The sequence below is a fragment of the Nocardia bovistercoris genome (genome assembly GCF_015674855.1).
GTDB classification, from domain to species: domain Bacteria; phylum Actinomycetota; class Actinomycetes; order Mycobacteriales; family Mycobacteriaceae; genus Nocardia; species Nocardia bovistercoris.
Map to the genome: position 1 here is coordinate 55,769 of NZ_JADMLG010000018.1, position 55,930 is coordinate 111,698.

General features: G+C 67.2%; 59 protein-coding genes and 1 pseudogene (1 of these 60 only partly in view). 39 read left to right on the top strand and 21 right to left on the bottom strand.

The window, feature by feature from the left end; translation table 11 throughout:
• Window positions 1-126: 126 nt before the first annotated feature.
• Window positions 127-543 carry an Hsp20/alpha crystallin family protein gene (locus IT779_RS31655; protein ID WP_196153223.1) on the bottom strand — a complete coding sequence of 139 codons (417 nt, stop codon included), beginning with the start codon at window positions 541-543 and terminating at the stop codon, window positions 127-129.
• 143 nt (window positions 544-686) lie between these two features.
• Here IT779_RS31655 and IT779_RS31660 point away from each other — a divergent pair, with 143 nt between their 5' ends.
• The 3 genes from IT779_RS31660 to IT779_RS31670 all read left to right on the top strand — a co-directional run bounded on the left by IT779_RS31660 (window position 687) and on the right by IT779_RS31670 (window position 2,926).
• Window positions 687-998, top strand: a complete 312-nt coding sequence (locus tag IT779_RS31660) for a MerR family transcriptional regulator (protein ID WP_196153149.1) — start codon at window positions 687-689, stop codon at window positions 996-998.
• 62 nt (window positions 999-1,060) lie between these two features.
• Window positions 1,061-1,693 (top strand): VOC family protein, encoded by a 633-nt coding sequence (locus tag IT779_RS31665; RefSeq protein ID WP_196153150.1) that lies wholly within the window; start codon window positions 1,061-1,063, stop codon window positions 1,691-1,693.
• A gap of 138 nt (window positions 1,694-1,831) precedes the next feature.
• Entirely contained in the window at window positions 1,832-2,926 is a 1,095-nt protein-coding gene (locus tag IT779_RS31670) for an NAD(P)H-dependent amine dehydrogenase family protein (RefSeq protein ID WP_196153151.1), read from the top strand.
• 9 nt (window positions 2,927-2,935) lie between these two features.
• On the opposite strand, the gene IT779_RS31675 is transcribed toward IT779_RS31670, so the two are convergent.
• From IT779_RS31675 to IT779_RS38625, 3 genes are all read right to left on the bottom strand, one after another.
• A complete protein-coding gene (locus tag IT779_RS31675) occupies window positions 2,936-3,805 on the bottom strand; it encodes an NmrA family NAD(P)-binding protein (protein ID WP_196153152.1) in 870 nt (289 codons plus the stop codon).
• A gap of 296 nt (window positions 3,806-4,101) precedes the next feature.
• Complete coding sequence (locus IT779_RS31680; RefSeq protein WP_196153153.1) at window positions 4,102-4,668, bottom strand: hypothetical protein; 567 nt, start codon at window positions 4,666-4,668, stop codon at window positions 4,102-4,104.
• 563 nt (window positions 4,669-5,231) lie between these two features.
• Complete coding sequence (locus IT779_RS38625; RefSeq protein ID WP_269781681.1) at window positions 5,232-5,354, bottom strand: hypothetical protein; 123 nt, start codon at window positions 5,352-5,354, stop codon at window positions 5,232-5,234.
• A 4-nt stretch (window positions 5,355-5,358) separates the two neighbouring features.
• On the opposite strand from IT779_RS38625, the gene IT779_RS31685 reads away from it, so the two are divergent.
• Window positions 5,359-5,856 carry a hypothetical protein gene (locus IT779_RS31685; RefSeq protein WP_196153154.1) on the top strand — a complete coding sequence of 166 codons (498 nt, stop codon included), beginning with the start codon at window positions 5,359-5,361 and terminating at the stop codon, window positions 5,854-5,856.
• A 162-nt stretch (window positions 5,857-6,018) separates the two neighbouring features.
• Here the strand turns inward: IT779_RS31685 and IT779_RS31690 are convergent, their stop codons facing one another.
• Together IT779_RS31690 and IT779_RS31695 are read right to left on the bottom strand one after the other, a co-directional pair.
• A complete protein-coding gene (locus IT779_RS31690; protein WP_196153155.1) occupies window positions 6,019-6,903 on the bottom strand; it encodes an SDR family NAD(P)-dependent oxidoreductase in 885 nt (294 codons plus the stop codon).
• A 337-nt stretch (window positions 6,904-7,240) separates the two neighbouring features.
• Window positions 7,241-7,609, bottom strand: coding sequence for a nuclear transport factor 2 family protein (locus IT779_RS31695; protein WP_196153156.1), 369 nt, complete (start codon window positions 7,607-7,609; stop codon window positions 7,241-7,243).
• Between the two features lie 77 nt (window positions 7,610-7,686).
• Between IT779_RS31695 and IT779_RS31700 the strand changes: the two genes are divergently transcribed.
• Window positions 7,687-8,292 (top strand): sigma-70 family RNA polymerase sigma factor, encoded by a 606-nt coding sequence (locus IT779_RS31700; protein ID WP_196153157.1) that lies wholly within the window; start codon window positions 7,687-7,689, stop codon window positions 8,290-8,292.
• A 218-nt stretch (window positions 8,293-8,510) separates the two neighbouring features.
• Here IT779_RS31700 and IT779_RS31705 read toward each other — a convergent pair.
• A pseudogene (locus tag IT779_RS31705) lies at window positions 8,511-8,612 on the bottom strand (CGNR zinc finger domain-containing protein); the annotation flags it as partial.
• A 90-nt stretch (window positions 8,613-8,702) separates the two neighbouring features.
• Here IT779_RS31705 and IT779_RS31710 point away from each other — a divergent pair.
• The 18 genes from IT779_RS31710 to IT779_RS31800 all read left to right on the top strand — a co-directional run bounded on the left by IT779_RS31710 (window position 8,703) and on the right by IT779_RS31800 (window position 26,314).
• Window positions 8,703-8,942, top strand: a complete 240-nt coding sequence (locus IT779_RS31710) for a hypothetical protein (RefSeq protein WP_196153158.1) — start codon at window positions 8,703-8,705, stop codon at window positions 8,940-8,942.
• Between the two features lie 297 nt (window positions 8,943-9,239).
• The gene (locus tag IT779_RS31715) at window positions 9,240-9,764 is read left to right on the top strand and encodes a hypothetical protein (RefSeq protein ID WP_196153159.1); all 525 of its coding nucleotides are present in this window, start codon (window positions 9,240-9,242) and stop codon (window positions 9,762-9,764) included.
• 15 nt (window positions 9,765-9,779) lie between these two features.
• Window positions 9,780-10,769: a GDP-mannose 4,6-dehydratase gene (gene gmd / locus IT779_RS31720; RefSeq protein ID WP_196153160.1), complete on the top strand. Its 990-nt coding sequence runs from the start codon at window positions 9,780-9,782 to the stop codon at window positions 10,767-10,769.
• On the top strand, window positions 10,766-11,665 hold the full coding sequence (locus tag IT779_RS31725; protein WP_196153161.1) for an FkbM family methyltransferase: 900 nt from the start codon (window positions 10,766-10,768) through the stop codon (window positions 11,663-11,665). Before gmd ends, IT779_RS31725 begins: the two co-directional genes overlap by 4 nt.
• 2 nt (window positions 11,666-11,667) lie before the next feature.
• Entirely contained in the window at window positions 11,668-13,410 is a 1,743-nt protein-coding gene (locus tag IT779_RS31730; RefSeq protein WP_196153224.1) for an N-acyl-D-amino-acid deacylase family protein, read from the top strand.
• A gap of 40 nt (window positions 13,411-13,450) precedes the next feature.
• Entirely contained in the window at window positions 13,451-14,686 is a 1,236-nt protein-coding gene (locus tag IT779_RS31735; protein WP_196153162.1) for an aspartate aminotransferase family protein, read from the top strand.
• Window positions 14,683-14,940 (top strand): acyl carrier protein, encoded by a 258-nt coding sequence (locus IT779_RS31740; RefSeq protein WP_196153163.1) that lies wholly within the window; start codon window positions 14,683-14,685, stop codon window positions 14,938-14,940. Before IT779_RS31735 ends, IT779_RS31740 begins: the two co-directional genes overlap by 4 nt.
• Entirely contained in the window at window positions 14,937-16,280 is a 1,344-nt protein-coding gene (locus IT779_RS37300; protein WP_198429161.1) for a beta-ketoacyl synthase N-terminal-like domain-containing protein, read from the top strand. Before IT779_RS31740 ends, IT779_RS37300 begins: the two co-directional genes overlap by 4 nt.
• Complete coding sequence (locus tag IT779_RS31755) at window positions 16,277-17,032, top strand: 3-oxoacyl-ACP synthase (protein ID WP_196153164.1); 756 nt, start codon at window positions 16,277-16,279, stop codon at window positions 17,030-17,032. Before IT779_RS37300 ends, IT779_RS31755 begins: the two co-directional genes overlap by 4 nt.
• Entirely contained in the window at window positions 17,029-18,393 is a 1,365-nt protein-coding gene (locus IT779_RS31760; RefSeq protein WP_196153165.1) for a class I adenylate-forming enzyme family protein, read from the top strand. The genes IT779_RS31755 and IT779_RS31760 overlap by 4 nt, the downstream gene beginning before the upstream one ends.
• 14 nt (window positions 18,394-18,407) lie before the next feature.
• A complete protein-coding gene (locus IT779_RS31765) occupies window positions 18,408-18,707 on the top strand; it encodes a phosphopantetheine-binding protein (protein WP_196153166.1) in 300 nt (99 codons plus the stop codon).
• Complete coding sequence (locus tag IT779_RS31770; protein ID WP_196153167.1) at window positions 18,704-19,738, top strand: BtrH N-terminal domain-containing protein; 1,035 nt, start codon at window positions 18,704-18,706, stop codon at window positions 19,736-19,738. Before IT779_RS31765 ends, IT779_RS31770 begins: the two co-directional genes overlap by 4 nt.
• Window positions 19,735-20,475, top strand: a complete 741-nt coding sequence (locus IT779_RS31775; protein WP_196153168.1) for an SDR family NAD(P)-dependent oxidoreductase — start codon at window positions 19,735-19,737, stop codon at window positions 20,473-20,475. Before IT779_RS31770 ends, IT779_RS31775 begins: the two co-directional genes overlap by 4 nt.
• Window positions 20,476-20,496: 21 nt before the next feature.
• Complete coding sequence (locus IT779_RS31780; protein WP_196153169.1) at window positions 20,497-21,783, top strand: glycosyltransferase; 1,287 nt, start codon at window positions 20,497-20,499, stop codon at window positions 21,781-21,783.
• Entirely contained in the window at window positions 21,780-22,763 is a 984-nt protein-coding gene (locus tag IT779_RS31785; protein WP_196153170.1) for a Gfo/Idh/MocA family protein, read from the top strand. The genes IT779_RS31780 and IT779_RS31785 overlap by 4 nt, the downstream gene beginning before the upstream one ends.
• A gap of 38 nt (window positions 22,764-22,801) precedes the next feature.
• Window positions 22,802-23,890, top strand: coding sequence for an inositol-3-phosphate synthase (locus tag IT779_RS31790; RefSeq protein ID WP_196153171.1), 1,089 nt, complete (start codon window positions 22,802-22,804; stop codon window positions 23,888-23,890).
• Between the two features lie 53 nt (window positions 23,891-23,943).
• Window positions 23,944-25,206, top strand: coding sequence for an MFS transporter (locus tag IT779_RS31795; RefSeq protein ID WP_196153172.1), 1,263 nt, complete (start codon window positions 23,944-23,946; stop codon window positions 25,204-25,206).
• On the top strand, window positions 25,199-26,314 hold the full coding sequence (locus IT779_RS31800) for a hypothetical protein (protein WP_196153173.1): 1,116 nt from the start codon (window positions 25,199-25,201) through the stop codon (window positions 26,312-26,314). Before IT779_RS31795 ends, IT779_RS31800 begins: the two co-directional genes overlap by 8 nt.
• 38 nt (window positions 26,315-26,352) lie before the next feature.
• Here IT779_RS31800 and IT779_RS31805 read toward each other — a convergent pair whose 3' ends face one another.
• Window positions 26,353-26,904 (bottom strand): AAA family ATPase, encoded by a 552-nt coding sequence (locus IT779_RS31805; protein WP_196153174.1) that lies wholly within the window; start codon window positions 26,902-26,904, stop codon window positions 26,353-26,355.
• 161 nt (window positions 26,905-27,065) lie between these two features.
• On the opposite strand from IT779_RS31805, the gene IT779_RS31810 reads away from it, so the two are divergent.
• Together IT779_RS31810 and IT779_RS31815 are read left to right on the top strand one after the other, a co-directional pair.
• On the top strand, window positions 27,066-28,310 hold the full coding sequence (locus tag IT779_RS31810; protein WP_196153175.1) for an acyltransferase domain-containing protein: 1,245 nt from the start codon (window positions 27,066-27,068) through the stop codon (window positions 28,308-28,310).
• Between the two features lie 2 nt (window positions 28,311-28,312).
• A complete protein-coding gene (locus tag IT779_RS31815) occupies window positions 28,313-29,266 on the top strand; it encodes a GDP-L-fucose synthase family protein (RefSeq protein ID WP_196153176.1) in 954 nt (317 codons plus the stop codon).
• 8 nt (window positions 29,267-29,274) lie between these two features.
• On the opposite strand, the gene IT779_RS31820 is transcribed toward IT779_RS31815, so the two are convergent.
• Complete coding sequence (locus tag IT779_RS31820; RefSeq protein ID WP_196153177.1) at window positions 29,275-30,120, bottom strand: MaoC/PaaZ C-terminal domain-containing protein; 846 nt, start codon at window positions 30,118-30,120, stop codon at window positions 29,275-29,277.
• A 33-nt stretch (window positions 30,121-30,153) separates the two neighbouring features.
• On the opposite strand from IT779_RS31820, the gene IT779_RS31825 reads away from it, so the two are divergent.
• Window positions 30,154-30,795 carry an HAD family hydrolase gene (locus IT779_RS31825; protein ID WP_196153178.1) on the top strand — a complete coding sequence of 214 codons (642 nt, stop codon included), beginning with the start codon at window positions 30,154-30,156 and terminating at the stop codon, window positions 30,793-30,795.
• Here the strand turns inward: IT779_RS31825 and IT779_RS31830 are convergent.
• The 3 genes from IT779_RS31830 to IT779_RS31840 all read right to left on the bottom strand — a co-directional run bounded on the left by IT779_RS31830 (window position 30,782) and on the right by IT779_RS31840 (window position 33,856).
• A complete protein-coding gene (locus tag IT779_RS31830; protein ID WP_196153179.1) occupies window positions 30,782-31,597 on the bottom strand; it encodes a mycofactocin-coupled SDR family oxidoreductase in 816 nt (271 codons plus the stop codon). The genes IT779_RS31825 and IT779_RS31830 overlap by 14 nt on opposite strands.
• A 70-nt stretch (window positions 31,598-31,667) precedes the next feature.
• A complete protein-coding gene (locus tag IT779_RS31835; RefSeq protein ID WP_196153180.1) occupies window positions 31,668-32,657 on the bottom strand; it encodes a helix-turn-helix domain-containing protein in 990 nt (329 codons plus the stop codon).
• A gap of 62 nt (window positions 32,658-32,719) precedes the next feature.
• Complete coding sequence (locus IT779_RS31840) at window positions 32,720-33,856, bottom strand: 4-hydroxybenzoate 3-monooxygenase (RefSeq protein WP_232542305.1); 1,137 nt, start codon at window positions 33,854-33,856, stop codon at window positions 32,720-32,722.
• Between the two features lie 881 nt (window positions 33,857-34,737).
• Here IT779_RS31840 and IT779_RS31845 point away from each other — a divergent pair.
• Both IT779_RS31845 and IT779_RS31850 read left to right on the top strand, forming a co-directional pair.
• The gene (locus IT779_RS31845) at window positions 34,738-36,003 is read left to right on the top strand and encodes a hypothetical protein (RefSeq protein WP_196153182.1); all 1,266 of its coding nucleotides are present in this window, start codon (window positions 34,738-34,740) and stop codon (window positions 36,001-36,003) included.
• A 346-nt stretch (window positions 36,004-36,349) separates the two neighbouring features.
• The gene (locus IT779_RS31850; protein WP_196153183.1) at window positions 36,350-36,970 is read left to right on the top strand and encodes a DUF6461 domain-containing protein; all 621 of its coding nucleotides are present in this window, start codon (window positions 36,350-36,352) and stop codon (window positions 36,968-36,970) included.
• 105 nt (window positions 36,971-37,075) lie between these two features.
• Here the strand turns inward: IT779_RS31850 and IT779_RS31855 are convergent, their stop codons facing one another.
• Window positions 37,076-37,600 carry a CGNR zinc finger domain-containing protein gene (locus IT779_RS31855; RefSeq protein WP_196153184.1) on the bottom strand — a complete coding sequence of 175 codons (525 nt, stop codon included), beginning with the start codon at window positions 37,598-37,600 and terminating at the stop codon, window positions 37,076-37,078.
• Between the two features lie 351 nt (window positions 37,601-37,951).
• Here IT779_RS31855 and IT779_RS31860 point away from each other — a divergent pair, with 351 nt between their 5' ends.
• From IT779_RS31860 to IT779_RS31880, 5 genes are all read left to right on the top strand, one after another.
• A complete protein-coding gene (locus IT779_RS31860) occupies window positions 37,952-39,226 on the top strand; it encodes a 3-keto-5-aminohexanoate cleavage protein (RefSeq protein WP_196153185.1) in 1,275 nt (424 codons plus the stop codon).
• A gap of 25 nt (window positions 39,227-39,251) precedes the next feature.
• Window positions 39,252-40,052, top strand: coding sequence for a sulfite exporter TauE/SafE family protein (locus IT779_RS31865; RefSeq protein WP_196153186.1), 801 nt, complete (start codon window positions 39,252-39,254; stop codon window positions 40,050-40,052).
• A 16-nt stretch (window positions 40,053-40,068) separates the two neighbouring features.
• Entirely contained in the window at window positions 40,069-41,196 is a 1,128-nt protein-coding gene (locus IT779_RS31870; RefSeq protein WP_196153187.1) for an Ldh family oxidoreductase, read from the top strand.
• Complete coding sequence (locus IT779_RS31875; RefSeq protein ID WP_196153188.1) at window positions 41,186-41,602, top strand: VOC family protein; 417 nt, start codon at window positions 41,186-41,188, stop codon at window positions 41,600-41,602. The genes IT779_RS31870 and IT779_RS31875 overlap by 11 nt, the downstream gene beginning before the upstream one ends.
• 79 nt (window positions 41,603-41,681) lie before the next feature.
• Window positions 41,682-42,797 carry an aminotransferase class I/II-fold pyridoxal phosphate-dependent enzyme gene (locus IT779_RS31880; protein WP_232542306.1) on the top strand — a complete coding sequence of 372 codons (1,116 nt, stop codon included), beginning with the start codon at window positions 41,682-41,684 and terminating at the stop codon, window positions 42,795-42,797.
• A gap of 373 nt (window positions 42,798-43,170) precedes the next feature.
• On the opposite strand, the gene IT779_RS38630 is transcribed toward IT779_RS31880, so the two are convergent.
• Window positions 43,171-43,296 carry a hypothetical protein gene (locus tag IT779_RS38630; protein ID WP_269781683.1) on the bottom strand — a complete coding sequence of 42 codons (126 nt, stop codon included), beginning with the start codon at window positions 43,294-43,296 and terminating at the stop codon, window positions 43,171-43,173.
• A gap of 48 nt (window positions 43,297-43,344) precedes the next feature.
• Between IT779_RS38630 and IT779_RS31890 the strand changes: the two genes are divergently transcribed.
• From IT779_RS31890 to IT779_RS38930, 4 genes are all read left to right on the top strand, one after another.
• Window positions 43,345-45,192, top strand: a complete 1,848-nt coding sequence (locus IT779_RS31890; RefSeq protein WP_196153190.1) for a DNA/RNA non-specific endonuclease — start codon at window positions 43,345-43,347, stop codon at window positions 45,190-45,192.
• Window positions 45,192-45,560, top strand: coding sequence for a hypothetical protein (locus IT779_RS31895; RefSeq protein WP_196153191.1), 369 nt, complete (start codon window positions 45,192-45,194; stop codon window positions 45,558-45,560). The genes IT779_RS31890 and IT779_RS31895 overlap by 1 nt, the downstream gene beginning before the upstream one ends.
• A gap of 172 nt (window positions 45,561-45,732) precedes the next feature.
• A complete protein-coding gene (gene legP, locus IT779_RS31900; protein ID WP_198429162.1) occupies window positions 45,733-46,824 on the top strand; it encodes a Dot/Icm T4SS effector Zinc-dependent metalloprotease LegP in 1,092 nt (363 codons plus the stop codon).
• Window positions 46,825-46,896: 72 nt separating this feature from the next.
• Window positions 46,897-47,019, top strand: a complete 123-nt coding sequence (locus IT779_RS38930) for a hypothetical protein (RefSeq protein ID WP_332839060.1) — start codon at window positions 46,897-46,899, stop codon at window positions 47,017-47,019.
• A 373-nt stretch (window positions 47,020-47,392) separates the two neighbouring features.
• Here the strand turns inward: IT779_RS38930 and IT779_RS31910 are convergent, their stop codons facing one another.
• On the bottom strand, window positions 47,393-47,830 hold the full coding sequence (locus tag IT779_RS31910; RefSeq protein ID WP_196153193.1) for a DoxX family protein: 438 nt from the start codon (window positions 47,828-47,830) through the stop codon (window positions 47,393-47,395).
• A gap of 527 nt (window positions 47,831-48,357) precedes the next feature.
• Here IT779_RS31910 and IT779_RS31915 point away from each other — a divergent pair.
• Window positions 48,358-49,017: a neutral zinc metallopeptidase gene (locus IT779_RS31915; protein WP_232542296.1), complete on the top strand. Its 660-nt coding sequence runs from the start codon at window positions 48,358-48,360 to the stop codon at window positions 49,015-49,017.
• Here IT779_RS31915 and IT779_RS31920 read toward each other — a convergent pair.
• Together IT779_RS31920 and IT779_RS38935 are read right to left on the bottom strand one after the other, a co-directional pair.
• Window positions 49,014-49,691, bottom strand: coding sequence for a response regulator (locus IT779_RS31920; protein WP_196153195.1), 678 nt, complete (start codon window positions 49,689-49,691; stop codon window positions 49,014-49,016). The two genes, IT779_RS31915 and IT779_RS31920, sit on opposite strands and share 4 nt — an antisense overlap.
• On the bottom strand, window positions 49,688-51,487 hold the full coding sequence (locus IT779_RS38935) for a sensor histidine kinase (protein ID WP_196153196.1): 1,800 nt from the start codon (window positions 51,485-51,487) through the stop codon (window positions 49,688-49,690). Before IT779_RS38935 ends, IT779_RS31920 begins: the two co-directional genes overlap by 4 nt.
• A gap of 261 nt (window positions 51,488-51,748) precedes the next feature.
• On the opposite strand from IT779_RS38935, the gene IT779_RS31930 reads away from it, so the two are divergent.
• Entirely contained in the window at window positions 51,749-52,351 is a 603-nt protein-coding gene (locus IT779_RS31930; RefSeq protein WP_196153197.1) for a hypothetical protein, read from the top strand.
• Window positions 52,352-52,426: 75 nt separating this feature from the next.
• On the opposite strand, the gene IT779_RS31935 is transcribed toward IT779_RS31930, so the two are convergent.
• The 4 genes from IT779_RS31935 to IT779_RS31950 form a co-directional block, all read right to left on the bottom strand.
• Window positions 52,427-53,056, bottom strand: a complete 630-nt coding sequence (locus tag IT779_RS31935) for a TetR/AcrR family transcriptional regulator (RefSeq protein ID WP_196153198.1) — start codon at window positions 53,054-53,056, stop codon at window positions 52,427-52,429.
• A gap of 7 nt (window positions 53,057-53,063) precedes the next feature.
• On the bottom strand, window positions 53,064-53,918 hold the full coding sequence (locus IT779_RS31940) for an SDR family NAD(P)-dependent oxidoreductase (protein ID WP_196153199.1): 855 nt from the start codon (window positions 53,916-53,918) through the stop codon (window positions 53,064-53,066).
• Entirely contained in the window at window positions 53,915-55,144 is a 1,230-nt protein-coding gene (locus tag IT779_RS31945; RefSeq protein ID WP_196153200.1) for a hypothetical protein, read from the bottom strand. Before IT779_RS31945 ends, IT779_RS31940 begins: the two co-directional genes overlap by 4 nt.
• Before the next feature lie 363 nt (window positions 55,145-55,507).
• Window positions 55,508-55,930 carry the 3' portion of a nuclear transport factor 2 family protein gene (locus IT779_RS31950; protein ID WP_198429163.1) on the bottom strand. The gene runs 45 nt beyond the window's last position, so only the last 423 of its 468 coding nucleotides appear in the window; the start codon falls outside the window, past its right edge — the gene reads right to left on this strand; the stop codon is at window positions 55,508-55,510.

Here is a 55,930-nt window from a genome sequence, read left to right on the forward strand (position 1 = left end):
GGGAGATTGCCCGACAGGCCGGACCGGCCTGCGCTCGCGCCAACGTCACCGTGGTGCGAGCGCGAACGAAGCAGCGGACACCCTCGGGTGTCCGCTGCTTTCGCGTATTCGGGTGGGATGGTGGAATCAGCCGATTGCCTTGTGGCCGTTTGTGCGTCCGATTTCGATCTTGCGCGGCTTGGCCTTCTCGGCCACCGGGATCACCAGACGGAGCACACCGTCGGTGTAGTCGGCGCGAATGTTGTCGGTGTCGAGTCCTTCGCCGAGGAACAGTTGGCGGCTGAACACGCCGCGCGGGCGTTCGGCGGCGATCATCGACCGGTTGGCGTCGAGGGCGGGCCTGGTGGCGCGCACGGTGACGACATTGCGTTCGATGTCGAGGTCGAGGGTTTCGAGATCGATGCCGGGCAGGTCGAGTTCCACGAAGAATTCCGTGCCGTCGCGCCAGGCGTCCATCGGCATGACGGCGGGGCGGGCCGCGGTACCGAATGCCTGCTGGGTCAGGCGGTCCAGGTCGCGGAAGGGATCGGTGCGCATGAGCATGGTTGCCATTGTCAACACTCTCCGTTCGTTGCGTCTGTGGCAGAAAATCTCTGCCGGTTGACATAGATTTGTTTTAGCACTCAAAGTAGGTGAGTGCAAGGCGTTAGGCTAGAAAATCTTCGAGCGATACGAGGAGGGCGCGCATGAGCGAGTGGCGAGAGCGTCGGCTGCCCGATCCCGGCCGGGCGGTGTACGCGATCTCGGTGGCCGCGGACCTTTCGGGTCTCGCCGTGCAGACCTTGCGGCTGTACGAAACGCACGGGCTGATCACGCCCGCCCGCAGTAACGGCGGAACCCGGCGATACAGCGGCGACGACGTGGCGCGGCTGCTCAGGATCGCGACATTGGCGGCGGAGGGCATCAACCTCGCCGGTGTCCGCCGAATCCTCGAACTGGAGGATCTGGTGACCCGGTTGCGAGCGGAGAATTCGCGGTTGCGTCGCGAACAGCAGTGATGACGCGGACCGGTCAGGAATCGAGAAGCATCGCGGGCGCCCTGGCTTCTAGCGTTGTTTCCATGAACATCACCACTGATCGAGCAACCATCGAAACCGTCGTCCTCGAGGTGTCGGACCCTGCCGCCGCCTCGACCTTCTACGCCGAAGCGTTCGGATTGGGCGACCGACTCGGTGTGCGGGCGACCGACGCGCCGACCACCGGATTCCGCGGCTTCCTCCTTTCGCTCGTGGTATCGCAGCCGAGCACCGTGGACAGCCTGGTCGGCAGCGCGGTGGCGGCGGGCGCGACGACACTCAAGCCCGCCAAGAAGAGCTTCTGGGGCTACGGGGGCGTGGTGCAGGCTCCCGACGGCGCCATCTGGAAGATCGCGACCTCGGCGAAGAAGGACAGCGGCCCCGCGACCCGCGAGATCGATGACTTCGTGGTGCTGCTCGGCGTCGAGAATGTGAAAGCCACCAAGCAGTTCTATGTGGAGCAGGGTCTGGCGGTGGCGAAGAGTTTCGGTAGCAAATACGTGGAATTCGAGGCCGCGTCCGCATCGGTGAAGCTCGCGCTCTACGGTCGCCGCGCCGCCGCCAAGGATGCGGGCGTCGCGCCCGAGGGCACTGGATCGCACCGGATCGTCCTCGGTGGAGCCGCGGGTGCGTTTGCCGACCCCGATGGATTCCGATGGGAGACCGTGCGACGTTGAGGCGCGGGCGCGTCGGCAGCGCGGCAACCGTTAAGTCAACAGTAGATACTCCAGTTTTTGATTCGGTATGCGTCGACCGTAGGTAAGCTGCGGTCGTCGCGGTACTACGCCGACGCTGAACGACAGGAGTGGATACCCATGAGCTCTCCGGTGACCGGGCGAAAGTATCGGGTCGCGCAATGGGCGACCGGCAGCGTCGGCAAGGCGGCGATCCGACACTTCGTCGCCAGCCCGTCCTTCGAACTGGCCGGGGTGCTCGTATACAGCGCGGACAAGGTCGGTCTGGACGCGGGCGATATCGCGGGCACCGCGCCGACCGGCGTGCTCGCCACCGACGACGTCGAACACATCATGGGACTCGACGTCGACTGCGTCTTCTACGCGCCGATCCTGCCCGACGTCGAGGCGATCTGCCGCCTGCTCCGCTCGGGCAAGAACGTCGTGACCACCTGCGGGCCGTTCCATCGCACCGACGACACCGCGGCGGCGCTCGACCTCATCGAGCAGGCATGTCGCGACGGCGGCGCCTCCTACCACACCGGCGGCATCCATCCCGGATACGCGGGCGACCTCCTGCCGCTCACGCTCGCACGCATCACCAGTCGTGTCGACAGCGTCGAGGTGTTCGAGGTGGTCAATTTCCGCCAGGAGCCCTCGAAGTACATCGAGTGGATCGGCATGGGCAAGGACCCGAAGGAATTCTTCGCCGGGCCGACCCTGCTCGGTGCGGCGGTACCCGCGTTCGCGCAATCCATGGCCGTCATCGCGGACGGGTTGGGCCGGACGATCGACAAGGTGACCATCGCCGATATCGAGGTCGCCGTCGCCACCGCCGACATTCACTATGTCGGGACCGAAACCAGCGACATCCCCGGAGTCGCCGGGGTGGTGCGCGCGGGCACCGTGGCCGGTCAGCATCACCGATGGACCGCGTGGGTGGACGGCGCGCCGCTGATCGTCTTCAACGCCGTCTACACGATGGGCGACCAGGATCTGAGTCCCGCGTGGAACGCCGGTGACAGCCACTACCGCATCGTCATCTCCGGTGACCCGCCCAGTGAGATGATCCTGCGCGCCGCCACCGGACCCGACGGTCACGCCCCCTATCTCGGCTACACCTGGACCGCGATGGCGGCGGTCAACGCCATTCCCGCGGTGTGCGAATCCGCGCCGGGGCATGTCGGTCACGTGGAGGTCGGCCTGCCCCGGCTGCCCGGTGTGCTCCGGCCCTAGCCGACACGATCACACGGCGAACGCGGGCAGATGGCGGGCCAGCAGCGTCGAAGCGTCGGCGGGTGCGCGGCCGATCAGTTCCGCGACCGTACCGGTGACCGAGGCGTGCAGTCCGGCCTCCACGCTGCGGTCGATGCCGAGCGCGACCTCGACGTAGTAGTCCGGCACGCCGCGCGCGGCCATCGCCTCGCGCATCTGCTCGGGAGTGGCTGTCGCATAGGTGATCTCGCGTCCGAGGAGCTCGCCGAGGATCGCCGCGATCTCGTGCAGGGTGAGAGCTTCGGGACCCGTCAGGTCGTAGGTGTGGCCGCGCAGGGCGGGATCGAGGACGACGGCGGCCGCGACCTCGGAGATGTCGTGCGGGGCGATCATCGCGATCCGGCCGTTCGGGGAGGTGCCGAACCAGCGTCCGGTGGCCTTGATCGACGGTGCGGCGGTGCGCAGCAGATTGGTCGTGAAGTACGCCGGGCGCAGAATCGTGTGCGGCACACCGCTGTCGGCGAGGTGACGTTCGATGTCGGCGTGCCAGCGGCCGACCGGATTGGGGGAGTCGGGCACGGTGTCGATGGTGGACAGTTTGATCAGGTGCGGCAGAGCGGCTTTCGCGGCGGCGTCGATGAACGCCTTCTCCAGTTCGGTCTGACGCGGATCGGTACCCACCGACAGGAACGCGATGTCGACATCGCGCAGAGCCTCGGCCAGCAACGCGGCATCGTCGAGCGGTCCGACCTGGATCTCCACTCCGGCAGACCCGCCGAGCGCTGTCTCGGCCCGGTCGCGGTCACGGGCCAGAGCGCGGATCGGAAGGTTCTCCCCGCGCAGGCGCCTGGCCAGCCCTGCGGCGACTTGGCCGTTGACGGCGGGAATGAGCACGGTCACGACGCACCTCGCGTTCACTTGACTTTAGTTGACTGAAGTGAGCGTAGTCGGATCGGTGAACGTCCGCAACGAACTCGTGATCGCCGAATTCGACACCCCGCGGCGACAGCCGCGCTGACCGGGTCTGCCTGCCGATCCGCCATCGCGCTACTCGCCGCGGTGACCGCCGTCCACTTCGCCGCCTGCACGGCGGTTTCATGGCCGTTGCCGCGCTGCCCGCGTCGCCTCCTGCGGCTTCCGCGGTGGATGCTGTTGGCGCCGATCGCATTACCGGCGCAGGCAGGCGCCAGGTGAGGTCAGGGCAGGATATTCGGAACTATCTGCGGAGCGCGCTCGGCGACTTCGGATCCGAGCAAGGTGCCCACGTAATACCCGGCGTAGGTTCCGATCACACCGCCGATGATGCCGCCCGCCACGATGCCGATCGGCGCCGCCGCGCCCGCGCTGAGCGGTGTGGCGAGCACCGCGCCCGCCGCGCCGCCGAGCAACGCTCCGGACAGTCCGCCGATGATCTGGCCCGCAGTCTGGCCGATCACGGCCGCGTTCTCGTTCACACCGGCGATCTCGGTCGCGCGCGCCACCGGCGAACCGGCCGGAGTAGATTGCGCCGCAACAGGTTCGACGGCTGCTCGGAATTCCGGTATGCCGACGGCGGACACGGGCGCGGAAATCGACGCGGCCCGGATCGAGTGCGTGACGGGCGACGGCGATTCGAGCGCGGGCTCGGACGCGCTCGCCGGCGCGGCTTGGGCGTTCGCGGTTCCGACGGAGCCGAGGGCGATGACCGCGGGCACGGCGACGGCGATCGGAATCCCGCGCAGCGCCTTGCTTCGTTCGCTCACCGCGCGATGCCTGCCCGCCATAAGGTTTCACCTCTCCGTGCATTCGACTCGTGTCGCCCGAGTATCGTCGGGCGCTCGCCGATCGCACCAGAAATGTGATCTGGTTCGCCCGCGTGCTCCTCGGCTATCGACATCCGTTATAGGGAGATTCGGTGCCGGGCCGGTCGGCATCGAACGTGCCGCCGGGCGGCGTCGAATGCCGACCGTCCCGGCGGGAAGATCAGCTGAAAGGTCCGGGGAACTGCCGGCCGACGCACTGGCCGGTCAGCAGGCTCCACACGATGGTCGTCAGGATATCCAGAACAACGGAGTTCATCGTCACCCTCTCGTGGTCATGGGTTCGCCGAGATATCACCGCGTCGGGCGGCGCGCTGAACAGTAGCCGACTGGTTGCGACCACTGGATTCGACAGCGCATCGCAACCGAACTCTCTGGCGCGTCGTCGGCGTGGCGGCGGTGCGCGGGGCACTCGCGAAGGAACCTCCTCGAATCCGGACCCATCCGTGATGCCGTCGTCGCCGAAGACTCGATGTCCCCACAGACTCGAGAAAGGGCCAGGTCGTGCGAGCTGGTGCATTGCGCATTCACCCGCCGAAATCGGCGAATCCGTACGGGTGCGCGCCTTCGCCGTGGCGGGCACGGTCGCGGACGACTCGCCGGTACACGACGTGGATCGCGCTGGTCGCCACCGCATTGCTGATCGGCATCCTGATGTCCGCGCCCGTCCAAGCCCAGCCCGATTCGACCGAACCGGGCCCCGGCCTGTTCGCGGTTCGCCCGCTCGACGATCTCGACCGCGTCCTCACCGTCGACCCGGCGTCGAAAGCGGCGATCTGCGAGCCGGACAGCGACGAGCCCGACCAGCTGATCCGCATGCGCCCGGTGCGCCGCGTCTACAACGTGCTCAACCTGCGCACCGATCAATACCTCGGCTACTACAGCGACGGTCGCACCGGCTGGGACGATCAACTCGCGGAATGGCAGGTCGTCTCGGTCGACGGTTTCGGGGAGGGCGTCTACACGATCCGCGTCGTCGCCCTCGACGGCCCGTCCGCCAGGGTTCTCACCTACCTCGGTTCCGGCATGACCGGTCTGCGCCCCGCCGCCGCACCCGGAGACCCCGCGTATACCGCGCAGCTGTGGAAATTTGAGCGCGAAACCGGCAATCGCCCCTACTCGGGAGAGCTGGACTCGCCTACCGGTTCCTAACCGGCGACCCGGTCACCTCCTGGGCGGCCGCGTGGAAGTCGACTGTGATCGGTATTCCCGCCCGCGCCCGCTCACCGCGCCTGCCCGCCCGAGGATTTCGGCTGTCCGCGAATTCGTCTCGTACCACCCGGCTCTCGCCGAACCGAGCGGGCCGCGGACACGTCAGTCGCTCAGGAGCCTCTGGGTCGCCTCGTAGACCGCACGCCGATATTCCCGATCCCGTGAGCGCGCCGAGGACAGCTTCACCCGGCCTTTGTCTTCGGCACGGACCGCACGCAGGTAACTGCCGGTCGGATGCGCTTGGTCGCCGACGGCCGTCGTCACCACCGTGCGAGCGGGCCGCTCCGGCGCGGACATCAGGAGCCCGCCGACCATGCCGATGAGTCGCAGCGGACCGCCCGCGCTGCGCTGGAATCCGGTCCGCACCGCCCCCGGATCCACCGCGTACACCGCGATCCGATCACGCCACCGCTCGGCGAGTTCGTAGGTGTAGGCGAGATTGGTGAGCTTGCTCGTCGCATACGCCCGCATCTGCGACCATTCCGCCGGGAAGGTCCAGTCCTCGACCGGACGGGCCCTCGCCTCCAGATAGGAGGTCACCATGATCACCCGTGGCGGCACGTCCGGTCGCCCGTCGACGGGCCGGAGATGGAATTCGAGGCCACGGGCGAGTCCCGCGACCGCCAGATGGTTGACGGCCATGGTCCGCTCGACCCCGTCCGCGGACACCGCACGCCGATCGAATGCCGCACCCGCGTTGTTCACCAGCACGTTGATTCCGTCCGGAGCCGCATGCCGCACCTGATCGACGAGTTCGCGTACCCCCGAAAGTGTTTCGATGTCTGCGTACACCGGCACCACCCTGCCCTGCTCCGCGCCGATCCGCGCAACGGCCTCCGCCGCCCGTTCGACGCCGCGCCCGTGCACCAACACCGTGGCGCCGAGTCGCGCCAGCCCGCGAGCCACCGAGAACCCGATACCGCTGGTCGCTCCGGTCACCAGCACGGTCGAAGCGGAGTGATCCGCCGAAGAATTCGTTGTGTCCATTGCTTCCATTCTCGGAGTCCGGAATGGAATAGCCATACCAACACGCATTCGGCAGCGAATACGCGCAATGCGCGTGTTCATGGAATCAGACTTCACCGTCTATCACCTTCGGCGTGGTCGTCCGCCGCCGTCGACACCACGCCGGACCATCGCCGACCGGCAGCGGACGCCCAATTCGCAGGGCTGCTTTGTCCGTGTCCCCCAACGCTGGCGCGTCGGGGCTGTGTCGGTTGGTCGGATATCCATGCTCACCGGCCGTGGTGTCGAGGTCGGCGTCGTCGGCGACCTCGGCACGGTCACGGTGTGGTTGGTCGGCGAAGTCGTTGATGGAAGGGAGTCAGAAGAACGGGTGGGGGTTGGGTGTCTGTTCGGGGATTTGCTGGACGACGTCCCAGTGTTCGGCTATTCGCCCGGCCTTGGCGCGGAACAGGTCCACCGCGGCGATCCCGGGGCCGGAACCGGTATCGATGTGGGTGTGCACGGCGGCGTAGTCGCCGTCGACCAGCAGGTGGCGTACCGAAACGGTGCTGGTGTGCAGCCATTGCGCGGAGTGCAGGTAGGCCGCGAACGCCGCGCGGCCGGGGCCTGCGACGCCGGGGTTGTGGGATCGGAAGTCCTCGTGCAGCAGCTCCAGGAAGCCGCCGAGGTCACCGCTGGTGAAGCGGGTCACCGCCGTTGTCACGAGATCGCGCGTTGTTGTCGTCATATCCTGAACGACGAGCGCGGCACCGATGCCGTCACACGTGTGACGCGGGTACCCCGCGCGACGTCATCATGGGTGTGATGGACGACTTCGAATACGATCGCGTGGCCTTGGTCAAGCTCGCGCAGCGCATTGTCGGTGACGCCGCCGAAGCCGAGGACGTCGTACAGGAGAGCTGGTTGCGCTGGCACCGCGTGGACACCTCGACTCTCGACAATCCCCGTGCCTACCTGCACCGGCTGGTCACCCACCAGGCGATCGACCAGCTCCGGCGCGTGCGTTCCCGGCCCGAGACCGTGGCGCTGCCGGAGGATCTGGCCGGACCCGACAGCGATGGCGCCCTGGCGGAGGCGGTGTCGGCCGGAATGCTGTTGCTGCTGGAAACTCTCGATCCGGTCGAGCGGACGGTGTTCCTGCTGCACGAGGTCTTCGGTTATTCCCACGCCGAGATCGCCCCGGTCGTGGCGCGTACCGAGCGGGCGGTGCGGCAGTTGGCCTACCGCGCGCGTGGACGTGTCCGGTCACGGCAGTCGCGGTATCGCCCCACCCCCGCCGAACACCGTGTGAGCACCCTGCGGTTTCTGCTGGCCACGGATTCCGGTCAGCTGTTGTCCTATGCCGACTCGTGCGGCGCGGGCACCGGCGGTCGCTCGCCTACCGTCGGCGGCGGTGCCGAATCTCGCTGAGCGATGGACCTTACCGCTGGCGCCCGGCCCGGGGGCTGTGCGCACAGCAGCGTCACCGGGTTGCGCAGTGCAGCGGCGCTGCGCGCGCCGCTGCTCTGCCGCCACCGGCTCCGCATGAACCGGATGAGCGGCGGCAAGGATGGTATGCCCCCGCACCCGAGGGTCACCGTTACCGCTCCACCCTGATCGGCGACAGTCCTGCGACAGCGACGGAACGTTCACGCGTAGGCGGCATCGCGGTACCTGCGTACCGCCATTCGATTGCCGCATTTCGGCGAGCAGTAGCGCTGCCGTCCGTTGCGAGAGGTGCCCGCGAAAAGATGGAATAGCCATACCAACACGCGTTTTGCAGCGAATACGCGCAGTGCGCGTGTTCATGGGATCAGACGTTACCGTCTGGCACCCTCGGCGTGGCTGTCCGGTCGGCGGCCAGCGGGCGCGTCGATGCCTTGGCGTTCCTGAACAGCACCTTCCGCACGGTCGACGCCGTGCGGCAGGTGCGTGTGCTGATCATCGACGCCGCGCGCACCGGTGCGCGGGGCAGTACTCGGGTCGTGAGCGGCGTCGAGGTATGCGGCGTGCAGGTCCAGGAACGCGACATCCATGTGGGCGTTCGTTCGGGCCGGGGGTTGATCGTCGTCGTGCCGTAATACGCTGCGTCTCTTGCATATTAGTCCCCGCTCGGAGCGGCGGTCGACGGGTTGTCCTTTGCGCAGGCAACAGGGCAACCCCTTGTCCGGTGGTGTGCGCGAGCGCAATGCTGGAATCAGTCTCCGGCGTTGCGGACTGCACATTCCGAAGACGTCTCGCGATTCGCACGGCGTCTCGTCGAATTCCTCTCGTCGAATTCCATTGGGGGCAATGTTGTATTTCGACTTCCCATCCGGCCGCATCGTGTCGGCAGCGCTGTTCGACTCCGGGCGGTAGCGTTGACTTCCTTATCCAGGTTGCCGAATCAATCGGCCGACATCGTCGCGGACGCGCTGACAGAATTCTCCTCGGCGCCGCCGCAGACCCGTATGCTGCTGCACGCGGACGGTTCGACGACAGCACTGTTGGAGGCGCTGGTCGCCGCACCCCTTTCGGTACAGGTGGAACAGCAGCGCGTGATCCGGGCGGACGACGTCTCCGATGTCGTCCGCGATCTGCTCGGCGCCGCGCGCTCGGCGATGGTGGTCGAGCGCCGATCCCGAATCCTCGCCGTCGAACGCGATGTCGTCAGCGTGAACAGGGTCATCTTCGCCGGTCCCGATCGCGAGGCGCTGGTCCCGCCCGAGGATGTACTGCTCGGCCCGCACCTGCGCGATATCGGTCTCGCCGTTCGGCGCACCCGGTTGGCGGCTTCGCGGGAATTCTGGCCCGCGCACGGTCCGCGGGTGCGCTGCGGCAGCAAGACATACGTCATGGAATGCGGTTTCGCGGGCCGGGTGTATGTGCACGAACGGTTCAACCCCGAATTCGTCCCGCTGTAGAGGAGGCGGTATCGCGTGAAGAAGGCGCTGATCACCGGTATCACCGGGCAGGACGGGTCCTATCTGGCCGAATTGCTGCTCGGTAAAGGTTACGAAGTTCACGGACTGGTACGGCGGAGTTCGTCGTTCAATACCCGACGGCTCGATCACATCTATCGCGATCCGCACGAATCCGGGCGCCGACTGTATCTGCACTACGGCGATATCGGTGACGCGAGCAGATTGGTGACGCTGCTCGCTCGGATCGAGCCCGACGAGGTCTATCACCTCGCCGCGCAATCGCATGTGCGCGTCAGTTTCGACGAGCCCGAGCACACCGGCGATGTCACCGGCATCGGCACCACCCGATTACTCGAGGCGATTCTGATATCGAAGGTCGACACCCGCTTCTATCAGGCGTCCTCGTCGGAAATGTTCGGCGCCGCGCCGCCGCCGCAGGACGAGCAGACCATCTTCTATCCGCGCAGTCCCTACGGCGCGGCGAAGGTCTACAGCTATTGGATGACGCGCAACTATCGGGAGGCGCACGGGATCTACGCGGTCAACGGGATCCTGTTCAACCACGAATCTCCCCGTCGCGGTGAGACATTCGTGACCCGCAAGATCGCCAAGGCGGCGGCGCGGATCAAGGCGGGCCTGCAATCGCGAGTCTATCTCGGCAATCTCGACGCGATCCGGGACTGGGGATACGCGCCGGAATACGTCGAAGGGATGTGGCAGATGATGCAACTCGACGAGCCGGCCGACTACGTGTTGGCCACCGGAGTGGGAACCACGGTGCGCGAATTCGCCGAACAGTGCTTCGCCCACGTCGGATTGGATTGGCGCGAACACGTCCGCCACGACGAGGTATATCTGCGGCCCGCCGAGGTCGAGTCGCTGATCGGCGATGCCACCAAGGCGCGTTCGGCGTTCGGCTGGAAGGCGCACACCTCGGCCGACGAGCTGGCGCGGATCATGGTCGAGGCCGAACTCGCGCTCCCCGAGACGGCGTCGACCCGATGAGCGCCGCTACCCACGGGAGTTGGCGCACCGCGCTGGACCGGCGGGCGCGCGGCGGTTGGCGCGAGCGGCTGCGCCATCCGCTGCGAACATCGTTTCCGACGACGGCCGAGCTGCGCGAGCGCCGACACCGCGGCCTCGGCGCGACCTCGACGGCGCGGACGTTCTGGGGGCAGCCGATGACGATCGCGCTGCCCGAGGAGGTGTCGATCGCGATCCACCGACACGGATTCGTCGACTACGACCTCACCGCCTACCTGCTGGCGCATCTGCGCGACGGCGCGACGATTCTCGACGTCGGTGCGCATATCGGTTACTACACGATGCTGACCAGCGCGCTGATCGGACCGCGGGGCGCGGTGGTGTCGTTCGAGCCGACGCCCTCGACATTGACGGTGCTGCGCGAGAACGCCGCCCGGCGCCCGAATGTCACCGTCGTTCCCGCCGCCGTGTGGTCGGCCCGTGACGAATTGGAGTTCCACGACCACGGTTTGGGCTACAGCGCCTACAACTCGGCGTTCCAGGCCAGGTTGCCCGAGGCCGTGCGGGTCCGGCTGCCGTCGAACGAACTCAGGGTCGAGGCGGTCTGCCTCGACGACTATGTTCGCGAGTCGGGGATACGCGCCGACTTCGTCAAGATCGATGCCGAAAGCGCTGAGGCGCATGTGCTCTCGGGAATGCGGGAGATGCTGGCGCGGCAACGTCCGGTCCTTTCGCTCGAGGTCGGAGACCTCGAGGTCGCGGGCGCTCCCCACAGCCGGGAGCTGGTCGAGACGGTGATCGCCGCCGGGTACCGGGTCTGGGAGTTGCGCGACGGCGAGCCGGTGCCGCATCAGCCGCGCGAGGTCTACGACTACCAGAACCTGATATTCACCCCCGCCGACCGGAAGGACGAATGATGTTGCACGATCTGATAATTCGCAACGGCACGGTGTGCGACGGCTCAGGTTCGCCCGTCCGCACCGCCGATGTCGCGGTCGATGACGGCGTCATCACGCGGGTGGGCCGGGTGGGCGGTGACCGCGGCCGAACCGAGATCGACGCCGACGGCCACCTGATCACTCCCGGTTTCGTGGATATCCACACCCACTTCGACGGGCAGGTCAGCTGGGATCCGCAACTGACGCCGAGTTGCTGGCACGGCGTGACCACCGTCGTGATGGGCAACTGCGGTGTCGGCTTCGCACCCGCGGCGCCGGAGCGCCACGACTGGCTGATCGGCCTGATGGAAGGTGTCGAAGACATTCCCGGCGCGTCGCTGTCGGAGGGCATCCGCTGGGAATGGGAGAGCTTCCCCGAATACCTCGACGCCGTGGCGGCGATGCCGAGGGCGATCGACGTCGCCGCGCAGGTACCGCACGGCGCGCTGCGGGCCTATGTGATGGGCGAGCGCGGCGCGGCCGATCAACCGCCGACCGAGGCCGATCTGGAGCGGATGTGCGCGCTGGTCCGGGAGGGGTTGCGCGCGGGCGCGATAGGCTTCTCGACCTCGCGCACCCTGACCCATCTGGCGATCACCGGTGATCCGGTGCCGGGTACCTTCGCGGCCGAGGACGAATTGTTCGCTCTGGGTGGCGTACTCGGCGCCGAGGGGACCGGGGTGTTCCAGCTGGTGCCGCTCGGCGCGGGCGGTGAGAAGGTCGACGATCCGCTCGGCGAGATCGCCTGGATGCGCAAACTGTCCGCCGTGGTCGGTCGTCCGATCACCTTCGGCCTGTTCCAGAACGACAACGACCCCGACGGATGGCGCGAACTGTTCCAGATCGCCGAGGACGCGGTGGCGAGCGGGGCGGATCTACACCCGCAGGTGGCGGGCAGGCCGTTCAGCGTCATCATCAGCCTCGACTCCACCCATCCGTTCCACAAGCGACCGTCCTACCGGCAGATCGCGCACCTGGATGCCGCCCGGCGGCGCGCGGCGATGCGCGAACCCGCTCTGCGCGAACGGATTCTGAGCGAACGGCCGGTCGGCTCCGATCCGCGCTCGGCGCTGTTCCCACAGGGATACGAGCGGCACTTCCCGATGAGCGCCGAGGCACCGGACTACGAGCCCGCGGCGGATAAGTCCTTCGACGCGCTCGCCCGTCGCGCCGGTGCGAACCCGGAGGCGCTCATCTACGACTTCCTCGCCTCCGACGACACCAGCGGCATGATATTCCGGCCCCTGCTCGGCTATTCGGAGTTCACGCTCGACCCGATCCGGGAGATGCTGCTGCACCCGCAGGCGGTGCTCGGACTCAGCGACGCGGGCGCGCACTGCCGTCTGATCTGTGACGCGAGTACGCCGACGTCGATGCTCACGCACTGGGCGCGCGACCGTGATCGCGGTGCCAGGTTGCCGCTGGAATTCATTGTCCGCAAACAAACCTACGATACCGCCCGGCTCTACGGGCTGCGCGACCGCGGCCTGCTCCGTCCCGGATACCGCGCCGACATCAATGTGATCGACATGGAGACATTGCGCCTGCGGGCACCGGAATTCGTGTTCGACCTGCCCGCGGGTGGCGGTCGGCTCATCCAGCGGGCCGACGGGTACGCCGCGACCGTGGTGGCGGGCGAGATCACCTACCGCGACGGTCAGGCGACGGGTGCGCTGCCCGGCCGCCTGGTGCGCGGGACGAAATCCGGGCCGGTGCCGCGGTGAGCGCGGCGGCCGGAACGACATCATCTGGGAGGACAGGATCATGACCGAAGTCGTCGGAAAGCTCCGTCTCGACGGGTCGAAGGAATTGCTCGCGCGCGGCAGGTCGGTCGATGCCACCCTGTCCGAGGAAGACTACGTGATCGCTCGGGACCGTCTGGTGGAGGGCGCGTACCCGATCTTCGGCGAACGTGCCCGCGGCGCGCGGGTGTGGGATGTGGACGGCAACGAATATCTCGACTTCATGCTGGCCTACGGCACGATCATCCTCGGCCACGCCGACCCGGCGGTCTCGGACGCGGCGCGGCGTGAGATCGAGGAGGGCTTCTCGATCACGCTACGCAAGCGGATTCACGTCGAGCTGGCCGAGCGGCTGGTGGCGACCATCCCCGGGGCGGAACGGGTCTTCATTCTCAAAACCGGGTCCGACGCCACCAGCGCGGCGGTACGGCTGGCGCGCGCGTACACCGGTCGCGACCGGGTGGTGCGCTGGGGTTACAACGGCTGGCACGACTGGGCGGCGCAGCGCCCCGGCGGCATACCGGACACGGTGCGTTCCCAGGTCGCTACGTTCGACTACAACGATTTGGACAGTCTGCGTACGGTATTCGAGCGCCACTGCGGCGAGATTGCCTGCCTGCTGCTGATGCCGTTCGAATTGGAAGCGCCCGCACCGGGTTTCCTTCAGGGCGCGATCGACATCGCGCACGAGCACGGCGCGCTGGTGGTCTTCGACGAGATGCGTTCGGGATTCCGTGTCTCGTTGGGCGGCGCGCAGGAATTGTTCGGTGTGCGAGCCGATCTAGCGACCTTCAGCAAGGCCATGGCCAATGGCTGGGCGGTATCGGCACTCACCGGACGCGCCGATGTGATGGCCATGGTCGGCAGGACCCACATCTCCTCCACCTTCTATAGCAATACGGTGTCCATGGCCGCGGCGGTCGCGACGATCGACCAACTCGCCGACGGTTCGGCGCTGGCCAGGATCGAGACCATGGGCAGGCGTTTACAGGACGGGCTCGCGGCGTCGGCGCGCGAGCACGGTGTTCCCGCGCGGATGCTCGGGGTACCGCAGATGCCGTTCCTCGCCTTCGATCATCCCGCCCCGGAACGCGCACAGGCGCTGCGTGACACATTCTTCGCCGAGACCACCCGCCGCGGGGTGCTGCTGCACCCGACACACCACTGGTTCGTGTGCGCGGCCACCACCGACGCCGACATCGAGTTCGCACTCGACGCGGGCGAGCAGGCGATGCGGCTGGCGGCGGGTGTGGCATGAGCGCGAGCACCGATGTGGCGATCTCGGCGATGCTGCGGACCCGACTGGCCCGGCGCCTAGGCGAGGAGGACGCGCTGTCCTGGCTGAGCGACACCGAACCGCTGGCCGAGGCCGGGGTCGATTCGATCCTGATCATCGGGATCGTCGGCGAACTGGAACAGCAACTCGGCGTCACCCTCGGTGACGACGCGGTGCTGGAGGCGGCGACCATCGGTTCGCTCGCGGCCGCGCTGAGCCGAGGGGAACGCTCGTGAGTGTAGGAACGCGGCCCGACCGGTCGCAGACCTCGATCACCGCCGACACCGTCGCGATCACCGCGCTCGGCGTCTGCGGCCCGAGCGGAGTCGGGGTGCGCGCCCTGTGGACGGCGCTGGCCGATGGTGTGTCGCATCTGCCTCCCATCACCGAGTTCGATGTCTCGGCGGCCACCGTGCGCCGCGCGGGCCGGGTACCAGGCGTCAGTCCCGAAGCACGCGACGGCACCGGCGACGGGCCGGGATGGCGCGCGCTCGACCTCGCGGAAATTGCTGTGCGCGAGGCGATATCGGGCCTGGACGCGGACGCGCTGGAACGGACCGCGCTGGTACTCGGCACCACCGACCCCGGTGCGGTGCCACCGCGGCACGGGCAGATGGCGGGTGATCTCGCCGCGGCCTGCGCCCGGCGGGTCGGCTTGGGCGGGGAGGCAATCACGGTCGCGAGCGCGTCGGCCGCGGGCGCGGCGGCCATCGGCATCGCGCGCGATCTGATCGCCACCGGCGCCGCGCCCTCGGTCATCGCGGGCGGCGCCGACGCGGTGACCGATATGGCCTTCCTCGGATTGAACGCACTGCGCACCCTCGGCCCGGAGGGATGCAGGCCGTTCAGTTCGCGGCGGCGCGGTATAGGCCTGTCCGAGGGCGCGGCCGTACTGCGGCTCGAACGGCACGCAGGCAGGTCCCCCGAGGCGGGCGGTGGCGAGTCACCCGAGGTGAACGGCGGCGGGCTGCCCGAGGCGGCGGGGGGCGGCCTGCCCCAGGTGAACGGTGACGGGCGGCCCCGAGTGATCGGTGGCGAGTCGCCTGTGTCGGCGGCAGGCGGACCGCCGGTGTCCACGGGTGGCGAATCGCAGGCGGTCGTGCTGGCGGGATGCGGATTGACCAATGCCACAACGCATCTGGCTGCCCCCGGTGCGGACGGCATCGAGTTGGCGGTGCGCCTCGCGCTGGCCGACGCCGGGCTCGGGCCCGAGGACGTCGATTTCGTCAATGCCCACGGTCCCGGCACGCGCCGGGGCGACGATGCCGAGATCGCGGCGCTGCGCGCGGTTTTCGGCGCGCGGTTGTCCTCGGTTCCGGTGAACAGCCTCAAGGGTGTGCTGTGGCATCTACAGGGCGGGGCGGGCGCCGTGGAAGCGCTCGCCTGCGCGCTGTCGCTCATCCACGGTGCGGTCACCCCGACCTGGGGCTCCGATCCGGTCGATCCGGCCTACGCGGATCTGGACCTGGTCGGCGGCACCGTGCCGCGGCCGGTCCCCGGACTGCGCACCGCCCTGACCATCTCGTGCGGGCTCGGTGGCATGAACACCGCGCTCGTCCTGCGGAGGCCGTCATGAACGAACCCGTCCTGATCACCGCCGCGGTATCGGGTCCGGTGGATACCGAGCCGCTGTGGCGCGCGCACGCCGCAGGGGCGGACGGAAGGCGCGAGGTCGACAGGCTCACCCGCGCGCTACCCGAACGCATCGCGGAGATCGCGGGCGCCGCGTTGGAGAACGGCCCCGACCCCGAGCGCACCGGCTGCGTCGTGGGTTCGGCCTACGGGTCGGGTCACGTCGCCGAGACCATCCGTGCCAGGCTCGACGCGGACGCCCGATCCTCGCTGGCACCGGAATCGTTCATCTACTTCAACGCGCACGGCATCACGTCCCTGCTGTGCCTGCGGCATCGGCTGCGAGGGTTCAGCACGACGATTCTCGGAGCCGAGGCGGGTATGCAGGCGCTCGCGGTCGCGCTGCGCAGGTTGCGGATGGACCCGAGCCGTCCGCTGCTCTGCGGCGGCTACGAGATGCTGAGTCCGGCCGCCGCTGCGGCATTGCACACCGACCGCACGCCGGGTTCGGTGGCATTCCTGGTGTTGGAGAGCGCGTACGAAGCCCGTGCTCGCGGCGCTTCTGTGCTGGCTACGATCGACTCGGTGCGGACCGAACCGGCGCGGGTCGGCCTCGGCGCCGATGTCGGGGTGAGTGCCCCGATCGCGGCCATCGCCGCGGCGCTGCGCGATCGGACCCCGGTGGCGGATCCGTTCACCGCGGTCGCGCACGGCGCGCGGCACAGCTACCGCTGCACGGTGGGAGCGGCGGCATGAGCGCTGAAGATGTCCTGCTCGACGTGCTGACCTTCCATATCCGCCGTGGCCGTGGCGAGCGCGCGGCCGTCCTCGATCAGGACGGGACGACCACCTACGCCGAGTTGGCGCGGTCCGTGGAACAGCGTGTTCGCGAGTTGCGCACGGCGGGTGTGCGCGCGGGCACTCCGGTCGGCGTCGTGATGACCGCGCGCGTGCGCTCGATCGTCGACTTCGCCGCCGCCAACGCGATCGGTGCGGCGGTTCTGGTTCTGCAGGAACGGATGGTCGCCGGGGAGCGCACCGCCGCGCTGAGCGACTTCGGTGCCGCGCGGGTGATCGGACCGGACGGCATCGACGGTCCGCGCTCGCGCGATCGGCGCCACGACGAGTCGACGTTCGCGGTGACGAGTTCCGGCACCACCGGTCGTCCGAAGGTCATCTCCCGCGCGTGGGCGGGCACATTGCGCAACTCGGCGGACTTCGCGCGGACATTCGGTATCGACGTCGACGACATCGTGCTCACCACCAGCCCGCTCGGCCACAGTTACGCCATCGAGGCGGGCACCTTCGCGGTGTTCCGCGCGGGCGCGTGCCAGATGGTCCCCGAGGGACCGCTGAGCCCGGCCAGGGCACGGACGCTGATCGAGCGGCACCGGCCGACGATCCTGCAGACGGTTCCCATCGTCCTGGACTGGTGGGGACGCGGCGGTGTCGCGCGGGCGACGCCGTGGCGCCGCTGCGTGAGCGCTGGGGAGGCGCTGCCCGCGCCTGCGGCCGCGCGTTGGCGCGCCGAGGAGGTTCCGGTCTTCGACCACTACGGCAACTCGGAGCTGGGCCAGCTCACCCTCGATCCCGACGGCGGTTCCTTGACCGCAGGGGTGGGTCGGGCGCTTCCCGACGTGCAACTGCGGGCGGGCGAGGGGTCACCGGCGCCGGTTTCGGCCCGCGTCACCGGACTGGCACCCGTGCGGTTCGAGGCGGGCGCACCGGTTCCGTTGGCCGACGCCGACGGCTGGGTCACCACCGGTGACCTCGGGGTGATCGAGCGCGACGGCCTGCGCCTGACCGGGCGCGGCGACATGGTCATCAATATCGGCGGCAACAAGGTCTCGCCCATCGAGGTCGAGGAGGTCATGCGCTCGCTGCCCGGTGTCGAGGACTGCGCGGTCGTCGGCCGCCACGGCCCGGACGGGCGGCGCCAGGTGTGGGCCTTCGTCGAAGCCGACGACGTGGCCTTCGACGCCGCCGCACTGCGGCGCCGGGCGGGGGAGGTACTGACCTCGTTCAAGGTGCCCGCGGTGATCCGCCGCGTCGACGCACTGCCGAGGACGGGCAGCGGAAAACTGCGCCGCGGCCTGCTGATCGAGGACGAAAGCTGACGGAGGAGAAATCCATGACCGAGAACCCGACCCGTACCGACCGGGCCACCGACGAGCGCGACATCGTGATGGATCTCATCATCGCGGTGTTGTCCGAGCGGCCGCATCTGCCGAACTCGCTGGACGCGACGACGACCCTGCTGGAGATCGGCATGGACTCGCTCGATCTGATCGTCGTGTTCGCCCGATTCGAGGAGCGTTGGGCCGTGCCCTACAGCGAGGAGGAGACCGACTGGACCGTCTTCGAGACCCTCGGCGCGCTCGCGGACACACTGGTCGCTCGCGCGCACGCCGCGGGACGGGACCTGCGATGACCGCGGTCGCGCGGCCCGAGCCCGCTTTCGACCAGCGCGGCGCGCTCGGGTGGAACGATCGGGCCCTGGACGGGCTGAACTGCGTACTGCGGTGTGTCGAGGCGGTTCTGCGCTTCCGTGGACTCGAACCGCTCCCGGTGGCGCGGGCACTCAACGGCGCGCTCGACCCGGTCGGGCGCGATCTGGCCAGGGATTTCGACGGATGCCAGGTGCGTTACCGCACCGACTTCGACGACGGTGCCCGCAATCTGCCCTTCGTCCTGGATCGGCTCGACGCGGGCGAACCGGTCATGGTGCTGCCGGACCGGTTCCACCTGCCCGGCGACGTCTACGAAGGGCGCTACCACTTCCACGATCACGCGGTCCTCGCGACCGGATGGTCCCCGCACCGGCGCGAGATGACGGTATTGGATACCGACGCCGATGCCGCGGACGGATTCCGGCGCCGCTGGGTGATCACCGATGCCACGGCGCGGCTGTTCACCTGGGTCGGCACGGTCGAGACGACCGGGACACCGGACGACCGCTCCGGCGCGGTGTACTTCGCCGAGCGGGTCGGTCGCGACACACCGCTGCTGATCGCAGGCGCCACCGCGCTCGGTGCCCTCCTGGACGAACTCGGCGCCGAGGGACTGGGACTCGTGACCGCCCGCGCCCTGCACGTTCTGGTCCTCGGCGACATCCAGCCCCTGCTGTTCGTCTACGCCAACGCGCTGTCGGTGACCGAGGACGGACTGCCGCCCGCGGTGGCCGAGGTGCGTTCGGCCGCCGCGGCGGCGCGCGTGTGCGCCAAGCGGTTGGGGCTCGCCCTCATCGCCGCGCACGAGAACGCCGATCCCGCGGCGACCTACCCGAGGGTGTTGGTACTGGCGGGTCCGCTGCGCAGCGCACTGGACGAACTGGGCGCGGCGTTGGTCGCCGCGGGCGGCACCGAGGGGCCGCGCGATCCGACGGCGCTGCCGCGGCTGCGGACGCGGTTCGCGCATATCGAACGGACCTGCTTCCCGATCTCCGAAAGCGCTGCCGGATGAGCGCGCCGGTGGCGCTGGTGACCGGCGGATCGGGTCCGCTCGGCACGGCGATCGTCCGTGCGCTGGCCGGTTCCGGATATTCGGTCGCGGTGCACGCTCATCGCAATGCCGAGGGCGCGAAGGCGGCCGCGGAGGACGTGCGCGTGTTCGGTGCGAAGTCGGAGGTGATATCGGCCGACCTCGCGGCACCGCAGGCACCCGAGCAGATGGTGCGGCGGGTGGTCGCCGAGTTCGGCGGGCTCGACACCCTCGTCGTCAACCACGGCGTGCATCGGGACCGGCCCGTGGTCGCCGTCAGCGATACCGAATGGGACGAGCAGATGGACACCAATCTGGCGGGTACGTTCCGCAGCGTGCGCGCGGCACTACGGGTGATGACCCGCAGGTCGAGGGGGCGGCTGGTACTCGTGTCCTCGGTCGCCGGGCTGCGCGGGCAGCCGGGCCAGGCGGTGTACGCGGCGAGCAAGGCAGGCCTGCACGGCCTGATGTGGACCACCGCGCGCGAATACGGCCGGTTCGGGATCACCTGCAACTGCGTGGCCCCTGGCTTGGTCGCCGATTCGCCCGCGCACGCGAGCATGTCGGATCGGGCGCGGCACTCGGTGATCGAGCGCACGCCGCTGGGCCGGGCGGGCCGGGCCGAGGAGATCGCCGCGGTGGTGGCCTTCCTGTGCTCGCCCGCGGCCTCCTATGTCTCCGGACAGGTGATTGCGGTCGACGGTGGGATGACGAGCTGATGGAGCCGACGAGGTGGCGCGATGAGTGAGCGAATTCTGTTCTTTCCCTGGGGTTTCGGAGGTGGTGCGGCCTATACGGGCCGATGCCTGGTACTGGCGCGGGCCCTCGCGGACGCGGGCGACGAGGTGGTCTTCGCCGATACCGGCCTCAACGCCTTGGTGCGCGAGGCGGGCTTCGCGGTGCTGGAATCCGTTGCGGGCGCGCCACAGCCGAGCGCTCCGCGCTCGATCCCACCGTATCTGCCCTTCGCCGATGTGGAACGGGTCTTCGCGGTGGCGGCGACCTTCCATCGCGAGGAGCGGGTCCGCGCGCGGCTCGACGCCGACGCCGAACTGATCCGGCGATACGCGCCGACGGCGGTGGTCATCGACATGTCGCCGACCGCGGCGCTGGCCGCGCGGGCGGCGGGCGTGCCCGTGATCTCCTTGGCTGACGCCGATTTCGTGACCCACCGCGCCAACGGCTGGATGCCGTGGTCGACGGTGGCACCGCGCGCGCTGCTCCCGCATCCGCCGAGTCTGCCCGTATGGGACGGCATCTCGCGCGAACTGGGGCTCGGCCCGGTCGAGCGGGCCGAACATCTGCTGTGGGGCGAGCGCACGCTGATCTCGAGCCATCCCGACCTGGAGCGGGTCGGCGGACCCGCCTTTCGCGGCGAGGTGGCCTACGTCGGTCCCATGTACTGGAATCCGCCACGTCCGGACGGTGATCCGCCGCCGGAGACCGACCTGCCGAAGGTCTATGTCACCATCGGCAGCGGCGGCATCGCGGGAAAGCGGGCGTTGGACACCGTTTTCGCTGCCTGCGCCGGTCGGCCGTGGTCGGTCTACGTGTCCGCCGGGTCGGTCGACACCACCGAGTCGACCGTGCCGGACAATGTCCGCCTGGCCGGATTCACGGGTTTGGATACGCCGCTGGCCTGGGCGGACGCGGTGGTCAGCCACGGTGGCTCGGCGACGGTGCTGGCCACCCTCGCGCACGGAAAGCCGTCGGTCGTCATGCCGTTCATGTCCGAACAGGAGATGAACGGCAGGCAGTTGATCGCGGATACCGGCGCGGGTGTGCTGCTGCGCACCAGCGCCACCACCACGCACGGACGGCTGGAGTTCACCGACCGGTACTCCGGGCCGTCGCGGCAGCCGTACGTCGGCGTCGACGATGTGCGCCTGGGGATCGAGGAGATACTGGGCGACCCCGGTTTCACCGCGTCCGCCCGGTGGTGGGGTACCCGATTGCGCGAGTGCTCGGCTGCGGCCGACCTCGTCGGGCGCACCCACTCGGCGAGCGCGGTCGGGGTGGGCCGATGAGTACGCCCGTCATCGGCATCGTCGGCTGCGGCGATATCGGCGCCATGTACGCCGCCCACCTCGACGCTCTCGGACCCTATCCGCTGATCTGCGTCGATCCCGACGCCGATCGAGCCGCGCAGGTGGCCGAAGCGGCGAAGACGGCGAGCGTCGCGGCCTCGGTGCGTGAGTTGCTCGAGCGCGGTTGCGACGCGGCGCTGGTCACCTCGTCGACCGCGAGCCACCCGCCGTTGGTCGAGGCGTTGGTCACCGCCGATATCCCGGTGCTGTGCGAGAAACCGCTCGCCACCGACCCGCGCGAGACCGAGCGGCTCGGCATCCTCGCCGAACAGCGCGGTGTCCCACTGTGGGTCGGCTTCCAACGGCACTTCGACCCCGGTTTCGCCGACCTGCGCGCACGGACGGCGGCCGGACAGCTCGGCCGCGTGCACGTCCTTCGCATGGTCTCCCACGACATGACTCCGCCGCCGACCGCGCGGCTACGCGCCAGCGGTACCATCTTCACCGACCTGATGCTGCACGATTTCGACCTCGCGCGCTGGCTCACCGGGCGTTCGGTCGCGCGGGTCAGCGCCGACGGCGCCGCGCTGTCGCGCCCCGAACTGGCCGAGATCGACGACTACGACAGCGTCACCGCCATGCTCCGGCTCGACGACGGCGCCCTGGCGGTGCTGACTGCCGGACGGTGGCAGCCGCTCGGCTACGACGTGCGCGCCGAGATCCTCGGCGAGCGCGGCAATCTGCTCGCGGGCCCTGACCACGCGCAGGAGCCGGGCGAGCAGACCACCCCGCACCACCGCGGGTACTGGGACCGCTTCGCAGACGCCTACCGAGCCCAGCTCGCGGCGTTCCTGGTCGAGGTCGCGGGCGGTCCCCACGACCCGGCCGCGGGCGGATGGCGTGACTCGCACGCCGCCCTGGTCTGCGCGCGGGCCGCCGAGCGGTCCGCGCGATCGGGAGCGATACCGACGGCCCCGTGACGGGGCCTCCCCTCGCGAGAACCCTGCGAAAGGAAATCATGAGCGAGATCCGAGTTGCCATAGTCGGCGTGGGCAACTGCGCCGCGTCACTGGTCCAAGGCGTCCACTATTACCGCGATGCGGACCCGACCTCCTCCGTTCCCGGCCTGATGCACGTGGACTTCGGCGGGTATCACGTGCGCGATCTACGATTCGTGGCCGCCTTCGACGTCGATGCCAAGAAGGTCGGCCAGGATCTTGCGGTCGCGATCACCGCGTCGGAGAACAACACGATCCGCATCTGCGATGTGCCCCCCACCGGGGTCGTCGTCCAGCGTGGACCGACCCTGGACGGTTTCGGCCGCTACTACCGTGAGGTGGTCACCGAATCCGAGGAGACGCCGGTGGACGTGGTCGCCGCGTTGCGCGCGGCGAAGGTCGACGTGCTGATCTCCTATCTGCCCGTCGGCAGCGAACAGGCCGACCGTTTCTACGCGCAGTGCTGCCTGGACGCCGGAATCGCCTTCGTCAACGCGCTTCCGGTCTTCATCGCCTCGGATCCGGTGTGGGCCGCGAAGTTCGCCGAGGCCGGTGTGCCGATCATCGGCGATGACATCAAATCCCAAGTGGGCGCGACGATCACCCATCGCGCGCTGGCACGGTTGTTCGAGGACCGCGGCGTGCACCTGGAACGGACGATGCAGCTCAATGTCGGTGGCAACATGGATTTCAGGAACATGCTCGAGCCCGAGCGGCTGATCTCGAAGCGGGTGTCGAAGACGCGGTCGGTGACCTCGCAGGTCGAGCGCGGGCTGGCCGAGCAGGATGTCCACATCGGACCTTCCGATCACGTGGCGTGGCTCGACGATCGCAAGTGGGCCTACGTCCGACTGGAGGGCCGGGCCTTCGGTGACGTACCGATCGCGCTCGAATACAAACTGGAGGTGTGGGATTCGCCGAATTCCGCGGGCGTCATCATAGATGCCGTGCGTGCGGCGAAACTCGCGCTGGACCGAGGCATCGGCGGCGCGTTGGAAGCACCATCGTCGTACTTCATGAAATCGCCACCGACGCAGTATCGCGACTCCGACGCGCGCGACGCGGTCGAGGCGTTCATCGAAGGGGGGCCGAACGCGCCCGCTCGATAATGGGCACCCGTGCACGTGCCCACCGTCGCGACCCGAGGAGATGACCTACCCGTATGGCACCGGCAGCAACCGTGGTTCGGCAACACACTCGCGAGCGGGACTTCCGTCTGCTGTGGATCGGCTCGGGCATCAGCCAGCTGTGCGGAATGGCGACCGTCGTCGCCTTTCCACTGCTGGCCGCGCAGACCCTCGGGGCGTGTATCGGCGAGGTCGGCCTCATCACCGCGGCGGGATATCTGCCGTGGCTGCTGCTGACCCTGCCCGCCGGTGTCTACGCCGGGCGACTGCGACCTCGGCTCGTACTCGCCGCTGCCGACCTCAGCCGCGCGGTGATCGTCGCGATGGTGCCGCTACTGGCGGTGACCGGGCATCTGGCGCTGTGGCATCTGTACCTGTCCAACGTGCTGGTGAGTTGCGCGACCGTGTTCTACGAGATCGTGTACCTGTCCATGCCCCCGAAGTTGCTGCCCCGAGACATGTTGATCCACGGCAACATTCGCCTGCAAGCGGCCCGCGCGGTGGCACTGGCGTTCGGGCCGGGACTGGCCGGATTCACCGTCCAGTTCATCGGCCCCGAGGCCGCGCCGCTGCTCAATACCGCCGGATTCACCGCCTCGGTGCTCTGTAACCTGATGATGCGCTCGCGGATCGATGCGTCCGCGCCGCAGACCGAGAAGCACAGCGTCCTCGAAGATCTCGTCGAAGCGATCCGGTTCGTCGCGGGCCGATCGGTCATTCTCGCCTCAACCGCGGCCTCCGCGGTCGGCAACTGCTGTTTCGCCGCCTACGAAGCCCTGGTCGTGCTCTTCCTGACCGTCGACGTCGGGGTCGCTCCCGGCGCGCTGGGCATATTGCTCGGCGCGGTCGGAATCGGCGGGTTGATCGGCGCGTTCGCCGCCGGTCGGGTCAGCCGATGGCTCGGCACCGCGCGTGCGGTATGGATACCGGCTGCGGTCCTGGCTCCCGCGGGCCTGCTGCTTCCGTTCACCCGATCCGGGTCCGGGGTGTTCCTGTTTCTGGCCGGAGCGCTGCTCTTCCACGCGGGCTACGCGGTCTTCACCGTCGGCCAGGCGACGCTGGTGCAGATGCTCACCCCCGACGAACTGCTGCCGCGCACCGTCGCGTGCGTCCGATTCATCAGCCGCGGCATGCTGTTCGTCGGCGGCCTGGTCGGCGGCGGACTCGGCGCACTGTTCGGAACCCGGATCGGACTCGCCGTCGTGATGGTCGTGTGGCTCAGCGCCCCGCTCATCACCGCCACCTCACGCCTGCGCACCTGGCGTGACATTCCCACGTTGGAGAAGATTCATGACTGACACGATCGACATCGTCATCACCACCATCGGTGCCGGGGAGTTCCTGGATCAGTTCACCGATACCCTCGCCGAGGCCGGTGCCCGTCTCGTGGTCATCCCCGACCGCAAGACGCCCGCGGCGTTCTACGACGCGGTCACCCGCGCTCGCGGGCGCGGGGCGCGGATCGTGGCGCCCGATATCGACGAACAGGACAGGCTGCTGGCCGAACTCGGTGTGCCGGAGCTCATTCCGTACGACTCGGACAACCGCCGCAATATCGGCTACCTGCTGTCGTATCGGGACGACAGCCTCTTCGCGGTGTCGATGGACGACGACAACCTGCCGGTGGACCGGCCGTTCCTGGACGAGCACAAGATCGTGCTGCGCGGTCCTTCGACCCACGAAGTGGTGTCCGCCGACACCGGGTGGTATAACGCCTGCGACCTGTTGACGGTCAAGCCGTGCCGGGTGTTTCCGCGCGGATTCCCCTACGGTGCAAGGGAAATCATGACGCGGTCCACCCTGGTCGAGGCGAGCGCGGATGTGCGCGTCAATGCCGGGCTCTGGCTCGATGATCCCGATGTCGACGCGGTGACCAGGCTCGCGGTCCGGCCGCAGGTGACCGATTACAGTCGCCAGGCCGTTGTGCTCGCACCGGATACCTGGTGCCCGGTCAACTCCCAGAACACCGCGGTGCATCACGACGCCCTACCGGCGTACTACTTCCTGCGTATGGGCCAGCCGATCGGCGGCGCGCCGGTGGAACGGTTCGGCGACATCTTCAGCGGCTACTTCGTGGCCGCGTGCGCCAAACACCTCGGGCACGCGGTGCGATTCGGAGGTCCGCTGGTCGATCACGAGCGCAATGCGCACGACCTGCTCGACGACCTCGCGATCGAACTGCCCGCGATCCGGTTCATGGACGAACTCTTGGACTGGCTCACGGATTTCCGCCCGGAGGGCGGCGATTACATCGCGGCCTACGAGTCGCTCAGCTACGGCCTCCAGGATTTCGCCGAGCGAGCGCGGGGGCGCGCCTACACGTCGGAGGCGCGGGCCTTCCTGCACCGCGGCGCCCATCACATGCGGCTGTGGTTGCGCGCCATCCGCACCATTTACGGCGGCTGATGCATTGGCGCGCAACCCGTTCGGTGCGCTCGGACGACTCAGCCTGCGCCGAGGATCTTGTCCACGGTCTCGGTGAGGGTCAGGTGGGTGCTGTCGATCCAGGTGCCCTCGCCCTCGAGTTCGGAACGCAGTGCCTCGTCGAGGAACGCCCAGTCGTCGGCCAATTTCTTGTCCCGCGCGGCGATCCGGTTTCCCGCGGTCTCCGGTGTCGGCGCCAACACGATCAGACGCAACGGGAGGTCCTTCATGTGCTCCTGATAGAACGTGAGGTGCGCGCGGCGCACCACCACATCGTCGATCACGGGCACCACACCGGCGGCGTGGAAGCTGCGGGCGAGCACGGTCGCGTTGCGGGCCCGCAGCAGGAGCTGCCGGTCGGCCTCGCGATCCTCCTCCGGGGAGGGCAGATGCCCGCCCGAGACGATCAGATCCTGGACATGGTCGCCTTCGATATGCGCGCCGAGCGGAAATCGGCGGGCCAACTCCTCGGATACCGAGCTCTTACCGGAACCGGGAATGCCGATCACCAGGAATACATTCGAAGCGGGGACGGTATCTACCACCGTGCCCTGGAAAGAGTCTTCTGGCATGTTTCTCCGATATCCCATCTCTTCGAGTCATCGACGGATTCCATCGAACGACAAATATCGAACTCTCGGCTATCGAACTCTCGGCCGAGCAACCCGCCGGTCCATTGATCGTGCAATACGAGGAATAGCATGAATTACGACTCGATAGCAAGGAGAGGGTCGTGCCCAGTATCCGTGCGACAGTAGCGAATTCGCCCTACCTGCTGCTCTATTCCGCCGCCGATCCGACCGAATTGGTCGAGGCAGCTCGGGCGGACGCCGATGCCATGCGCGCGGGCGGCGACCCGGCGGCAGCGGGCTCGAGGCGACCGGGACGCCGACGATTGGCGGTTGCCGCGAGCGACCGCGACGGACTCGTGGAGGGACTGAGTTTCTTCGCCGACGGCTTGGCGAGCACGCGCTGGGTGACAGGCTACGCCGACGGCGTCGCCGACCGCGTGGCATGGTGCTTCGGCGGGCACGGCAGCCAGTGGCCCGGTATGGGACGGGCACTGGCGGCCTGGTCACCGGTGGCCGCCGAAGTCCTGACCGAACTCGACGGACTCCTGCCCGGCGGTGTGCTGCACCCGTTGCGAGAAGGGCTGTGGCCCGATATCCCGGCCTCGACGCAACCACTCATCTTCGCGATCCAGGTCGCCCTCGCGCGCTGGTTGTGGGCCGAGGGCCTTCGTCCAGCGGTCGTGATCGGACACAGTCTCGGCGAGGTCGCGGCCGCGCACATCGCGGGCGCGCTGAGCCTGCGCGAGGCCGCGCTGGTGGTGCGGACCCGAAGCCGCCTGCTCGACGCGGCGGGACCGGGCGGTGTGATGGCGACCGTCGGCCTCGACAGCGGCGAGGTCGCGGCCCGCTGCGCCCGCGTGGTCGGTGGCACAGTGGTCGTGGCCGCGCACTCGGCACCGCGCGAGACCGTGGTCACCGGCGACGAGCGAGCCACGAATTCGCTGATCGCCGACCTGGAACGAGAAGGTGTGCGATGCAGGACGATTCGGATCAACGCCGCGTCGCACAGCCCGAGGGTCGATCCGGTGCTACCCGAATTGCGCGCCGAACTCGCCGATCTGGCGCCTGCACCGACGCACACGCCCTGGTTGTCGACGGTCGACCCGCTCGGGTCACCGCGTGCCGACGCCGACTACTGGGCCCGCAACCTGCGGCAACCGGTACTTTTCACCGAGGCGGTGAGCAGCGCGGCCTGCGAGGGCATCCGGGCGTATCTGGAGATCGGGCCGCATCCGGTGCTGGTGAAACCGATACGCGACACCCTGCACGCGGACGGCGTCCAAGCGCCCCTGCTGGCCGGTACCGGCCACCGCGGCACGCCCGAACCCGTGGCTTTGTCGAGGGCGTTGGGAGCGCTCTACTGCCGCGGCGCGGACACCGCGCCGTCGGAGCGAGGATCGGAGTGAACATGACCGGAATCGTTCCTCTGGACCGTTCGGCGACGGTGCTGGTGGCGGGCTCGACGGGGCTGGTCGGTTCGGCCGTGGTCCGCCATCTGCGCGAGCGCGGCTTCGGCACGGTCGTCGGTGCGCACTCCGCCGACGTCGACCTGACCGACCCGGCGGCCACCGCGGCGTTCCTCGACGCGGTCCGGCCGTCGGTGGTGGTCGATGCCGCTGCGCGTGTCGGCGGAATCCACGCCAACAACACCGAACCGGTGGAATTCCTGACCGACAATCTGCGCATACAGACGAACCTGTTCACCGCCGCGCACGCGGTGGGCGTCGATCGGCTGCTGTTCCTCGGCTCCTCGTGCGTCTACCCCAAACACAGTCCGCAGCCGATTCCCGAATCGGCCCTGCTGACAGGGGAGTTGGAACAAACCAACGACGCGTACGCCATCGCCAAGATCGCGGGTCTGATCGCGATTCGTTCCTACCGCAGGCAGTACGGCCGGAAATGGATCTCGGCGATGCCGACCAATGTCTACGGTCCCGGCGACAACTTCGATCCGGTCCGCTCCCATGTGCTGCCCGCGCTGATCCGCCGATTCCACGACGCGGCCGCGTCGGGCGCCGACGAGGTCGTCGTGTGGGGGACCGGAACCCCGCGCCGCGAATTCGTCCACGCCGACGATCTCGCGTCCGCCTGCCTGCACCTACTCGATCACTACGACGGTGCCGAACCGGTCAATGTCGGAGTCGGCGCCGATGTGAGCATCGCCCATCTCGCGACGGTGGTCGCCGAGGCCGCCGGATACACCGGCCGCATCACCTGGGACACCTCGAAACCGGATGGTACGCCGCGCAAGCTGCTCGATACCGCCCGCCTGACCGCTCTCGGCTGGAAACCGGGTATCGCGCTGGCCTACGGCATCCGCGACACTCTGCGGTGGTACACCGAATCGGTCGCGCCGTCGTGAACCGCGGATCACCCGCGGCGGGTGAAGCGACCCGCGTCCAGCACGACCCTTCGCCCGGTGCGTACCTGGAACACCGCGCCACCGTCGCGCTCCCAGATCCACACCGACAGTGCCTGTCCGGGATAGACCGGAGCGCTGAACCGGGCGGACATGGTCCCGAACAGATCGGGGTCGCCGCCGCACAGATCGCGCAGTACGGCCCGCCCGGCGAACCCGAAGGTGCACAGGCCATGCAGCAGTGGCGTGCCGAGACCGAGACGGGCGGCGACGCTCGGATCCGAATGCAGTGGGTTGCGATCGCCGCTGAGCCGGTACAGCAGAGCCTGATTCGGGGCCGTCCGGTAGTCGACCGTCCGGTCGGGCGGTCGCTCGGGCGTCTGCCACGCCATCTCGGGACCGGGATCGCCGCCGAAACCGCCCTCGCGGCGGATCGTCAGCCCGGTGCGCAGTTCGGCCAGCGTGCGTCCGGTGTCCTGCTCGACGCAGGTCGAGTCGATGACCGCCACGGCGCTTGGCCGCCGGTCGTAGAGGGCGGTCAGGCGTGAGGTCGAGACGGCGGCGCCGTGTGTCGGCAACGGTCCGAACACGGTCAGGGACTGGTGGGTGTGCAGCAGGTGGGCGGGATCGTAGTCGCCGAAGGACGGTTGCCGGTCGCGATCGAGCAACGTGGTGGCGAACGTGGGCAGTACCGCAGGGGGATGGCCAACGGAATCGTCAGTGGTGAAGCGCAATTCGGCGCCGGGATCGTCGGCACCCGCACCGACGCCGAGCGCGTAGAGCGCGGTGTCGGCGGCCTCCCAGCGCCGGTTGCCCGCGGCCCATTCGCCGCCGACCAGATCATGCCGCAATGCCATGAGTTTCGACCTTTTCAACGATTGAGGAGGGCCATGATCGATTCACTGCTCGTGGACGCGGGTGGAGTCCTGTTCAACAACATCCTCGAGGAGACCTGCTTCGTCGGGGAACTCGCCCGCCGCCACGCCGCCGACCCCGATCGCCTCATGTCGAATCTGCGCGACCGCGCGCACCGGTACGAGAGCGGCGAGCGACACGTGCACGACGTCCTGCGTGACACTCTGGCCGCCGTCGACGCCGCCGGAGCCGACGATTTCGACGGCGAGGGGGCCGATCGGCTCTATCGCGCCTGCGTGCGGCCCTACCACGAGAACATCGCCGCACTGGAGGAGGTCGTTCGCGCGCATCCGCGGCTGACCGTGGTGCTGGCCAACAACGAGGCCGAGCACTGGGACGATCTGAAGGATGCCGACTTCGGCCACTACCGACACTTCGACCGGCTGTGCTCGTCGTGGCGCATGGGCCGGGTCAAACCGTCCGCGGACTACTTCGCCGCGCTGCTCGAGCACAGTGGAACACGGCCCGAGCGGGCGCTGATGGTCGATGATCGGGCCGCGGTGATCGCCGCGGCCGAGGCAATGGGAATGCGGACCCTGCACGTGCGGACTCCGGAGGTGCTGTGCGCGCGGCTGCCCGCGATCGTCGAGGCCCTGACCTCGGTCAGAATTCGCTGACGCCCGCATCGACAGCCATCGCGTGCGCGGTGATATGGCGGGCCGCGTCAGAGGCGAGGAACAGTACCGTCTCGGCGACGTCATCGACCGAGATCCCCGGCACCGGCAGCATATTGACCAGCATGCCGCGCAGGCGGGTGTCGGCCGTGCTCGCCTGCGCCACCTGCGCCAACATGGCACGGCTGCCCATCTCGGTGTCCACGCCGGTCGGGTGGACGCTGTTGACCCGGATGTTGTGGTGGGCAAACTCGGCGGCGAATCCCTTGGCCATCCCGCGCACCGCGAATTTGCTCGTGGTGTACGGGATCATGAACGGCTGGGCTTTGAGTCCGGCGGAAGAACTGATCAGCACGACCGATCCGCCGCCCGCCTCGATCAGATGCGGTGCCGCGACGACGACGGTATTCCACGTGCCGCGCACATTGACCCCGATGGTGTCGTCGAAATCGCGCTCACTGACCTTGTCCCACGCGCGCGGGATACAGATGCCCGCGTTCGCGACGACGATGTCGAGACGCCCGAGCTCGGCGACCGCGCCGTCCACCGCGGCACGCAACGTCGCGAGATCGCGGACGTCGGCTATGGCGGTGACCACCTTCGCGCCCGCCGCGCGTACCGCGTCGGCGGTGGCTTCGAGGTCGGCCGGTTCCGGCGACCGATAGGCGACACCCGGCAGCTCACCGCACAGGTCGACGGCGATGATATCGGCCCCCTCACCCGCCATGCGCAGCGCGTGAGCGCGCCCCTGCCCCCGTGCGGCACCCGTTATCAGCGCCACCTTGTTCTGCACGATCCCGGTCATGGACCTGTCCTTTCCGACCGCGCCCAGGCGCCGTCGATCCGCGAATTGATCTGGTGCGCGGGCGGACCCGCTACCCGGCGGCGGACTGCCAGGCCGCGGGCAGCCCGCCCTCCAACGTCCTCGACTCGGCGATGGATGCGTGCGGGTGCGCGGCCAGCCATACCGCGACCGCGCGCAACGCCGAGGGCAGGTAGCCGTACCTGCGGGTGACCGCGGCCAGCTCCTCGGGTTCGGCCGCCGCGCGGCGCCCACCGATCACCGATCGGACGAGGTCGACCGCCGCATCGGGGGCCAGTGCGTCCAGCGGCATTCGCGCCGCAGGCGCGGGCGCCATCAACAGACCGGTGAGCGGTGCGCGACTGGTCACCAGCACGGCACAGCCTGCCGTACCCGGCACCAGCGGCAGGACCTGCGCGGAGGTGGCGGCGTCGTCCAACAGCACCAGGACCGATCGGCCCGCCAACATCGATCGGTAGGTGGCCGCCCGTTCGCTCTCGCCGTGCGGGATGCTCGCGCGCGGCACCCCGAGTGCGCGCAGGAATCCGCCCAATACCTCCGCGGGTGACACAGGCCCCGCCGTCCGGTCGCGACCGGCGAGATCCGCGTAGAGGGCGCCGTCGCCGAAGCGATGGGCGATCGTATGTGCGCAGCGCAGCGCCACCGTGGTCTTGCCGACACCGGCCGGGCCGTCGAGGCAGACCACCGATACCTCACCCGGCGTACTGTCGGCCACCAGCAGGCGCTGCATCTGCTCCAACGCTCCTCGGCGACCGAAAACGCGGCGCGGGGCGGCGGGCAACTGCGCCAACGGCAATTCCTCGCCTACCGCGGCGGTGGCCGCCGCCACGCGCCCGACGAGTTCCCCGTGGCTGTCCAGAACGCGATCACATGCCTGCGCCAACTCCAACGACATGGGTTTTCTGCCGTTCTCCACTTTCGACAGGTATCCCTTGTCGTAGTGGGTCGATTCCGCGAGTCGGGCCAACGAGAAGCCCGCCTTCTTGCGTAATCGCCGCAATACGATTCCATCGGTGGTCACCGCCGGAATTTCCACCGTCATTCGACCTCCCCTAGCAGAACATAGATTCGTCGCCGAGCCGCGAGCGCGGAATTCGGCGTTACTCACCCGCTCGACGACCCGAGACCGGTGTACCCCTCGGCCAGAAACGTCGCTCCGGCCGCGGAATTCGCTACCGCACGCAACTCGGCGCGCTGCCGGTGCAGATCGAAAGCGGTGGCGTCGGGCGCGCGATGCAGCATCGTTGTCATCCAGTAGGAGAAATATTGAGCCCGCCAGACACCGGCCAGCGCCCGCGGCCCGTATTCGTCGAGCACCTCGCGATCGCCGGTGCGGATGGCCCGTTCCACCACATCGGCGAGTATCCGCGCGTCCGCCAACGCCAGATTCAAGCCCTTGGCGCCCGTCGGCGGCACGGTGTGGGCGGCGTCGCCCGCGAGCACCAATCCGCCGTGGCGCATCGGCTCGCATACGAAACTCCGGAACGGCAGGACGGATTTGTCGGTGATCGGCCCTTCCCGCAGCGCGAAGTCGTCGGCCCCGCGGACCCTGGCCTGCAATTCGTCCCAGATACGATCGTCGGGCCACCGGCTGACGTCCTCGTCGGGGTCGCACTGGAAATACATCCGCTGCAAGCTCGGAGTCCGCTGACTGATCAGCGCGAATCCTCGATCGGAATGGGCGTAGACCAATTCCGCGGCACTCGGCGGCGCTGCCACGAGTACACCGAACCAGGCGAACGGGTACGCGCGGTGGAAGAACGTCCGCCGCGCGGTCGGCATCGCCGAGCGGCACACGCCACGCGAGCCGTCCGCCCCGACGATCACCTCGCAGCGCACCTCGCGGGCGTGACCATCGGAATCGGTGAACGACATGGCGGGTCGGTCACCCGCTGGATCCACCAGGCGGGTGTCGGTGACGCCGAAGCGCACGTCACCTCCATTGCGCTCACGCGCGTCGGCGAGATCGGCGAATATCTCGGTCTGCGGATACAACCACACGGCCGCGCCGACCAGCGCGGAGAAGTCGATGCGGTGACTGTGTCCGCCGAATCGCAGGTCGATGCCCGCGTGCTTGCTTCCGTGCCGCAGTATCCGGTCAGATGCCCCGGATTCCACCAGCAGACGCATATTCCGGTCCTCGAGGATCCCTGCGCGGTGGGTCGCCTCGATTGCGGCCCTTGTCCGATTGTCGATCACCACCGATTCGATACCGGCGTTCGCGAGCAGGTGCGCGAGCATCAATCCGGCGGGGCCCGCGCCGACGATCCCGACTTCCGTTCGGGTCTGTGCTGACGCCAAAGCTCTTCCCCCTCCTGCTGGACGTAATTCCTCGGAGAGCGAGCGCATGGTGTACCGAATACCCTGTCACGCAATGATATCGAGCCTGCGAGACCGTGGCGGATCCGTCGAACTCCGGTCGATCGGTCTGACTGTTCCAGATAGCAGCAATTTATCAATCCGGCGATCGCGCGGTCAACCTCGGCCGAGCCCCCCGACGATTGGCTGACGTGTCGCTACCGGCAAGGACCGCAAGGAAACTCGAAACCTACCGTAGTAGCTGCGTTGTAATCTGTTATATATCGCACACATTCGGCAGGGAGTTCGAGGACCGCTTGCGCCACCGGGAGGCGTAGTCGATCGGTGACGGATGCCGGCCACCGGCTCGGCGAGTGGATCGGGTGCGGACGCCTGTGGCGCTGTCGGGGTTCGGCTCTGGTGGGCTCGCGTAATCAACTGTAGCCAGTTCGGGGTGCCCAGCTGGATGGTGTTCGGGCTCCTCGACCCCCGGAACGCGGTCTCGACGGGCCCCCGTGCGCGGGACATGTTGTTGGAGTGTCGATCCGCGGTGATCGCCGGACGTGAGAGCGCGAGAAGGTCGGAGTAGGTCGATCCGGCACCGGCGATCAACCGGTCGAGCACGGTGTGAAACTCGCGAGCCTGTTCGGGCAACTCACTCCACAGCCGCTATCTCGATGAGCCGGATACTTGCTGTGACATAGTGCGGCGCAATATATTTCGTCGTCATTTTCATGGTAGGGCAGGCTCTCGCGGGGCTATAGTGTCCGGGGGTGGTCGAGCGAGGGTCTGGTGGCGGCCGCACGATCCGGGAGGGAAGATTCGTGTTCCGCAGGAAAAAGAAGGTCACTCCGGCGCGGGCGGCGACCCAGGTCGGCGCATCGAACGCGGCGAATGTGGAACGTGTCATCGTCCTGCATCGCGGCGCCGCACCCCACCCGGATCAACTGCGTCAACTCGTCGAATATGTTCTCGGCGTCCCCACCTACAACCTGCACGTCACCGCGAGCCGAGTGGACGAACCCACCGTGGATGTGGCGTATGCGCTGATCGCCAGGTTCCAATCCGAGGGCACCATCGGCGCCGACGCACTCGACCGCGCGAGCTTCCAATCGTTGAAGACTTCGCTCGGACCGATCGTTGTGGTCGTCGTTCGCGGGAGCGGCCCCCCGGAGCGGCATGCGTATGCGCCTTCGCCTTCGCCCGCACTGCCCGACGAGCCGATTCGACACGACGGGTACGTCTGCCCCCTCTGCGGGTTCTCGCAGGTGCTGACACAGAGGCAGACCGCCAGAGCGCAATGGCAACTCGACGAGGAACGCAGTGTGGCGCACGATTTTGCCGTGACACTGATGTTCTGCGCCGCCTGCGAGACACTCATCAACGACGACGTGAACGGTGACAGGGCAGTCGTATACCAGAGATTGACCACACAGGCGGGCGCGCCGGCTCCGCGAACTTCCGAGATGGTGCACGAGGTGATGCATCATGTGACGCGAGTGCGGGCACTGTCCGAACCGGAGCGACAGCACGACTACGATGATGTCCGGCAGACGTGGCACTGCCTCGACCTGCGCTACATCCCGGAAGGCGAGCTCGAGGATGCCGTAACCAGGATCATCGACGGATATTTCGCCGAAGGCGCCAATGAGTTCCAGGTGCAGACGTTGGAGAACCACGTCGTACAACTGTCGTTCAGCACCTCGATGGGCTTCCGTCCGGTCCGGCTCTCGCGTACCTCCGATGGGGGATTCACCGCCTACGGCCAGGTCGCGCTGTACCGGTTCCTGGGGCAGGGGCGACCTGAGGCGAGCGCGCCGCAAGCGGGGGTGGGCGGAGGTGTTTCGACCGAAGACGTGCTGGATGCTGCGGTACGGGAACTCGTCACCCTCGGTCTGGCCGAGGGATTCCTCTCTCCCGACGGACCCGGCGCACGCACCGCCGAGATCGGCCGCCAACTCGACAGCGCGGGCGGGATCGATCTGATGAAAGCCGCTCACGCCGTAGTCGCGAGCCGCGTACGTCACGTTCCGGGGATGGCACGGGAACTGGATGTGGCCTGGGACGGCATCGGAGGCTGGCTCGGCTAGATCAACCCGCAGCCGGTGGCACAGCCCACCGGCTGCGATGAATCATATCAGCGCACCGCCGTGGGTTCGGCTGCCGCGGCCACCGCAGCGATCATGCCGAAGTCATTCCGGGTCTGGCGACCGTGGTCCGGTGACGGGGCCACGAGAAAGGTAACAGGGGCGATTCACAGGCGCGGTTGTCGTCGGAGTGTCGCTGGTTCACGGTACTGTCCGGCGCTATGAGTGGTTCGACCGGTGACCATGCCCGGCATCTCGATCGGTGTGGCACATCGGTTTCCGATGTGTACTGCCGCTCCTCCCTCGAGGGGGCCGCACCGGCGGGGTTTTTCGGAACGGCCACCGCGTCATGAGTGCTCAGGCCGGTGGGCTGGGATGGATGTACGGGCGCGATCTACCTCTGCTCGGTCTGACCTTCGCACGTGATGTGACCGCACGGCAGCTGCTGGAGCGGATGGGTGTCCATCGGCACACGGTAGCGGTGCGCGGGCCGGACGACTTCCTCGCCGAATTCGGTGATCTCCTCTACGAATACGACGCGTACGTGGTCACTGCGGGACAGTACGGCCGGTGGGCGTACGCCTGGGAGACGGGCAGCGGGAAGTGTATCGAAGATCGCGATCTGGTCCTTCGGGCCTCGGCCGGAACCGCGGCTGTGGTGCTGTACTACAACGAGAAGCCGATGGTGGAGTTCCTGTATGCCGAGGACGGCGAGCTCGTCACCGGGCTCAACACATTGCTGAGTATGAACCTCGCTCCACAGGACCGGGCAGGGAGCGACCCGCATCGGTTCGACGTCGAGTTGGATGCGCTGGGAGCCAGACTCGACGGGAACGAGCATCAGTACGGTCCCCTGGGATGTCGTGGCCTGTTCCACAAACTCGCCGAGAATCTCGGCGTCGGCATCGATGAGAAAGACCTCGACCAACGGCCCGTCCTCAGCGGCAGGCTCCGGCCGCCGTCCGCATAGCCGCCGCGACCGTTCACGCAGCCGCCTTACTGATCAGTTCAGAACGAGTTCGCGTAGGCGGATCACCACGCAGAGGGCGTAGTGGATGCGACAGCGACGGCACGTTCACGCGTAGGCGGCATCGCGGTACCTGCGTACCGCCATTCGATTGCCGCATTTCGGCGAGCAGTAGCGCTGCCGTCCGTTGCGAGAGGTGTCCGCGAACAGGTCGTCGCAGTTGGCGGCGGCGCAGACGCCGAGGCGGTCGATGCCGCGGGCCGCGAGATGGAACGCGGTGCCGGTCGCGATCAGCGCCGCCAACGAGTTGCCCGCCGTGACGTTGTCATCGCGGAAGTGCAGATGCCATCCGGTCGACGCGTGATCGGTGAGGCGCGGCGGCGCCGCGTAGGTCCCGAGGAGCGCGTTGAGTCGATCCGCGCGCGCCTCGGGGCGTGTCTCTTCCGCCACATTCCGCCATGCGGCAATAAAACTCGCCATGAACTCATGGTCATCGGATGTGGGCTGCTGAGCGTCGAACACCAGGCCCGCGTCGGTGCAGCGACTGATCAGGGCGGGTAGGTTCGGCGGCCATCTGTTCGCGAGGTCGACGCCGAGGCAGACAGCTTCACGTCCGTCATGGTTGAAATGCATAAGGTCATTACACCATAGTTTCAGTTGTGGACGAGAACGAATGCACGCACAGTTGGGTCTGTGTGTCTACGCATCGAATCGCGTATGGCCACACGAGCTACGAGCGATGTACGGAGTGTGGATCGTGGCGAGCCACGTCACCTGCCTGTCAGAGTAAAGCCTGCTCAGCTGCCGATGCGGCGTCGCGCGACAGCGCGTAACGGAAGGCCGCCGTCAGCGCAGGGGGATCGCCCATCCGGAGAATCGGAACATCGGCGGAGACTCGGACCGGCGCACATATCCCGGGGTGCCGAGTTTCGCCGTTCTCATGTCGCAAGGCCGCAAGAATTCGCCAAGATGGAGGGGTCGTACATGGCGAGTAAACAGCTGATCGTGGGATGCGCAGCCACCGGAGCTAAATTCACCAAGCATAACCACAGGACGACGGGCGACACGGTCATGGACCATATATCGACCGGCGCGTCCATAAAAATCGCCGAATCCGAGGCATTGCAGGAAGCGGTGACCCTGTATGCGCTTGGTTGCCGTTACTACCATTATCATGCCCGGAATCCGGCGACCGGTGAGCAATCCACCGACAATGCTATCTATCAGAGCTTGAGTCAATCTATTCAGCGTAGTTGCAATCAGGATATCCGGTTGAGTTTCGGCGCCAGTCGAAACGGCCCGGAGGTGCGCGACAGTATTGCCAGGAACGGCGAGTGGGAAAGGGTCAGCCAATGCTCGATACCGCTCCACCTCGGTGGTGCGCACTTCGTGACCATGCAGGCGGCCGTAGAACTGCAGATCATGTGTGATATCGAAAGGAAGTACGGCGTCGATGAGGTGTACGACGCACCCCATGAGCAGCTGTCGAGAATTATCCATGAGTACAGACCTTCGGGACAGACCGTAGACGCGGATTTGGCGACTCATTCGACAGCGGGTGGGTCGAATTATGGTACTACTTCCCCTGCCATACAATTCGCAACCTTCGCGAGGTCGATTCAGGCGAGACGGCAGATCGGACTGTTCGACGAAGTCGAATGGGTTCAGCGTCGTAGGAGCGTCGCGCTCACCAGATTCGCCATCGAACGGCCGGACCTGAGGCTCGGCGCGGCGGGCCAGCTCAACGTGACCATACTCTTCGGTTTCTCTCCCGCGCTGCCGTTTCCGATGCGATATTCGGACTTCAAAACCATGGTGCGGGCGGCGAAGAGCCTCGAGTACGACCTGGGTGACAAGGCGAGGCGCCGACGTCACGTCACGGTGGCGGTCGGCGCGGCGGTCCTGCCGCAACAAGCGAAGAATTTCATCGGGCCCCTCGATGTCGGCCCCGAAAGAGGAAGAATCGTGACGCCTGTCGAAAGACTGGTGCAGTATGCGGCGCAACGGGACAGCGGCGTAGATATCGTGCGCGTCGGCATGGAGGATACGCCTTTCGACGTCACTGCGGACGGCGATTTGCGGAGCACCACCAACGCCATCCTCGTCAAGACCGCGCTACACGAGCTCGAGCGAGCAGGGGCGACACCTCTGACGCGAACTCAGGAGATCGATCGGTTGGCGGTGATAGCGGGCGGTGGTGACCGCCCATGGAGGTCGGAATCCGTCGAGACAGAATACGAACTCGCGACTGTCGCATGAGCACACGTTGTCGTAGGGCACGATTTTGACGGATATCGCACTGTGGCAATATGTTACTTTTGCCGGAAGCGCATTCGCCGCGGGAATCGTGGACGCGATTGTGGGCGGTGGCGGGTTGCTTCAACTTCCGGTGCTCCTCGGGTCACTCGATGTCGGCGGCGGGGTTGCCACTCCGCTCGGCGTGAACAAGGCCGTGACAGCGATCGGCAATACCGCGTCGATCGCCCAGTTCTGGCGGCGTAATCCGGACTCACGCGTCGATCCGAGAATACTGATCGGGCCGGGATTGATAGCCGTGGTCTCGGCGTCCGTCGGCGCTCTGTTTGTCAGCAATGTGCCGATTCAGACGTTGCGACCGATCATCATCGTGTGCCTGCTGGCGGCATTGGTCAACACGCTTCGCGGCACCGGGAAGGGAAAGGAGCAGGATCGATCGGAACAATCGTCGCGGGGGCGGCATGCGGAAATAAGACTCGCTGCGGTCTCGACGGTGCTCGGACTCTACGACGGCTTCGTTGGACCCGGAACCGGGACATTTCTCCTACTGTCGCATCGAAGGCTACTGCGTCGGACTCTCACCGATTCGTTGGCGACCACCAAAATAATTCAGTGCGGAATGAACATAGGCGGCGCGGCAGTACTGCTGTCGCAGGGTGTATTCGTCTGGCACCTGATACTTCTCATGGGGGCGTGCAGTATGGGAGGAGCCTCCATTGGGGCGAGAATAGCTTTGAACGGGAAGGACCAGCTGATCAAGAGAGTGCTTGTGGCTGCAGTCCTGGCGACCGTCGTCAAACTCATCTACGACCAGATCAGTTCTTGGTAGACGAGGAGTATGCATTGTGCAGAAGAGTTTCACGGAATTCGAAGTACTCGCTGACAGACATGACCTGATCGCCTTTGCGCGAGATGCACTACAGGATGCGGGCGCGGCACATCAGGCCGCGACCGTCACCGCGGAGGTCTTGGTGGAAGCGGACACCGCAGGCGTCGAGAGTCACGGTGTTTCCAGGCTGAAGCGATACCTGTCCGGACTTTCCACGGGTCGGATCGACGGCCGTGCTCGCTGTCGAGTGGTGGTGGACGCAGGCAGCCTCCTGGTAGTGGACGGTAACAACGGCCTGGGTCCGGCGGTATTTCAACAGGCAACCGATCTCGCCATCGACAAGGCGATCGCGAGCGATCTGTCCATCACATTCGTCAGAAATTCGAACCACATGGGAATGACCGGTTGGTTCACGCGGCGGGCAGCATTTCAGGGGCTGTTTTCCATCGCCTGCACGAACGGAGTCCCGCTGGTTGCGCCGTCGAACGGCAAGAATGCGATGTTCGGAACCAATCCGATCAGTTTTTCGCTGTCGACTCGATCGGATCACGTGACGTTCGACGGTGCCACCGGCGTGGTCTCGCGGGGGAAGCTCGAACAACTGGCGCGGTCCGGCGGGACGATGCTCGACGATTGGGTGATAGACACCTCGGGCACGCCGGTCACGAATCTCGAAGAGGCAATCGCAGGGCTCGAGGGTGGGCGCGGATGCGCCATCCATCCCATAGGCGGGTCCACCGCGGAGCGCGGCGGGCACAAGGGCTATGGCCTCTCACTGCTTGTCGAATTGCTCTGCGGTCCACTTGCCGGAGGGCCGTGGAGTTTGCACACCCATCTTCCCGACAGGCCCGCGCAGGTCGGACAGTTCATGATGTGTCTCAAACCCGACGCTGTCGGTGACCGAGCGGTGATCGACACCGCCGTCGAGAGCATGCTGCGTGAAATTCGAGAAGCGAGGTCCGCGACGCCGTCGAATCCGGTGCGCGTTCCGGGTGACAGACGTAGGCAGACGAGTTCGTTCAGGTCGGCGAACGGCGTGCCACTCGGCGCGCAGACCGCGCAGATTCTCATGGACATCTCTCGCGAAACCGGAATTCCTTTCAAATTCAGCACACTCGAAAAGGGGAATCGAAATGAAATATAGGCGTCTCGATCATACGGTGCTCACCGTCGCGGACGTAGCCGCGACCGTGCAGTTCTACGGTCAGGTACTCGGTATGGAAGTGCTGACATTCGACAGCCTGCGGAAGGGGCGCAAGGCCCTGAAGTTCGGCGACTCCAAGATCAATATTCACGAGTACGGAAACGAGATTCCGCCACATGCGCAGAATCCCGGACCAGGAACGGAGCACCTCTGCTTCATCGTCGAGGATCCTATCGCGGAAGTCGAGCAGAGAATTCGATCCGCAGGTGGCGTGATCGAGGACGGACCGGTCGAGCGCACCGGCGCTCTGGGTCCGATACTCAGTGTGTATATTCGCGATCCGGACGGGAATCTGATAGAGATCAGCAACTACATCGATGATGCGGCCGCGGCAAAGGGGCTATGAGATGTCGGTCGCCCCTTCGCTACAGATGTCACCGCGCTTGGCGGCATCACGTCCTTCGCCCACTCTGACCTTGGCGGCGATGGTCAAGCAACGTCGCTCCCGGGGAGAGTCGATCATCGCGTTCAATTCCGGCGAACCGCTGGCCGACGTGCCCTCGTACATCACCGATGCCGCGAGTATTGCCTGCCGGATGGAAGAGATGCATCGATACACCGACGCGCGCGGACTACCGTCGCTGCGGAAGGACATCGTGTCGAAATGCCTGCGCGATTCCGGAGTGGAGATCGACATCGAACAGGTGAATGTCTCGAACGGCGCCAAACAGGCGATCTACGAGGCCGTCTTGGCCACCGTGGGCGTCGGTGACGAAGCAATAGTTCTTGCGCCGTACTGGCCTTCGTACATCGACGCGGTTGCCTTGGCGGGTGGCACCGCGGTGGTCGCTCAGATCGTCGATGTGTACGACATCGACAGTGTGATCGAGAAACTCGATGAATCGGTGTCGGATCGGACGCGGCTCGTAGTGTTCTCCAATCCGTGCAATCCCAGCGGTCGCGTCTTCACGGCCGACGAGATGGCCCGGATCGGATCGTGGGCAACGCGGCACGGTGTGTGGGTGTTGTCCGACGAGATCTACGAACACATGAATTACGTGCCTTCGGGTTCGCTGACGTCCTACTTGTGTATTGCCGACAGCGCAGCGAACGGCATCGTGATCAATGGCGTGGCCAAGTCGTACTCGATGACCGGATGGCGCGTGGGATGGTCCATCACACCGCCTGCTCTCGCCCGCGGGATCGCGAGCCTGCGCAGTCAGATATCGTCGAATGTCTGCAACATCTCCCAGTTCGCCGCTGCCTCCGCGCTGTCCGCGGGATTGCGTGAGGTCGCGCTGGCGCGCGATGAGCTGAGGCAGCGACGCGACTTGATGGTGGAACTTCTTTCGGGCATCGACGGGGTCAGCTGGACGATCCCGGACGGCGGTATGTACGTCTTCGCGAGGATCCGAGACTACGGCGATCATTTCGACAGCACGGTGAAGCTGGCCGAGTACCTCTTGGATCGTCACGGCGTCGCCACGGTGCCGGGTGAAGCGTTCGGGTGCCCTGGCTACCTGAGGCTGTCCTTCAGTCTGCCCGAGCGAGACATCCACGAAGGAGTGGCGAGGCTACGATCCGGTCTCGAGGTCGGCTGAGGCGAGAACTGTCGAGTCGGAGAACCGGGCCACGATGCACCCTGCCTCCCACTGTGACCATCTGCTTTACCGCACCGCGGTCATGTGACGCCGGTGGCCGCGCCGAGTGCCGGTACTCGGCGCGGCCACCCGCCGTGCACGGTCAGCTGTCGGTGTCGACGGTTTCGATGACCGGCAGCCACGCCACGGCGTTGTCCTTGAAGGACTGGTGTACCGGGGTCAGGCCGGTGTGGTCGTCCAGAGCCGTCATCGTGATGCCCATGGCGTCGCCACCCTCGTCGCCCGCGGCAAGCAACGCTCCGCAGGTGGGGTAGAACCCGCGCTTGGTCGTGTGATAGGTGTGGTACCAGGTCGGCTCGCCGCTCTCACCGGCTCAGGAGACCGTGTCCAGCGGGAAGTCGATCGCGGCCGTGATGTCGCGCGGCCGAGCGCGGGGGTCGAGTAGCGGACTACTCGTGAAGGTCCGGACCGCGACGAGGACGATCGAGACAGTTCTCATTTCGACGTAGGAGCTCACTTCTCGAGCTCGCACCAGAAGGACACGGACATGCCGGAAAACAATGGGGTGCGCGCGAACGCAGGAAAAGACAGCCTTTTAGTTTCGTTACGGAATTTTATTCGTACCAAGGGCAACGACTATCTCGATGATCCGAATGTGTCGTCCATCGGCATCGGATACAAACAGGTCGACGGCAGGCCCACCGACGATATCTCCATCCAGTTCACGGTGAACGAGAAAGTATCCGAGCCCGAAGCGGTCGACGGCCTCGAAACCTCGTCGTTGCCCGCCACGATCGTCGTCGACGGCGTCGAAGTGCCGACCGACGTCCTGGAGCGGCGCTTCGCACCGTCGTTCCGCGTCGTCGCCGAAGCGGTTGCGCCACAACGTAAGACCAGGCTCGATCCGATCATGCCCGGGATCAGCGTCGGCAATGTGCACGCCAGTGCGGGCACGATCGGATGCATCGTCTACGACCGCGAGACCGGCGCACCGTATGTCCTGAGCAACTGGCATGTGCTGCACACCGCCGAGGGGGCGCTCGGTGACGATGTCGTGCAGCCGGGACCGCGGGACGACAATCGCGTCGACCGCAATCGGCTCGGCGCGCTGGTGCGCTCACATCTGGGCAATGCGGGCGACTGCGCGGTTGCCGGTATCGACGGCCGTCGGTTCGATGGCGCGATCAGCAGACTCGGGATCACCCCCGACACACTCGGCGATCCCGAACTCGGTGACCGCGTGGTCAAGAGCGGCCGGACCACCGAGGTGACCCACGGCATCGTGCGACGTGTCGACGTCATCGCGAACATCGACTACCGCGGCGTCGGCACTCGCGCGATCGGCGGCTTCGAAATCGGGCCGGATCCGGACATTCTCTCGTCCGACGGCGAGATCAGCGGTCCGGGCGACTCCGGCTCGGCGTGGTTGTTCACGCTGGCCGACGGCAGTACGAGCAAGGTGCTCGCCGGTCTGCATTTCGCCGGGGAGACCGCGGGCAGCACCGATGAACACGCTCTCGCCTGTCTGCCGGAATCGGTATTCGAGAAACTCGGCATCACGCTCACGCCGCCCGCAGCCGAAGAAGCGGTGGTCATCGCCGGATACGACCCGGGATTCCTGTCCTCGGCGGTGCCGGCACCCGATGTCGACGCGCAGGCGCGAACGGATATCGCCACCGCGCTCGACGGGACGACCGTGCTGCACTACACGCACTTCTCGCTGACGGTGCGGCGTTCGCGCCGATTCGCGATGTGGGTGGCGTGGAATATCGACGGTGCGGCGCTCAAGAAGATCAGCCGCAAGAAACTCGATTTCGTCAAAGATGCCAGACTGCCCGCGCAGGAGCAGGTCGGCAACGAACTGTATCGGGACAATCGGCTCGATCGCGGTCATATCGCCCGCAGGGCGGATCTGGTGTGGGGAAGTATGGCCGAGGCGGCGAAGGCGAACAAGGATTCGTTCTTCTACACCAATATCTCTCCACAGATGGACGACTTCAATCAGAGTATGCGACACGGCATCTGGGGACGGCTCGAGGACGCGATATTCGCCGAGGTCGACGTGGACGATCTGCGGGTCAGCGTATTCGGCGGCCCGGTTTTCGCCGCCGATGATCGCGAGTTCCGCGGCGTGCGGATTCCCCGCGCGTTCTGGAAGGTGATCGCCTACGTCGAGCAGTCCGAACTGAAGGCGCGCGGATTCGTGTTGAGCCAGAATCTGGAACAGCTCGAGATGCTGGACCTCGACGAGTTCCGGGTGTTCCAGGTGCCGCTGGCCGATATCGAACAGCGCACCCTCGTGCGCTTCCCGCAGGCGCTGCGCGCCGCCGATCTGCACATCGCAGCGGAGGAATCGCCGACGCCGCTGGAATCGCTGTCCGACATCCGTTGGTGATGTCGCACAACCGGATTCGCCTGCCGACGGACAGACGCGTCCGCGGCACGGTGATCCTGCCCGCCGATGCTCCCGCCCGCACCGCGCCGGTTCTCGTCGAGGTGCGCGACGTCACCTCGATGGACGGGCCTGCCCCCGTGGTCGGGAGCATCGTGCTGGCGAACGTGCCGATTCGTCCGGGCGGCCGATGTGCGTTCGAGCTGTTCACCCCGGATATGGAACTTTCGGTGTCGCTGTCGTTGCGGTGTCACATCGATATCTCCGGCACCGGCGTCATCGACACCGGTGACCTGCTGTCGACACGGTCGATACCCGTCGATTCGGCCGGTGATGTGGAGGGACTCGTGGTCCCGGTGGTCCTGATCTGACCCCGCACCGCCGATCTCGGACTCGGTACCGGATTGGGGTACGGCACCACTCGTGTCATCCGATGTCCGAGACGCGCATTCTGTGATCGGAACACTCGGGGATGCCATTCGTTCAATTGCCGCCGCCGGCTGAACACCTACCGGCGCACATCGATTCGAGGGAGTGGATACGGTGACTACCGACTACACCGTACGTGCGGATATCGAGACCGACGACACCGGTGAATACGGATCCGGGCCGGAGGCCGGAACCGCCGTCGTGGGAAGCGCCACCCGAGGGGAACGCGAGATCCGCCACGCCGCGGTCGACGGATTGGCGATATTCGAAGGCGATATCGTGCTGGGAACCCTGGACGAGGTAGCGGCGCAGGCCGGTCCGGAAGGTGTCGGGCTCACCGGGAGCGCTTTCCGCTGGCCGATGGCGACCGTTCCCTTCGAAATCGATCCCGCGCTGCCGAATCGCTCGCGCGTCACCGACGCGGTGGCGCACTGGTCGAGCCGCGCCGGGATCCGATTCGTACCGCGTACCGCCGCACACACCGATTTCGTGCGTTTCGTTCCGAGTACCGCGAGCCGATCGGCCGTGGGAAGGCGCGGGGGCCGCCAGGACATCGAAATCGCCGCCACCGCGCCGACGGGGTCGGTGATTCACGAAATGGGCCACGCCGTTGGCCTGTGGCACGAACAGAGCCGCGAGGACCGCAATACCTTCATCGAGGTCAGGCTCGCGAATGTGCCCGCTGCGGAACAGCACAATTTCGATCAGCACATCGCCGACGGCGACGATCTGGGCCGCTACGACTTCGGCTCGATCATGCACTACTCGGCGAAAGCCTTCAGCTCCAACGGCCAGGACACCATCGTGCCGAGAGTCGCGTTGCCCCCTGGCGTGACTATGGGGCAGCGAAACAGTCTGTCCCAAGGCGATATCGACGCCGTGCACGCGATGTATCCGGACTGGTCCGGCATCGGCAACCGGTGGCGCAATATCGGCGGCATATTCCCGCGCACCGCTCCGGTGTCGGCGGTGTCGCGCCCGCCGAACAATCTCGATCTGTTCATCACCGGGAATGACGGCCGGGTGTACACGTCGTGGTGGCAGGGTGGCAGCGACTGGTCCGGTATCGGTGATCGGTGGCGGAACATCGGCGGGGTCTTCCCGGTCGGCGCACCACTCGCCGCGGTGGGGAGGACCCAGCGCAATCAGGATTTGTTCATCACGGGCAACGATGGTCGCGTCTACACCTCATGGTGGCAGAGATAGCGGCACTCGGCGGACAGGTCGGTGCGACTCTCGGCCGACCTGTCCGGAACAGACGCGGCAGGTGCAACTTCCATGATCGCGGCACTCGTCTTCCAGGACGTCTACCTGTTCGACGACAGCATCGAGAACAACCTGCGCTTGGCCCGTCCCGACGCGACACGTGGCGAGCTCGTGCGGCCCGGCTCGACGAGGTGATCGATCGCCTGACCGAAGGCAGGCACACGAGGGTGGGGGGAGGCGGGCGCGCAACTGTCGGGCGGCGAACGTCAACGCGTGGCCATCGTCTCGGTGACGCCCCGGACCGCGCCGTGATCGTGAGGCGGCGGAATGCCTCGATATGCGCGTTCTCCGGCGAAACCTGAACGGTCGTCGCCGAATTGCACGACGTGCTCTACGCGTTCGGCGGCGTCGATGAGTTGGGTGCGGCGCTCCTGAGCGGGCTTGGTTCCCGGTCTGCCCGGCGTCGAGCGGCGCTGACTGATTCCGCGGACTCTACCTCCCGCTGCGCGCAAGTCCGGCGATCGGTGGGGCACCGATCGCCGGACGCTTGTGTCGGCCTTTCACCCGGTCAGCGCGTGAGCGCGGCGCGCAGCTCGCCGATGCCCGCGCGGCGCTCGTAGGCGATCCACGCGAAGACGGCGGCCAGCACCAGCGGGAAGATCGCCATCGCGGGCTTGTCGGCGATGAACGCCTGGGTCGCGGCGGCGAGCACGGTGAGAACGGACAAGCCCGCGGCGGCGAGGGCGCTCAGGCGCGGCACCATCAGGCCGATGCCGCCCGCGACCTCCGCGACGCCGATGAAGATGAGCAGCGCGATGGGGATGGTCAGGTTCTCGGGGGCGTTGTCGGTCAGGGCGGTCGGCATCACGAGTTTCGGCCCGCCGGAGGCGATGACGAAGAACAGTCCGAGCAGGATCTGCAGGGTCCACAGGACGCGGTTGCGGATCTTGCCGGGGCGGGCGGTGATGTCGTGGGCGAAGTCGGCGGTGGGGTTGGCGGTGGTCATTTCTGGTCCTTCCGGTCGGTCGCGCGGGGTGGTCGCGCGTTCAAGGGATAGGACGGAGCACCGTCACCGGATTCATCGCTGACCGTGAAAAGATTCTTCGAACGCGATCCGGGTGGCCTCGGGGGCGCGGTCGGGCCGCGTCTCGGTGCCGGATGATCCGGACGTCGATCGACTGCCGGACACCGATGACGGTCGTGCCGTCTCTACACCAAGCTCTACGAGGGGCAGGAGGACGACGAACAGCAGGTAGAGCGGCTCGAGATCCTCGGGTCCGCGGCGTCGGACCCGAGGACCGGCGACTACATCGCCTGGGACGATTCCGACCAGCGACTGACGCCGGAGCAGATCATCGAAAGGGCGCAGGCGTTTCGGCCGATCGCGCTGGGCGGACCCGAGAAGCCCTCTCGAGCGCCGGACAGTGACCAGCGGGCCGGTGCGTGGCCCGAATCGGTTCGCGGAAAAGGCACTTCGATGTGATACTTGTATTCAGCTCGGGGACCCGGCCGTTCGCACTTGGAAGGGAACCCATGTTCGGCCTCGCAATCACACGCCGGCTCGCGGCACTGCTCGGATCGCTCGCTCTCGCAACGGTATTGGCTCTGACCTCACCCGCCACCGCGTCGGCGCGACCGGTGTCTGCCCAGGAGGCCGCCGCCGATTTCACCGCGGCGCTCAACGCCGTCGACGCGTTCTGGCGAGGGCATTGGTCGCAGTTCTCGAACACCGCCTACTCGCCGCCCCGGATCGTCGGACTCTACGACAGCAACACCAAGCGACTCACCTGCGGCACCGAGGTACTCGGCCAGAACGCCTGGTACTGCCCGAGCGGCGATTACCTCGCCTTCGACGCCACCTTCATGCGCACCTTCTATTCCTACGGCGACGCGTTCATCTACCTGGCTTCGGCACACGAGTTCGCGCACGCCATCCAGAATCGGTTGGGCCAGTACAACAAACAGAACATGGAACTTCAGGCCGACTGCCTCGCGGGTGCCGCGCTCGCGGGCGCCCAGCGCGACGGCCTGATCGTCGCCGAGAAGGGCGATCAACAGGAGCTGTACAACACGTTGAAGGCCCTGGGCGACGCCTCCTACACCAGGGGCGCGAATCACGGCAGCGGCAACGATCGGGTCGCGCACTACAACCTCGGCGTCCAGAACGGCGTCGGCAGGTGCCTGAAGCTCTAGGACGGGCGGTTTCCGCGCAGGTAGGTCAGTGTGGCCAGGACGCGGATGTTGACGTGCGGGCGGTCGGGGTCGCCGACCTGGGTGAGGCCGAGTTTGTCGGTAAGGGTGGACACGTGGTGTTCGACGGTGCTGATCTTGGTGTTGAGTCGTTGTGCGATACCGAGATTGGAGTAGCCTTCGGCGACCAGGGCCAGGACGCGGCGTTCGGCGGGAGTGAGCGTGTCGAGGGGGTTGCGGGTTCGTCGGCGGGCCATGAGCTGGCTGATGATGTAGGGGTCGATCACGACTTCCCCTCGGGCGATGCGGTGGAATGCCTGCACGAGTTCGTCGAGGTCACCGAGACGTTCCTTGCCGAGGTAGCCGACGGCCCTCGGCACCGCGTCCATCACCAGCAGTCGCTCGGCGTAGGCGGGCTCGAGGTAGGCGGACAGGGCCATCAGCGCCACATCTGGATACTGGGCACGCACCTTCTCGGCGACCCACAGACCCTCGTCGTCGGTGGCGTCGGTGAGCCGGATGTCGAAAACCGCCAGATCGGGCGCGGTTTCGTTGATCGTGGCGAGTGCTTCGGCGCGGTTGGCGGCGCGGCCGACGACCTCGATGCCGCGCCCGCTCAGCGCGTCGGTCAACAGGTCGAGATAGAAGCCCTGGTTCTCGATGACTACGACTCTCATGGCTGCTCCGTGATCAGATTGCGGGGATGTCGCTCGGGGTGCGGTATGACCGCGGTCAGTGTGGTGCCTCCGCCGGGACCGCTGTGGACGGTCAACGCGCCGCCGACCGCTTCGACCCGGTTGCGCAGGCTCGTCAATCCGAAGCCCTCGTCGTGCGCGACGCTGCCTCGGCCGTTGTCGGTGACAGTGGTGACGAGGCTGTCGTCCTCGACATCGACGCGGACAAGGACCTGTGTCGCGGCGGCGTGTTTGTAGACGTTGGCCAGTGCCTCGCTGATGACGAAGTACGCGGTGATCTCGATGTGTCGGTCCCAGCGCGTATCGGTCACGGTGAAGTCGACCGGAATCGGCGCTTGGTCGACGAGATTCGCGACGGCGGTGGTCAGGCCGTGCTCACCGAGGACGGTCGGGTAGATGCCCTGGATCAATTCGCGCAGACTGCGCAGCGCCCCGGTGAGTTCGCCGTGCGTGCGGCGGATGGTCTCCCTCGATTCCTCGGTGGGAATCGGGTCGTGCGCGAGTACCCTTTGGGCCCGGTCGAGCAGCATCAGGACCACGAAGAACCGTTGTTGCGCACCGTCGTGCAGGTCGCGCTGGATGCGGCGGCGCTCGTCGAAGGCGGTCTGGGCCAGGCGCAGTCGGGAGTCCCTGATCTGTTGCAACTGGGCGTGCAGGGTGGCGTAGAGGCGGGTGTTCTCGATGGCCAGTCCCGCCGCGGCGACCGCGGCGTCGGTCACCTCCCGGTGTTCCTCGAGTGCGGCGTCGTGCTCGATCAGCGCGATCAGGGCCCCGCCGCGATGCAGTTCGGTGACCGACCGGCCCGGCCGATCCCCGTCCACCTCGATCGGCCTGCCGAGGACATCGACGTATCCGCCGTCGGCGCGCCGGTACGCCACGACGAGACTCGGATCCCCGAGGGTGCGGCTGAGGGTTTGCTGGAGAGTCTGCGGGTCGGTGAGCGCTGCCACGTCGTCGTGCAGCGACAGCAGCAGTTCGACCACCCGCCGGTGCCCGAACTTCCGGTACGACCAACCGATCACGTACAGCAGCGGCATCACGACCATCGTGGTGACCGTGAAAAGCCAACCCAGCGCGAGCCGAAGCTCGAACGGAGTCGGCACCAGACTCGCCGCCGCCTCGGCGAACTTCACCGATGCCACGACCATGATTCCGGCCCACACCGGCCCCGACGGTATGCGCCGGACCGGACTCGCCAGCCACCGGCGCACCGTGAGGCCGATCACGAGCACGAACATCACCGCGGCGCAGGCACTTCCGATGGTCCCCCACACGCTGCCCGCGTGCTTCAGGTGCAGTGCCCACGGTCCGTGCGGGTGATCGACGAAGTATCGGATCACCTGTGTGCCGATCGCCGCCGTGTAGGCGAACACCATGAACACCCGGTTCGTGCGGTCCGCCAAGCGACCGGTCGGCCAGATCAACAGCACATGCGCCGCGACGGCGGTCCAGGCGTAGGCCAGGCAGAAGCCGACGGCGAACAGGACGCCGTCGCACGCCCGGAAGAATTGCACGTAGTACAGGCCGCTGCCGAACACGATCAACTGGCCGATCCGGGGCGAAGGCAACCGAATCCACGTGACGACGCCGGTGACCAGCGTGACCAGGCCGACCAGCCGTGGTGGCGCCTCCTCCCACCAGGACGGCGCCACCACCGACCACGACGCCAGCGTCGCCGACACCGCCACCGCCGCGGCCGCCGCCGTGCCGAGAAGGGCGGTGGCCCAACGCCGCCTGGTCACCGGCTGCCGCGCCGCACCGACACTGTGGGCCGCCACGAGGTCCGCCTTTCACTCGTTCCATCCGGTAGATCAAATCCAGACCGACATCCCGGCCGCAACCAAGGTTTCCGCAGTATCGGCTCCGGGATCGCCGCAGACCTCAGCTCGGGATCACCCGGAGGCGCCGCCCGGCCGCCGAATCACATACTGGACGCGGGACATCCTGGCGGACAAGGGAAGTCACCTCGCGGGGGCGGTCAGAGCACCTGGACGGTTCCTCGCTCCAGCCGAATACCATTTTCCTACGGAGGGTTTCGTATGTTCCTCAATTCCCGCGAGCGGCTTCGGAGAAGCGCGGGCGCCGCATTCGTCGTCGCCGTCGGCATCGCGACCACCGCGCTCGTCGCAGGCCCCGCGCACGCGGTCGACCGGACCGGTGTGCAGAAATGCCAGGGCGGCGCCGCGCCCGACGAGGAGATCTTCATCGTTCAGACCGCGGGCGGGAACGCGAACTTCCCGGCGGGGCCCGACCCCTACAACGGGATCTCGCCGGGCAACGCCCTGCACGTGAAAGTCGAATGGGATGCGCTGGTCAACGTGCAAGGCTGGATCACCGAGCAGTACAACATCGACGGGAAGACCGAGCAGGCGACGTCGGGCTATCCCTTCCCCGGCTGGCCGAAGTACGCCAACCTCTTCCGGATGAACAACAATCCCGGCGGTTGGGTGGCCTCGGGCGGTGACTCCAACGCCTACAATCCCCACCTGCTCAGCGAACTCGCGAACGTGAGCTGCTTCGAAGCTCCCTGGGCGCCGGTCCGCATCGGCTACGGCATCAACGACGAGAACCCCGGCGACAACAGCGGCGAGTGGCGTTGGACCCTGCAGATCTGGCGCAACGACGGGGTCAACGAGCGCTGATCCGACTGCGATCGGATCGACGGTCGTAGCGGTCGCCGCATCGGCGGACCCTGGGGGGTGCCGATGCGGCGACCGCTACTTCGCGGTGTCGAGTGTGCCGTCGATGAGGGCCTCGACGGCGGCGCCGAGGTCGAACTCGGCGGATAGTTGCGTCCACCGCGGGAGCAGTTCGGCGATGGTGGGGGCGTGGGTGAGGTCGGCGGGGGAGAGGCGTTCGTGCCATGATTTCTCGCCGCGAGGTCGGGTGGCGAGTGCGGACCGCCGCAGGAGTTCGCCGGAGATCAGGTGCCAGGTGGAGCGCCACAGCGCCAGAGCGTGGCCCGGGCCGAGTCCGGCTTCCAGCGCGGCGGCGACGAATTGGTCGGTGACCACGAGCGCCGGGACGCCGACGTGGGTGCCCGCGCGCAGGATGGGCACGATCCAGCGCAGTTCGTCGAGTTTGGTGTAGGTCTCGATCGCGACGGCGAGCATTCGTTCGCGCGGGGTGCCGGACGGGCGGGTCCATTCGATGCGGGCGGCCAGCTCGCCGAGCGCCAGGGTGAGCAGCTCGGATTTGCTTGGCACGTAGTGGTAGATCGTCATCGGTTTGGTGCCGAGCTCCTCGGCCAGGCGACGCATGCTCAATCCGTCGACTCCGCCGCGTTCGAGCATGCGAACGGCGGCGTCGACGATCCTCGCGCGATCGATCGTGTTCTGCGGGGCCATGGACACATCATCCGTGCCTACCGAGGGAAGCGCGGTAGACGGCGCCCGCGCGGGAGGCGAAGCGTAGTGCTGCCCGCTCCGCGAGTTGGAAGCCTGCAGGCGTGAGGCGGTGCAACCACCAGGGCGGCAGCACGGCTTCGGCGTGCACGGTCACGATGACCTTTCGGCTGCCTACCGCATCGACCGCCGCCTTCGCGACGGCCTCGGGCCGACGGCCGAACCGGTGCACGAGATCGGTGATCCGTTCACTTCCCTGGCTCGCCTTCGCGGTGTTGCCGATGATCGGGGTGTCGACGGCGCCGGGACAGATCGCCGTGAACCGCACACCGCGCGCCGCCAGTTCGGCGTTCAACGCTTGGGTCAGCCCGACGATGCCGAATTTCGTCGCCGTGTAGGCGCTCAAGTACGGGATGGGGAACAACCCCGCGCTCGAGGCCGTGTTCAGAACGTGCGCGTGCCTGCCTTGTGCCAGCATCCGTGGCAGGAAGTAGTGGATGCCGTTGACAACGCCGTTGAGGTTCACGTCGACAACGCGCCGCCAGTCCTGGATCGTCATGTTCTCCGCCGGTCCCGCCCAGCCGATGCCCGCGTTGTTGTGCAGCACGTCGATGATCGGGTCGATGGCGAACACATCGGCGGCGAGCGCTTCCATCGCTCGCGGATCGGCGACGTCCACCGCGTGCGCCACCGCCTCGCCGCCCGCACGGATGATCTGGTCGCACACCGATGTCGCCCCGGTGGCGTTGATGTCGCACACGTGTACTTTCGCGCCGTGTGCGGCGAACAGGCGGGCGGTGGCCGCGCCGATGCCGCTCGCGGCGCCGGTGACGACCACCACCTTGCCGTCGAATCTCCTGCTCATCGCGGGCACGGACCCCAGAAGGCGTTGGGCAGTGCAGGGCCATCACCGTTGGCCGCCGCGGCGGGCGGGGTCGCGACGACGGCGGCGGCGTCGATCGCGCGCAACTGGGCGCGCGCGAGCAGCAACTCGGCGCTCGGCCTGCCGAGTGCGGTGCGTTCGGCGGCGGACAGCGGGCGCTCGCCCGCCCGGATCAGCCGCTCGACCCCGGCGACCCCGTATGCCTTGACCGACTTCTCGAGGGAGTACAGGCCGACGGGCCCGTCGACGGCGGAGACCGCGGCGCGCACGTCGGTGGCCATCACGTCGACATCCTTGTAGGGGCCGACGCCTGCCTCGCCGAGCGTGATGCCGCCCTCGTCGCCGTACAATGCGCGAATGTCGTTGCCGTAGTCGAGCTGCAGGCTCGGCCCCGGGTCGGCGCCGTTGGCCTGGATGTAGACGGTGCGCATGGTCATGAAGAGCAGGCCGTCGTACTCGTCCTGGCCGATGAGCGGCATGTCGAAGAAGTCCGAGAACGCGGCCATGCCGTCCAGCGCGTCATCGATCGTGTACGGGTAGACCGACGCGGTCACGTCGTAGCCGCGCCCGCGCAGGTCACGCACGATCTGCCGGTACTCCTCGGCTGCGGCGCACTGGTGCCTCGGGCCCGCATTGCGCGCGAGCGTGCCGAGCGCGTTCGCGGGGTCCGTGCCGATGCGGAAGATCGCGTCGGTGTCCTGGATCGACGACTCCAGGTCGAGGGACACGTCGGTGAAGCGCAGTTCGTGGTCGTGTGCCCAACGATCGAACTCGTCGACGGCCTCGGCCACGATGGCGCTGTTGTCCTCGTTCGACCAGTAACCGTCGCTGTAGGGGATCTGGATCAATGCCTTGACCGGGATGTGGCGGCGCGCGGCCTCGCGCATGAACGGCAGCACCTCGTCGCGCTGCGGACGACCCGCCGGGATCGGGCCGAAGTCGCGGCGGTAGCGCAGGTTGAAGCCGAGCGGAGTGTGGTTGCGCTCCAGCACATCCCACAGTTCGGGGGTGTAGACGCTCTGGTCGCGCGGCAGGTCCCAGTAGTCCTCGGGTTTCGGCAGTCCGTAGCCTGCCAGGCCCGAGGAGCCGTGCATTTCCTCGCCGACCCAGAACATCAGGCGCCCCGTGTCGGCGGGGGCCTCGGCGTGCGCGGGGGCAGGCGCGGCGAGCAGCACGGCGGCGAGCGCGGCTGCGAGGAAAGTCTTCATGTGGGACACGGCCTCCGAAACGGGTTGGGTGCGGGCTGTTCGCCAGGGCGACCTGCGGCGGGCGCGGTGACCGAGGCTGCGGCACATCCGCGGGATGTGCCGCAACCCGGCGGGTTCCGATCCGGCCTTGCGCACGCAGCGTAGCGGAATGTGCGGTACTGACGGAACATTTGGTACTAATTCACTTCTCTTAGTACCTAGATTGCTCGAACTGTCCGGTACGCGAAACCGACTGTCGCGGTCAGGACATGTCGATAGGCCGCTGCGGCCGATAGCCTCGAATTCGCGGGCAATGGGAACGCGGGAACGGCCTGCGCCAGTCGGTGACCGCGGTGTGTGTGGGAGGCGTGTTCGGCAAAGGTGTCAGGTCCGGGGTGGCGTGGGTTCGGGTTGTGTGGCGAGATCGCCTGTCGCCGAGGACAGTGCGTCCATGATCGCCGCGGTGTTCTGGTATTCGCGCCAGTTGACGATTTGTCCGTCTCGGGCTCGCAGTACGGCGATGAAAGGCGCCGCGGCACTGTGGCCGGTCGTGGTGAGGGTGCCGAGGAGGGTGTACTCCGCGACGATCACCTCCGGATCGGCGGTGTCGTGGATGACGATGTCGGTGACCGCGTCCAATCGCACCGGGAAGGCGGCTTGCTGTGGCTGCGCGAAGGCTTGGAATTTTTCTCGGCCTTCGATGCGGGAAGGGCGGCCGGGGCGGGCGAAGGGCATTTCGATGACGGCGTCCTCGGCCAGCAGCTCGGTGAAGGTCTGTGTGTCACCGAGCCATTGGCGCTGCATGAG

Coding starts and splice junctions, on each gene's coding strand:
- IT779_RS31875 (WP_196153188.1), top strand. CDS start 41,186: ATGAAATATAGGCGTCTCGATCATACGGTGCTCACCGTCGCGGACGTA.
- IT779_RS31680 (WP_196153153.1), bottom strand. CDS start 4,668: ATGGCGGGCAGGCATCGCGCGGTGAGCGAACGAAGCAAGGCGCTGCGC.
- IT779_RS31825 (WP_196153178.1), top strand. CDS start 30,154: ATGATCGATTCACTGCTCGTGGACGCGGGTGGAGTCCTGTTCAACAAC.
- IT779_RS31800 (WP_196153173.1), top strand. CDS start 25,199: ATGACTGACACGATCGACATCGTCATCACCACCATCGGTGCCGGGGAG.
- IT779_RS31805 (WP_196153174.1), bottom strand. CDS start 26,904: ATGCCAGAAGACTCTTTCCAGGGCACGGTGGTAGATACCGTCCCCGCT.
- IT779_RS31820 (WP_196153177.1), bottom strand. CDS start 30,120: ATGGCATTGCGGCATGATCTGGTCGGCGGCGAATGGGCCGCGGGCAAC.
- IT779_RS31930 (WP_196153197.1), top strand. CDS start 51,749: ATGTTCCTCAATTCCCGCGAGCGGCTTCGGAGAAGCGCGGGCGCCGCA.
- IT779_RS31670 (WP_196153151.1), top strand. CDS start 1,832: ATGAGCTCTCCGGTGACCGGGCGAAAGTATCGGGTCGCGCAATGGGCG.
- IT779_RS31795 (WP_196153172.1), top strand. CDS start 23,944: ATGGCACCGGCAGCAACCGTGGTTCGGCAACACACTCGCGAGCGGGAC.
- IT779_RS31940 (WP_196153199.1), bottom strand. CDS start 53,918: ATGAGCAGGAGATTCGACGGCAAGGTGGTGGTCGTCACCGGCGCCGCG.
- IT779_RS31835 (WP_196153180.1), bottom strand. CDS start 32,657: ATGACGGTGGAAATTCCGGCGGTGACCACCGATGGAATCGTATTGCGG.
- IT779_RS31700 (WP_196153157.1), top strand. CDS start 7,687: ATGGACGACTTCGAATACGATCGCGTGGCCTTGGTCAAGCTCGCGCAG.
- IT779_RS38625 (WP_269781681.1), bottom strand. CDS start 5,354: ATGCCGATCAGCAATGCGGTGGCGACCAGCGCGATCCACGTCGTGTAC.
- IT779_RS31920 (WP_196153195.1), bottom strand. CDS start 49,691: ATGAGAGTCGTAGTCATCGAGAACCAGGGCTTCTATCTCGACCTGTTG.
- IT779_RS31655 (WP_196153223.1), bottom strand. CDS start 543: ATGCTCATGCGCACCGATCCCTTCCGCGACCTGGACCGCCTGACCCAG.
- IT779_RS31895 (WP_196153191.1), top strand. CDS start 45,192: ATGTCGCACAACCGGATTCGCCTGCCGACGGACAGACGCGTCCGCGGC.
- IT779_RS31785 (WP_196153170.1), top strand. CDS start 21,780: ATGAGTACGCCCGTCATCGGCATCGTCGGCTGCGGCGATATCGGCGCC.
- IT779_RS31740 (WP_196153163.1), top strand. CDS start 14,683: ATGAGCGCGAGCACCGATGTGGCGATCTCGGCGATGCTGCGGACCCGA.
- IT779_RS38630 (WP_269781683.1), bottom strand. CDS start 43,296: ATGAGAACTGTCTCGATCGTCCTCGTCGCGGTCCGGACCTTCACGAGT.
- IT779_RS31775 (WP_196153168.1), top strand. CDS start 19,735: ATGAGCGCGCCGGTGGCGCTGGTGACCGGCGGATCGGGTCCGCTCGGC.
- IT779_RS31855 (WP_196153184.1), bottom strand. CDS start 37,600: ATGCATTTCAACCATGACGGACGTGAAGCTGTCTGCCTCGGCGTCGAC.
- IT779_RS31935 (WP_196153198.1), bottom strand. CDS start 53,056: ATGGCCCCGCAGAACACGATCGATCGCGCGAGGATCGTCGACGCCGCC.
- IT779_RS31725 (WP_196153161.1), top strand. CDS start 10,766: ATGAGCGCCGCTACCCACGGGAGTTGGCGCACCGCGCTGGACCGGCGG.
- IT779_RS31860 (WP_196153185.1), top strand. CDS start 37,952: ATGGCGAGTAAACAGCTGATCGTGGGATGCGCAGCCACCGGAGCTAAA.
- IT779_RS31890 (WP_196153190.1), top strand. CDS start 43,345: ATGCCGGAAAACAATGGGGTGCGCGCGAACGCAGGAAAAGACAGCCTT.
- IT779_RS31880 (WP_232542306.1), top strand. CDS start 41,682: ATGGTCAAGCAACGTCGCTCCCGGGGAGAGTCGATCATCGCGTTCAAT.
- IT779_RS31850 (WP_196153183.1), top strand. CDS start 36,350: ATGAGTGCTCAGGCCGGTGGGCTGGGATGGATGTACGGGCGCGATCTA.
- IT779_RS31755 (WP_196153164.1), top strand. CDS start 16,277: ATGAACGAACCCGTCCTGATCACCGCCGCGGTATCGGGTCCGGTGGAT.
- IT779_RS31790 (WP_196153171.1), top strand. CDS start 22,802: ATGAGCGAGATCCGAGTTGCCATAGTCGGCGTGGGCAACTGCGCCGCG.
- IT779_RS31840 (WP_232542305.1), bottom strand. CDS start 33,856: ATGCTCGCGCACCTGCTCGCGAACGCCGGTATCGAATCGGTGGTGATC.
- IT779_RS31690 (WP_196153155.1), bottom strand. CDS start 6,903: ATGGACACAACGAATTCTTCGGCGGATCACTCCGCTTCGACCGTGCTG.
- IT779_RS31735 (WP_196153162.1), top strand. CDS start 13,451: ATGACCGAAGTCGTCGGAAAGCTCCGTCTCGACGGGTCGAAGGAATTG.
- IT779_RS31765 (WP_196153166.1), top strand. CDS start 18,408: ATGACCGAGAACCCGACCCGTACCGACCGGGCCACCGACGAGCGCGAC.
- IT779_RS31780 (WP_196153169.1), top strand. CDS start 20,497: ATGAGTGAGCGAATTCTGTTCTTTCCCTGGGGTTTCGGAGGTGGTGCG.
- IT779_RS31910 (WP_196153193.1), bottom strand. CDS start 47,830: ATGACCACCGCCAACCCCACCGCCGACTTCGCCCACGACATCACCGCC.
- IT779_RS31760 (WP_196153165.1), top strand. CDS start 17,029: ATGAGCGCTGAAGATGTCCTGCTCGACGTGCTGACCTTCCATATCCGC.
- IT779_RS31830 (WP_196153179.1), bottom strand. CDS start 31,597: ATGACCGGGATCGTGCAGAACAAGGTGGCGCTGATAACGGGTGCCGCA.
- IT779_RS31915 (WP_232542296.1), top strand. CDS start 48,358: ATGTTCGGCCTCGCAATCACACGCCGGCTCGCGGCACTGCTCGGATCG.
- IT779_RS31665 (WP_196153150.1), top strand. CDS start 1,061: ATGAACATCACCACTGATCGAGCAACCATCGAAACCGTCGTCCTCGAG.
- IT779_RS31695 (WP_196153156.1), bottom strand. CDS start 7,609: ATGACGACAACAACGCGCGATCTCGTGACAACGGCGGTGACCCGCTTC.
- IT779_RS38930 (WP_332839060.1), top strand. CDS start 46,897: ATGATCGCGGCACTCGTCTTCCAGGACGTCTACCTGTTCGACGACAGC.
- IT779_RS31945 (WP_196153200.1), bottom strand. CDS start 55,144: ATGAAGACTTTCCTCGCAGCCGCGCTCGCCGCCGTGCTGCTCGCCGCG.
- IT779_RS31815 (WP_196153176.1), top strand. CDS start 28,313: ATGACCGGAATCGTTCCTCTGGACCGTTCGGCGACGGTGCTGGTGGCG.
- IT779_RS31660 (WP_196153149.1), top strand. CDS start 687: ATGAGCGAGTGGCGAGAGCGTCGGCTGCCCGATCCCGGCCGGGCGGTG.
- IT779_RS31685 (WP_196153154.1), top strand. CDS start 5,359: ATGTCCGCGCCCGTCCAAGCCCAGCCCGATTCGACCGAACCGGGCCCC.
- IT779_RS31770 (WP_196153167.1), top strand. CDS start 18,704: ATGACCGCGGTCGCGCGGCCCGAGCCCGCTTTCGACCAGCGCGGCGCG.